39 protein-coding genes and 6 tRNA genes (1 of these 45 only partly in view) are annotated in these 57,252 nt (G+C 40.4%); 5 read left to right on the top strand and 40 right to left on the bottom strand.

Annotated features, from left to right (window positions below; all coding sequences use genetic code 11):
* Window positions 1–347: 347 nt before the first annotated feature.
* The 25 genes from G611_RS0105720 to G611_RS0105605 form a co-directional block, all read right to left on the bottom strand.
* Window positions 348–420: transfer RNA gene (locus G611_RS0105720), tRNA-Lys, on the bottom strand.
* Window positions 421–473: 53 nt separating this feature from the next.
* A tRNA-Gln gene (locus G611_RS0105715) sits at window positions 474–545 on the bottom strand.
* A gap of 46 nt (window positions 546–591) precedes the next feature.
* A tRNA-His gene (locus G611_RS0105710) sits at window positions 592–665 on the bottom strand.
* Between the two features lie 12 nt (window positions 666–677).
* A tRNA-Arg gene (locus G611_RS0105705) sits at window positions 678–751 on the bottom strand.
* 24 nt (window positions 752–775) lie between these two features.
* Window positions 776–846, bottom strand: a tRNA-Gly gene (locus G611_RS0105700).
* Window positions 847–865: 19 nt separating this feature from the next.
* Window positions 866–940 (bottom strand) — tRNA-Pro (locus tag G611_RS0105695).
* 250 nt (window positions 941–1,190) lie between these two features.
* A complete protein-coding gene (locus G611_RS0105690) occupies window positions 1,191–1,622 on the bottom strand; it encodes a flavodoxin (protein ID WP_028242807.1) in 432 nt (143 codons plus the stop codon).
* A 30-nt stretch (window positions 1,623–1,652) separates the two neighbouring features.
* Window positions 1,653–2,267 (bottom strand): DUF3793 family protein, encoded by a 615-nt coding sequence (locus G611_RS0105685; protein ID WP_028242806.1) that lies wholly within the window; start codon window positions 2,265–2,267, stop codon window positions 1,653–1,655.
* 138 nt (window positions 2,268–2,405) lie between these two features.
* Window positions 2,406–2,762 (bottom strand): ArsR/SmtB family transcription factor, encoded by a 357-nt coding sequence (locus G611_RS0105680; RefSeq protein WP_028242805.1) that lies wholly within the window; start codon window positions 2,760–2,762, stop codon window positions 2,406–2,408.
* A gap of 146 nt (window positions 2,763–2,908) precedes the next feature.
* Window positions 2,909–4,780, bottom strand: coding sequence for a heavy metal translocating P-type ATPase (locus tag G611_RS0105675; protein WP_028242804.1), 1,872 nt, complete (start codon window positions 4,778–4,780; stop codon window positions 2,909–2,911).
* Between the two features lie 154 nt (window positions 4,781–4,934).
* Window positions 4,935–5,153: a cation transporter gene (locus G611_RS0105670; protein ID WP_028242803.1), complete on the bottom strand. Its 219-nt coding sequence runs from the start codon at window positions 5,151–5,153 to the stop codon at window positions 4,935–4,937.
* Window positions 5,154–5,289: 136 nt separating this feature from the next.
* On the bottom strand, window positions 5,290–5,991 hold the full coding sequence (locus G611_RS0105665) for a GDSL-type esterase/lipase family protein (RefSeq protein WP_028242802.1): 702 nt from the start codon (window positions 5,989–5,991) through the stop codon (window positions 5,290–5,292).
* A 95-nt stretch (window positions 5,992–6,086) separates the two neighbouring features.
* Window positions 6,087–7,268 carry an ABC transporter permease subunit gene (locus tag G611_RS0105660; protein WP_028242801.1) on the bottom strand — a complete coding sequence of 394 codons (1,182 nt, stop codon included), beginning with the start codon at window positions 7,266–7,268 and terminating at the stop codon, window positions 6,087–6,089.
* 17 nt (window positions 7,269–7,285) lie between these two features.
* On the bottom strand, window positions 7,286–8,455 hold the full coding sequence (mmsB, locus tag G611_RS0105655) for a multiple monosaccharide ABC transporter permease (protein ID WP_028242800.1): 1,170 nt from the start codon (window positions 8,453–8,455) through the stop codon (window positions 7,286–7,288).
* A gap of 14 nt (window positions 8,456–8,469) precedes the next feature.
* A complete protein-coding gene (gene mmsA, locus G611_RS0105650; RefSeq protein WP_155942252.1) occupies window positions 8,470–9,996 on the bottom strand; it encodes a multiple monosaccharide ABC transporter ATP-binding protein in 1,527 nt (508 codons plus the stop codon).
* A 114-nt stretch (window positions 9,997–10,110) separates the two neighbouring features.
* Complete coding sequence (gene chvE / locus G611_RS0105645; protein WP_028242798.1) at window positions 10,111–11,232, bottom strand: multiple monosaccharide ABC transporter substrate-binding protein; 1,122 nt, start codon at window positions 11,230–11,232, stop codon at window positions 10,111–10,113.
* Window positions 11,233–11,462: 230 nt separating this feature from the next.
* Window positions 11,463–12,491 (bottom strand): sugar ABC transporter substrate-binding protein, encoded by a 1,029-nt coding sequence (locus G611_RS0105640; RefSeq protein WP_028242797.1) that lies wholly within the window; start codon window positions 12,489–12,491, stop codon window positions 11,463–11,465.
* Window positions 12,492–12,515: 24 nt separating this feature from the next.
* Window positions 12,516–14,105, bottom strand: coding sequence for a response regulator (locus tag G611_RS0105635; protein ID WP_028242796.1), 1,590 nt, complete (start codon window positions 14,103–14,105; stop codon window positions 12,516–12,518).
* 17 nt (window positions 14,106–14,122) lie between these two features.
* Window positions 14,123–14,452, bottom strand: coding sequence for a sensor histidine kinase (locus G611_RS15965; RefSeq protein ID WP_242824258.1), 330 nt, complete (start codon window positions 14,450–14,452; stop codon window positions 14,123–14,125).
* On the bottom strand, window positions 14,449–15,588 hold the full coding sequence (locus tag G611_RS14050; protein ID WP_242824257.1) for a histidine kinase: 1,140 nt from the start codon (window positions 15,586–15,588) through the stop codon (window positions 14,449–14,451). Before G611_RS14050 ends, G611_RS15965 begins: the two co-directional genes overlap by 4 nt.
* Window positions 15,581–16,627 carry a sugar ABC transporter substrate-binding protein gene (locus tag G611_RS0105625; RefSeq protein ID WP_028242795.1) on the bottom strand — a complete coding sequence of 349 codons (1,047 nt, stop codon included), beginning with the start codon at window positions 16,625–16,627 and terminating at the stop codon, window positions 15,581–15,583. Before G611_RS0105625 ends, G611_RS14050 begins: the two co-directional genes overlap by 8 nt.
* A gap of 20 nt (window positions 16,628–16,647) precedes the next feature.
* Window positions 16,648–17,907, bottom strand: coding sequence for a histidine--tRNA ligase (gene hisS, locus G611_RS0105620; protein ID WP_028242794.1), 1,260 nt, complete (start codon window positions 17,905–17,907; stop codon window positions 16,648–16,650).
* Window positions 17,898–19,337 (bottom strand): coproporphyrinogen dehydrogenase HemZ, encoded by a 1,440-nt coding sequence (gene hemZ, locus G611_RS0105615; RefSeq protein ID WP_028242793.1) that lies wholly within the window; start codon window positions 19,335–19,337, stop codon window positions 17,898–17,900. The genes hisS and hemZ overlap by 10 nt, the downstream gene beginning before the upstream one ends.
* Complete coding sequence (locus G611_RS0105610; RefSeq protein WP_036948273.1) at window positions 19,334–19,957, bottom strand: MBL fold metallo-hydrolase; 624 nt, start codon at window positions 19,955–19,957, stop codon at window positions 19,334–19,336. Before G611_RS0105610 ends, hemZ begins: the two co-directional genes overlap by 4 nt.
* A gap of 76 nt (window positions 19,958–20,033) precedes the next feature.
* Window positions 20,034–22,337: a RelA/SpoT family protein gene (locus G611_RS0105605; RefSeq protein WP_028242791.1), complete on the bottom strand. Its 2,304-nt coding sequence runs from the start codon at window positions 22,335–22,337 to the stop codon at window positions 20,034–20,036.
* 259 nt (window positions 22,338–22,596) lie between these two features.
* Between G611_RS0105605 and G611_RS0105600 the strand changes: the two genes are divergently transcribed.
* Window positions 22,597–24,234: an ABC-F family ATP-binding cassette domain-containing protein gene (locus G611_RS0105600; RefSeq protein WP_028242790.1), complete on the top strand. Its 1,638-nt coding sequence runs from the start codon at window positions 22,597–22,599 to the stop codon at window positions 24,232–24,234.
* Between the two features lie 49 nt (window positions 24,235–24,283).
* Here the strand turns inward: G611_RS0105600 and G611_RS15715 are convergent, their stop codons facing one another.
* Window positions 24,284–24,424: a hypothetical protein gene (locus G611_RS15715; protein ID WP_155942251.1), complete on the bottom strand. Its 141-nt coding sequence runs from the start codon at window positions 24,422–24,424 to the stop codon at window positions 24,284–24,286.
* 277 nt (window positions 24,425–24,701) lie between these two features.
* Between G611_RS15715 and G611_RS0105590 the strand changes: the two genes are divergently transcribed.
* Window positions 24,702–26,033, top strand: a complete 1,332-nt coding sequence (locus tag G611_RS0105590) for a carbohydrate-binding protein (RefSeq protein WP_028242789.1) — start codon at window positions 24,702–24,704, stop codon at window positions 26,031–26,033.
* 34 nt (window positions 26,034–26,067) lie between these two features.
* Here G611_RS0105590 and G611_RS16000 read toward each other — a convergent pair whose 3' ends face one another.
* Together G611_RS16000 and G611_RS0105580 are read right to left on the bottom strand one after the other, a co-directional pair.
* Complete coding sequence (locus G611_RS16000) at window positions 26,068–26,199, bottom strand: hypothetical protein (RefSeq protein WP_278244502.1); 132 nt, start codon at window positions 26,197–26,199, stop codon at window positions 26,068–26,070.
* Between the two features lie 88 nt (window positions 26,200–26,287).
* Window positions 26,288–26,743 (bottom strand): NUDIX hydrolase, encoded by a 456-nt coding sequence (locus G611_RS0105580; RefSeq protein ID WP_028242788.1) that lies wholly within the window; start codon window positions 26,741–26,743, stop codon window positions 26,288–26,290.
* Between the two features lie 940 nt (window positions 26,744–27,683).
* On the opposite strand from G611_RS0105580, the gene G611_RS0105575 reads away from it, so the two are divergent.
* Window positions 27,684–27,938 (top strand): DUF4160 domain-containing protein, encoded by a 255-nt coding sequence (locus G611_RS0105575; RefSeq protein WP_028242787.1) that lies wholly within the window; start codon window positions 27,684–27,686, stop codon window positions 27,936–27,938.
* Window positions 27,939–27,947: 9 nt separating this feature from the next.
* Window positions 27,948–28,385 (top strand): DUF2442 domain-containing protein, encoded by a 438-nt coding sequence (locus tag G611_RS0105570; RefSeq protein ID WP_028242786.1) that lies wholly within the window; start codon window positions 27,948–27,950, stop codon window positions 28,383–28,385.
* 1,019 nt (window positions 28,386–29,404) lie between these two features.
* On the opposite strand, the gene G611_RS15235 is transcribed toward G611_RS0105570, so the two are convergent.
* Window positions 29,405–31,519, bottom strand: coding sequence for a hypothetical protein (locus G611_RS15235; RefSeq protein WP_028242785.1), 2,115 nt, complete (start codon window positions 31,517–31,519; stop codon window positions 29,405–29,407).
* Window positions 31,520–31,772: 253 nt separating this feature from the next.
* Here G611_RS15235 and G611_RS0105560 point away from each other — a divergent pair, with 253 nt between their 5' ends.
* Window positions 31,773–31,979 carry a helix-turn-helix domain-containing protein gene (locus tag G611_RS0105560; protein WP_028242784.1) on the top strand — a complete coding sequence of 69 codons (207 nt, stop codon included), beginning with the start codon at window positions 31,773–31,775 and terminating at the stop codon, window positions 31,977–31,979.
* A gap of 208 nt (window positions 31,980–32,187) precedes the next feature.
* On the opposite strand, the gene pyk is transcribed toward G611_RS0105560, so the two are convergent.
* The 11 genes from pyk to G611_RS15220 form a co-directional block, all read right to left on the bottom strand.
* The gene (pyk, locus tag G611_RS0105555; protein ID WP_028242783.1) at window positions 32,188–33,600 is read right to left on the bottom strand and encodes a pyruvate kinase; all 1,413 of its coding nucleotides are present in this window, start codon (window positions 33,598–33,600) and stop codon (window positions 32,188–32,190) included.
* A gap of 192 nt (window positions 33,601–33,792) precedes the next feature.
* On the bottom strand, window positions 33,793–35,601 hold the full coding sequence (locus G611_RS0105550; RefSeq protein ID WP_028242782.1) for a cellulase family glycosylhydrolase: 1,809 nt from the start codon (window positions 35,599–35,601) through the stop codon (window positions 33,793–33,795).
* A gap of 35 nt (window positions 35,602–35,636) precedes the next feature.
* A complete protein-coding gene (locus tag G611_RS14040) occupies window positions 35,637–38,057 on the bottom strand; it encodes a glycoside hydrolase family 9 protein (RefSeq protein ID WP_051195092.1) in 2,421 nt (806 codons plus the stop codon).
* 275 nt (window positions 38,058–38,332) lie between these two features.
* Complete coding sequence (locus tag G611_RS0105540; RefSeq protein ID WP_028242781.1) at window positions 38,333–40,954, bottom strand: LamG domain-containing protein; 2,622 nt, start codon at window positions 40,952–40,954, stop codon at window positions 38,333–38,335.
* Window positions 40,955–40,971: 17 nt separating this feature from the next.
* Window positions 40,972–47,820 carry a family 43 glycosylhydrolase gene (locus G611_RS15230; RefSeq protein WP_051195090.1) on the bottom strand — a complete coding sequence of 2,283 codons (6,849 nt, stop codon included), beginning with the start codon at window positions 47,818–47,820 and terminating at the stop codon, window positions 40,972–40,974.
* Between the two features lie 195 nt (window positions 47,821–48,015).
* Window positions 48,016–49,053 carry a S66 family peptidase gene (locus G611_RS0105530; protein WP_028242780.1) on the bottom strand — a complete coding sequence of 346 codons (1,038 nt, stop codon included), beginning with the start codon at window positions 49,051–49,053 and terminating at the stop codon, window positions 48,016–48,018.
* A gap of 12 nt (window positions 49,054–49,065) precedes the next feature.
* The gene (locus tag G611_RS0105525; RefSeq protein WP_028242779.1) at window positions 49,066–50,007 is read right to left on the bottom strand and encodes a LysR family transcriptional regulator; all 942 of its coding nucleotides are present in this window, start codon (window positions 50,005–50,007) and stop codon (window positions 49,066–49,068) included.
* 12 nt (window positions 50,008–50,019) lie between these two features.
* Window positions 50,020–50,754, bottom strand: a complete 735-nt coding sequence (locus G611_RS0105520; RefSeq protein ID WP_028242778.1) for a tRNA threonylcarbamoyladenosine dehydratase — start codon at window positions 50,752–50,754, stop codon at window positions 50,020–50,022.
* An 8-nt stretch (window positions 50,755–50,762) separates the two neighbouring features.
* Window positions 50,763–51,584: an ATP-dependent sacrificial sulfur transferase LarE gene (gene larE, locus G611_RS0105515; protein WP_028242777.1), complete on the bottom strand. Its 822-nt coding sequence runs from the start codon at window positions 51,582–51,584 to the stop codon at window positions 50,763–50,765.
* A gap of 87 nt (window positions 51,585–51,671) precedes the next feature.
* Entirely contained in the window at window positions 51,672–56,465 is a 4,794-nt protein-coding gene (locus tag G611_RS15225; protein WP_051195089.1) for a response regulator, read from the bottom strand.
* 1 nt (window position 56,466) lies between these two features.
* A protein-coding gene (locus G611_RS15220) for an HD-GYP domain-containing protein (protein ID WP_051195088.1) crosses the window boundary here: on the bottom strand, window positions 56,467–57,252 show its 3' portion. The gene runs 555 nt beyond the window's last position; the window shows 786 of its 1,341 coding nt (coding positions 556–1,341); its start codon lies beyond the right edge, outside the window; its stop codon occupies window positions 56,467–56,469.

Below are 57,252 nucleotides of genomic sequence, written 5' to 3'. Positions count from 1 at the left end.
AAATCATAAATAAAAGACCAATCAATGGCTTTATCTATGATTCTTAGAAGATGATCCTGGGGAACCAAGTCATCAGTACATACAAATTCAATCTGCTTTCTAGCCTTCTCATTTTGTTCTGTAATCATTATTCTAACCCCTTGTTTTGATACATTTATTATACCAAAAAAGAGGTGAGAAAGCTTGGAAAATCAAGGATTTCTCAGCTTTTAGCTAGCCTAAAAATGAAAGAACTGGAGTCCGCTGACTCCAGTTCCTCCTTATTAAAAAGAAAAGGTCGCGACGAAAGCCGCGACACTTTGTCTACACTCTGAGCCTTCAGACATAAGTCTGAAGGCTTTCATTGCTGAGGCTGAGGAGGCTCGAACTCCCGACAACCTGATTAAAAGTCAGGTGCTCTACCAACTGAGCTACAACCCCATATTAAGTTGGTAAGTTGAGTATTGCCATAATAAAAAGGCATAGACTCGAAACTGGGCTAGCTGGATTCGAACCAGCGAATGCCAGAATCAAAATCTGGTGCCTTACCGCTTGGCGATAGCCCAACAAAGGACTTAAGTGCCCTTATTCAATTTGTTGCTATCGCAACAGGGTGGGTAGAGGGGTTCGAACCCTCGACCTTCGGAACCACAATCCGACGCGCTAACCAGCTGTGCCACACCCACCATATTATTAAATGTGCCAGAAGGGATTCGAACCCCCGACCCACGGCTTAGAAGGCCGTTGCTCTATCCAGCTGAGCTACTGACACATATTACAAATTTTGAAAATAAAGAGCGGGTGATGGGAATCGAACCCACGTATTCAGCTTGGAAGGCTGATGTTCTACCATTGAACCACACCCGCAAATTAATTATTTTCTAAGTCGGGGTGACAGGATTCGAACCTGCGACCCCCTGGTCCCAAACCAGGTGCTCTAGCCAAACTGAGCCACACCCCGTTATTCTTTAATTTGCGCTGTCCGCTTGTCTCGCGAACAAAAAGAAGTATATATTAGAAACCGCCTAATGTCAACATCTTTTTCGAAATTTAATTGTTAGAATTTAATAAAAAGTTTCTGATATTCAGACAGATTCTTAATCTAAAAAATTCCCCCAGGCACTGGCATACCTGGAGGCTGTAAAAGGAGTCTAATAACTTCCCCAAGAAACCCGGTTAGAAACTTAGGGAAAGGAAATAAGCAAATTTAATTAAATAGCTGCGAGAGCCTTTCCTAATGCCTTGCACTCTGCCTCTGCTGCACCATCTGGAGCATCCTGGCAGATAACGCCCTCACCGTTTACTACTGTTGCGCCTGCTGCTGTCATACGATCAACCCAGTCGCGCATCCACTGTCCGTCTCCCCAGCCATAAGAGCCGAATAGACCGATAGTCTTTCCTGCAACAAAGCCCTCTAAATCTGTAACGAAAGGCTCCATTTCACCTTCCTCAAGAACCTCTGCACCCATTGCAGGGCATCCTAAAGCAAATGCCTTAGCAGATTTGAGCTCATCTATTGAAGCATTGCCAACGAATACTACGTTAGCCTCACCGCCAGCCTCTGTTACACCAGCGCCGACAGCGTTTGCCATACTCTCTGTATTACCTGATTGTGACCAAAAAACTACATTGACTTTACTCATGATTTTTTTCTCCTTACAAAAGTTTAATTGTTAGACTGCTACATTAGCCTCGTCTGCCTGATAATTAGAAACAATACTTTTGATAGAATCGCCTCTGGAAATCATGCGGACCATATCATCTTTTACAATATCAAACCTTTCAAATAACTCCTGAGCATGCTTTACATCGGAATATACCTTCCAATATCCAGACAGCTCGAAATCATCTCCCCCATGTTCAATGAAGCCTTTTACATCGTGTAGTGGATATCCTAGGAACACTCCCATCTCGTGAGGGAAATCCTTTCTATTGTGTACGAAAGAATCGTAGCGCTCCTGGAAAAACCTGAGGCAATATCCAAAGGCGTCTGTTCTGTAGCCGTAACCTGCTAGAAATTTTCTAACCTCTTTAGATGAAAGATAGTTCACAAGCATGTTCCTGTTGAAGACCAGGAAAATAACTCGTTTTCTGTCATACACCAGGCGGTACCCCAACAGCCCAGAGTGTCTTAAAACGAATCTAACCTTGTCCTCCAAGTCTCGTGGAACAATAAGAAGATTTGATGTCTTTAGTCCCGCAATAGTAGGTGCACACTGCAAAACCAGCTGTAGTTCTACTTTTCTCCTGTCCATGGAACAAATCATTTCAAATACTTCTTCACACATAATGTTAGCTTCCTCTTTCTGTAGTTAGCTATTGCTAACAGTGGTTATAATATACTACCATGAGTTTGAAGTCAACACTTTTTTCACAATTTTTTCGTTAATGAGAAAATGTTTCGATAGTCAATATTCAGTTGAAATTTATTCTAAAATGTGGCTTAAGCCCTGGGCTATAATGGTCACCACATGTTCATCTGCCAAGCTATAATATACCTGCTTCCCTTCGCGACGGCTTTTAACAAGCTTATTGGTACGCAAAATCTGAAGCTGATGTGATATAGCTGACTGAGTCATATCCAAGGCCTCTGACAGGTCACAGACGCACAATTCTGTCTCAAATAAAGCGAAAAGAATTCTCACTCTTGTGCTATCACCAAAGACCTTAAAAAGCTCTGCAAGGTCGTAAAGGGCGTCCTCGTCTGGAAGCTCCTGCAAAACCTTATCAACCAATTGTGTATGTACACATTGCTCATCGCAACACTGGGCATGTTTTTCCATGTCTACCTCCTGAGTATATCTCGCTTGTTACGCAAACAATAATAAATATTCTTCCGTCGACTAATGTCTCCTTCAGAAAATTTATTATTGTTTACTACAAGCTATCTTTACTCTTCTTAATCATTGCTTGTTTATTACAAGCTATTTTACACGTTATGTACACGCAATGCGCGAATTGCGTTAATTACTGCGATAACCATTACACCAACATCTGCAAAAATAGCAAGCCACATGTTTGCAAGTCCTACTGCTCCAAGAATGAGGCATGCCACCTTGATGCCGATGGCAAAATAAATGTTTTCGTATACGATTCGCATACATTTTTTAGCTATGCCGATAGCCTTTGCTATCTTCATTGGGTCGTCGTCCATAAGGACTACATCAGCGGCCTCTATGGCTGCGTCTGAGCCCAAGGCGCCCATGGCGATACCGATATCCGCTCTTGATAAAACTGGAGCGTCATTTATGCCGTCGCCAACAAATATAAGCTGTTCCTTTTCGTTCTTGGCTGCTAACAGCTCTTCAACCTTTGTAACCTTGTCCTGAGGAAGAAGCTCAGAATAAACCTTATCCAGTCCCAAATCATCTGCCACAATATCTGCCACTGCCCTACTATCGCCTGTAAGCATAACTGTTGTTTTGATGCCAGCACGCTTCATGGCTTTGATAGCCTCCTTAGATGTAGGCTTTAGCTGGTCGGAAATAAGAATGTATCCTGAATATTTTCCATCTATTGCAACATGGATAACAGTTCCTGCTTCCTTTACTGAAGCAGCTGTAACATTGATGCTATCCATTAATTTTTCGTTTCCAACATGAACTGTTGTGCCTGAAACAACGGCCTTAATACCATGGCCAGATAATTCTTCCACATCCGAAACAGCATTTGTGTTGATAGGCTTGCCATAGGCTTCCTTAAGACTCTTTGAGATAGGATGATTAGAATAAACCTCAGCCATGGCTGTTTTCTCTAAAAGCTCATCAGAAGATACATCTGAAGGTACAATCTTTGTAACCTTGAAAACGCCTTCTGTTAATGTGCCTGTTTTGTCCATTACAGCGATTTTGGCCTTTGACAGCATGTCTAAATAGTTAGAGCCCTTAACAAGGACACCTTCCTTGCTGGCGCCGCCGATTCCTGCGAAAAATGTAAGGGGAATACTGATTACCAGCGCACATGGGCAGCTGATTACCAAGAAGGTAAGAGCCCTGTAAATCCACTGAGACCAAATTGGGTCCATGCCAATGATGAGTCTAACTACTGGTGGTAACACTGCAAGCGCCACGGCAGAATAGCACACAACTGGTGTGTACACTCTGGCGAATTTTGAAATAAAGTTCTCTGGTTTAGATTTCTTGGATGATGCATTCTCCACCAAATCAAGAATCTTAGACGCTGTAGATTCACCAAATTCCTTTGTGGTTTTGATAGTAAGAACACCTGTCATGTTAATGCAGCCAGATATAACCTCATCTGATGGCTTGGCGCTGCGAGGAACGCTTTCACCAGTAAGGGCTGCTGTATCAAGTGTAGATGTTCCATCTATGATAATTCCATCGATTGGAATCTTCTCACCTGGCTGAACGATTATTTCGCTACCGATTTCCACTTCATCAGGATCAACCTGTGTAAGAGAACCGTCAATCATCACGTTTGCAAAATCAGGTCTGATGTCCATCAAAGCAGAGATGTTGCGACGGCTTTTCCCAACAGCGTAGGACTGGAACAATTCTCCAATCTGATAGAACAACATAACCGCCACGCCTTCGGTGTATTCACCTAATGCCATAGCACCCACAGTTGCCACCGCCATCAAAAAGTTTTCGTCGAAGACCTGTCTGTTTTTAATGCCCTTAAAGGCTTTTTTCAAGATGTCATAGCCTATAGTAAAATATGGAATTAAAAACAGAACAAATCTTAATATGCTCTTTTCCTCTAATGGAAGTAAAAGCAGCACAATCATCATAACTGCTGCTGCAATTATCCTCATAAATACCTTCTTTTGTTTCTTATTCATAATTAGTCTCCTAGTTGGTTTCTCGCTTGTTACGTTGACAAGAAAAATATTTCTACGCTCAACATAGAAAGTTTCCCTTAAGAAACATTTTCCTTGTCAACTACAAGCTATTTGCGCTGTGTATAGATAGCCTGTAGTAGGCGAGCCTATAAACTTATAAAAATATCTCGCAGTCGTCCTCAACCTTCTTGCAATTAGCAAGAACCTCTGCCATAACAGCCTTAACATCAGCTCCTTCTTCGAACTCAACATTCATCTTAAGAGCCATGAAGTTAACAGTAGCATCTGCTACACCTGCTGTATTCTTAGCGGCCTGCTCCATTTTGTTAGCGCAGTTTGCGCAATCAACATCAATCTTGTAAGTTTTCTTCATAGTGATTTCCTCCGTCCCCAATGGGTATTTAATGTTTTCATTTTTACATATGAGCAATTGTTCATATGTTTGATTAAAATATAAACCCGCCGACATAATATGTCAACAGGTTTATTGATAAAATATCTCTATTAATTTATTTAATTACATTATAGATAGTATCTGCAATGATTTTGTACCCTTCAGCATCGAAATGAATACCATCTCTGTAGCGCTCCTGCTTATCAACTGTCACAGAATACAAATCGATAACATCAACGCCCTCTTCCTTTGCAACCTTCTTTACAATATCGCTGATTTCTCCAGCCACCACCTTAGGCTGAACCTGATATTCGGCAATATCAGACCCATCTAATGCATAGCAATAAGGCGAAAGCATAAGATAAACTGTAGGATTAGTATCAAGTCCCTTATATGTCTGCACCAGGCTTCTGATACCTTCCTCGTAAGAAGCCGCATCCCAGTTATAGGTTTTGGAATCGTTAGTACCAAGCATCAAAAGCACGATATCAGGCTTTGAATCAAGTGACTTTTTATAAGGCGCCGATTCAACATAAGGCACATCCCCATCCGCTGATGCCGTAGCATTTCTCACGCCATAATTGGTAACCAAATGTGATGTACCAAGCTTCTTTTGTAGTTGTGCAGGATATGAATCCATCTCTCTGGTTTTGATAACCCCGCTACCATATGTCAAACTATCACCAACACAGGTAACCCTAATTCTTTCATCATCGCCACCAAAAAATCCAGAATTAAAAAGTACAAAAAATACTAATACAACCGCCGCCAGTAATATAACCATTTTTCTTTGTATAAATCCTTTTATTATTTCCATAGCCTATATCTTATCACTAATCGCTCCAAACTAAAAGCCCGCGGAGGGTGACCCGCGGGCTTTTTAAGAGAATAAAATGAAGAAAACTTAATGAATTATCTAACTGCATTCTTCTTATTATTTAGGATTTCAAAAACTACAGCGCCAAGAAGTACGACTCCCTTTACAACCTTCTGCCAGTTGGCATCGATGCCCATGAGGGACATACCAAGGTTGATTACACCGATAAGTGTTGCACCTACGATCATGCCGAATACTGTACCAGAACCACCGTATGCACTAACACCACCAACTACGCAGGCTGAAATAGCATCCATCTCGTAGTTTGTACCAGCTGTAGAGTTTGCAGCTGAGAAACGTGACATTGTAAGGAATGCTGAAATAACTGTAAGCACTGCCATGTTAAGGTATGCAATGAACATGATTCGCTTTGTGTCGATACCTGAAAGTCTTGTTGCTTCTGCGTTGCCACCTATTGTGTAGAAGTAACGACCTACATCAGTCTTAGATGTGATAAAGCTGTAGATAAGTACGATTACTGCTACCCAGATGAGTGCGTATGGAATACCACCTGCAAGTGAGAACTTGTAAGCGAATAACATGATTACAAAATCAATAAGGACACATTTAACAATTACCTTTACAAGGCTGTCTGCCTCGTAGCCCTTCTTAAGCTTTGCGCTGCGGCTTCTAAAAAGAAGTAATACTACGATTACAGAGGCGATGAGTCCTGCAACGATACTTGTCATGTTGTACTGAACACCGCCTATTCTTGGGCCACCAAAAAGGTCGTTCATCTTGCCTGTAAACATTGCGCAGAACTCCTTTGGAAGTGGGCTGATGTTTGATGCACCGTGCATTAAAGCGATACCCCATCCTCTAAGTGCAAGGAAGCCTGCAAGTGTTGCAATCCATGGTGGAATGTTGATGTAAGCAATTACAAATCCAAGAACGCATCCATAAATTACACCGATGAGGAGCATTACTAATATTCCTACTGGTGTAGATGCCTTCATATCTACCATAACCTTTGCACCTATAACACCTACGAAGCAAACAAATGAACCGCAGGACAAATCGATGTTACCACCAGTAAGCATACACATCAGCATACCTGTTGCAAGAACATAAACGTATGCGTTTTGTGTAATAAGCGCATTGAACTGGCTTGGAAGAAGCATTGTACCATTTGTCATCACATTAAAGAAGAGGACAACAAGGACCAGTACAATGAGCATTGTGTTTTCTTTAAATACTTTTAATACTTTGTCTTTCACTATTCTGTTCCCCCTTCCTACTTCTTTTCTCTCTTTGAAACTACGTCAAAGATTACCGCTACAAGAAGTACAAGTCCCTTTACTACCTTTTGGTAATTGGCGTCAACACCCATGATTGACATACCCTGGTTGATAACACCCATCAGAAGGGCACCGATGATTGCGCCGAATACTGAACCTGTTCCGCCGTATGCACTTGCGCCACCGATAAAGCAAGCACCAATTGCATCCATTTCGTAGAACTGTCCGTATGTAGGCTGAGCACTTGCAGCTCTGGCAACTGTAAGAATACCAGCAATAGCTGTCAAGAATCCCATATTCGTATATGCGAAGAAGTAAACCTTCTTTGTATTGATACCAGAAAGCTGTGTAGCCTTCTCATTTCCACCAACTGCGTATAGGTAACGACCCATAGTAGTTTTTGTTGTGAAGTAATGATATGCAAGTACTACAACAATAATCCATATAAGGGATGTTGGAATTCCCTTGTAGCCTGCAAGCTTGTATGTAAGGAATAAAACAACAGCTGAAATAATTACAAGCTTTACAATAAATCCTGCGAAGCCTGTTGTAGCATAGCCCTTTCTTGAGGCTGCAATTCTGTTTCTAATAGAAACAATTACATAGATTGCAACTGCAATGATTCCTGCCAACATACATGTGGTGTTGAGCTTTGCACCGTGGAAGAAATCTGGAATGTAGCAATCTGCACCACCACCAAATACGTTAAGGTAGGTTGTGTTTGTGATTGAAACTGCATATCCGTTAAGTACTACATTTGAAAGACCTCTAAATGCGTACATACCAGCTAGGGTTGCAATGAATGGTGGAACGTTTACATAAGCTACCCAGAAGGCCTGCCATGCACCAACTGCAATACCAACAAGAAGCATTACTAAAACGGCGAACCATACATTCATGCCCTTACTCATCATTACTGCGCCGATACCACCTACGAAGCAAACAACTGAACCAACGGAAAGATCGATGTTACCACCTGTCAAAATACACATCAGCATACCTGTTGCAAGCACGAATACGTAAGCATTCTGTGAAAGCAGGTTATTGATGTTTTGTGGTAGTAAGATTGTTCCGTTTGTACCAACATAAAAAATTGCGATGATAACCACCAGGGCGATAACCATGGTGTACTTTTTGATGACTTCTGAAAAATTAACTGAAACCATGTTTTCTCTCCCTTCTATGATTTTAAGATGCAAGACATAATGCTTTCCTGAGAAGCCTCCGCACCAGCCATCTCACCAACCATCTTGCCCTCGTTCATAACATAAATTCTATCTGACATGCCAAGAACCTCTGGAAGCTCTGATGAAATCATAATTACTGATTTTCCTTCTGCAACCAGGTCATTGATGATGCAGTAGATTTCATATTTTGCACCAACATCGATACCACGAGTTGGCTCATCTAAGATTAATACGTCAGGATTTGCAAACATCCATTTTGCAAGAAGAACCTTTTGCTGGTTACCACCAGAAAGATTTCCAACATTCTGCTCAACTGTAGGACATTTTGTCTTCAGCTTATCTCTGTATTCTTCTGCAACCTGATATTCCTTATCCTGGTCGATTACATGCTTGCTGCAAAGCTCAGAAAGATTTGCAAGAGTTGTATTAATCTTGATTGGGTTTGTAAGTACAAGACCGTTACCCTTTCTATCCTCAGTAACATAAGCAATCTTATGCTTGATTGCATCCTTGATATTCTTAAGCTTAACTTCCTTGCCATCTAAAAAAAGCTGGCCAGAAATGTTTGTGCCGTATGCCTTACCAAAGATACTCATTGCAAGCTCTGTACGTCCTGCACCCATCAGACCTGCGATACCAACAACCTCGCCCTTACGAACGTTCATTGATACCCCATCAACCACCTTTCTTTCCGCAAACTGTGGATGATAAACAGTCCAATCCTTGACCTCCATTGCGATATCACCGATTTTGACGTTCTCTCTCTTAGGGAATCGGTCTGTCATTGCACGACCAACCATGCCCTTAATGATTCTGTCCTCAGTGATTTCATCAACAGCCTTATCAAGTGTTTCGATTGTAGAACCATCACGGATAACTGTGATTTTATCTGCTACATAAGAAACTTCGTTAAGCTTATGCGAAATGATAATAGATGTCATTCCATCCTGCTTAAATTTAAGAAGTAAATCTAGAAGCGCCTTTGAATCTGTCTCGTTAAGAGATGATGTAGGCTCATCAAGAATAAGAAGCTTTGCATGTTTTGCAAGAGCCTTTGCTATTTCAACCAGCTGCTGCTTACCAACACCGATATCTTTAATAAGAGTACGGCTGCTTTCTGTAAGACCAACCATCTTTAAATATTTGTCTGCCTCTGCGTATGTCTTATCCCAGTCGATTGATGCTTTGCTTCCCTGCTCGTTTCCAAGGAACATATTCTCACCAATTGACATGTAAGGAATAAGTGCAAGCTCCTGATGGATAATAACGATTCCTTTTTCCTCTGAATCTTTGATTTTCTGGAACTGACAGACCTCACCATTATATACAATGTCTCCAGTGTAAGAACCATATGGATAAATTCCGCTTAATACGTTCATAAGAGTAGATTTTCCAGCACCATTCTCCCCAACTAATGCATGAATTTCGCCTTGCTCTACCTTTAAATTTACGTTATCAAGGGCCTTTACTCCTGGGAACTCTTTGGTGATATTTTTCATCTCAAGTAATATATTTCCCACTTAAGTCTCCCTCCTTATAAAAAAATAAGAATTACCCTAAAGAGTAAACTCTCTTCAAACTATTCTCTTAAAAATAGGGCGAGCATTGCTCGCCCCATGTAAAACTCATTTGATTTACTTAAGCTGATCTTCTGTATAGTATCCAGAGTCGATAAGTAATTCTTTGTAGTTATTAGCATCAGCGAATACAGGATCGCAAAGGTATGAAGGAATTACTGCATTACCATTGTTGTATGTCTCTGTATCGTTAACATCTACTTCCTCACCATTAAGGATCTGGCCTACCATCTTAACAACCTGTGAAGCAAGTGTACGTGTATCCTTGAATACTGACATTGACTGCTTTCCAGCGATCATGTTCTTTGTATTTTCAATATCGCAATCCTGACCAGTTACGATTGGATATTCACCGTTGTAGTTTGCTGCAAGAGCGTTCTCAACACCAAGTGCTGTAGAATCGTTTGAGCAGAGGCAGATGTCAAGGTCTGTGCCATCAGCATAGTAAGAAGAAAGGATATTCTCCATACGTGACTGAGCTGTCTCTGTAGCCCACTGTGCTGTAGCAACATCAGAGAACTCTACCTGACCAGACTTAACTGTGATTGTTCCGTTATCGATGTATGGCTGAAGAACATCCATAGCACCCTGATAGAAGAAACCTGCATTGTTGTCGCCTGGGTCACCAGCTGTGATTTCCATTGTGAACTTATCAGATGTGTTCTTAAGATCTAATTCCTTCTCAATGTATTCACCCTGAACTGTACCAACCTTGTAGTTATCAAATGTTGCGTAGTATGAAACAGCGTCTGTGTTCATAATCAAACGGTCATAAGCGATAACTGGGATACCAGCTTCTGCTGCCATATCCATTGCCTCACCAAGTGATGAAGCCTCGATAGCTGCAACTACAAGAACGTTACATCCTGAGTTAATCATGTTCTCAATCTGAGAAATCTGTGTCTGTACATCGTTTGAAGCATACTGAAGATCTACTGAATATCCAGCTGCCTCAAGCTCCTTCTGCATGTTAGCGCCATCCTGATTCCATCTCTGGAGATCCTTTGTAGGCATTGCAACGCCAACCTTTGTGCCACCTGCTGTGGTTGTTGATTCTGTAGCAGTATCCCCACCTGCTGCAGCACCTGTGTCTGTTGTCTCTGTGCTAGTACCGCATCCAACAAACATTGAAGCAGCAAGAGCACCTGTCAAAAGTACACTCAATAACTTTTTCTTCATTTTCGAAAAACCTCCCTTTCGTTTTCGTTGTTTTGTTACTATAGATAATTTAACATCAAAGGGTCTTAAAATGGTTGTTACTTTCTTCACATTTTTGCTCAAAATCCTGTTAACGTGAAAAAAGGACTAGCATTTTTTTGTGCTAGTCCTTTTTTACAATCACAATTTTTTACTAATACCCTCATCCGCCCCTTCGGGGCACCTTCCCCCAGAGGGGGAAGGCTAAGGGGTCATTCCACATTCATATACACATCCTCATGTGAATGAAATCCCCCGGCAATAATCACATCATCGATATTATCCTTTGTTACTGCTACTGGATCTATGGTGACGTATGGCACCTCATGGGAGCCGTCACTTATGGTGTCTTCCACTGATAGTGAATCTCCGGTGGCAAGCTTATATGAAAGCTCTGCTGCCTGCTTGGCAAGCTCACCTACAGGCTTGTACACAGTCATAAGCTGGGTGCCCTCTACTATGTGTTGGCAGGCTGGTAAATCTGCATCCTGTCCTACTACTGGAACTACCCCGGCAAGCTGGCTTACGGCAAGTGCTCTGATAACAGATGTAGCCACATCATCATTTCCACACATGATGGCATCAGCCTGTCTTATAGTGTCCATGTTGTCGTACACATAAGCACCGCCAAGCTCGGCCTTCCAGCCATCGCAATAATAGCTGTCGATAATCTCCACATTGTGCTCTTTTATCACTGAATCAAAGCCATCGCTTACAAGAGACACATTATTGTCTGTGTGTGGGCCGCAAATTTTTACTACCTTTGTTGCTCCTGCATCTACCAAAGCTTCCCCAAGCATCTGACCTACCATATTGTTGTCAAAGGATATGTATAGGTCGGTGTCTGCATTTGGAATCAATCTATCGTAGGATACTACAGGAATATCTTTTTCATGGGCAAGTGCCACGGCATCCCCCAGCACGCTTCCGTCAACTGGGATTATAACCAGGCAATCTACACCTTTATCCACAAGATACTCTATCTGCTCAATCTGCTTATCCACATCTCCATTGGCATTTTGAACATTCACTGTAGCCCCTAGCCCTGATGCTGTGTCCACAAACACATCTCTATCCTTTTCCCAGCGTTCGATTACAAAGGAATCGAAGCATAAGCCAATTTCTATACCATCCTTATCCTTCGTTTGGGGCTTGTCTGCCTTTGCGGAAATATTCCCGCAGCCACTAAGTAGCAGCGTTGATGCAACTACAAGTGATATTATTTTTGTAAAACCTTTCATACATTATTCCCTCTTTATATATGTTCAGCCCTTAGCATAATCAGTAGGCGTCTTTCCTGTATATTTCTTAAAGTTTCTAGAGAAATAATTAGGATCCGGATATCCTACCTCAAGTGCAATTTCCTTCATGGATTTATTTGTTGTCTTTAGCAGATTTTTGGCTGCCTCAATCCTAAGCTTTGTAAGATAATCAATGAAGTTCTCCCCAGTCTCTTCCTTGAATACCTTTGAAAAATAATAAGAGCTTATGTTTACCACCCTGGAAACATCATCAAGTGTAAGCTCCTTCATATAGTTTTCATCAATGTACTGCTTAGCCTTGTTTACAGCACTCATGGATTGCTCCTCGTGCCTATTGGATACCCAAAAGGCTGCAGCCTTTATCTTTTCCACAAACCATCTGCCTACATCCGATAACCCAGGCAGGCCAAGAAGCTCTGACAGATAATTAGATCTGCTTTGGAATTCGTACATTCGTCCTGTCTTTTCGTATGCTAAATGCTCTGCCCATAATACAAACTCCAAGCATTTCAGCCTGATGCTGTCATTGTCATGAGAATAATTTTCCTCCATCCATTCAAAGAAGGTCTGGGCCAAGCCTGTGGATTCGTTAACATTTCCCAAGGTTACCTCGTTAAACAGCCTCTTTTCCAAGTCCATTGGGTAATCCTCTTCATATCTGCAAGCCACTGGCATATCATCCACATGAGCCACATGGCTGGTGGTAGATATCAGCACTGAATTGCCCTCCTCGTAGGATTCTGCCATCCTATCAAGGGGCTTCACAGAACCAAAGCCGATACGAAAATCCATATCAAATCTGTCTGATAGCTTTCTACACAAGGCTCTGGCGTTTTCTACCACCTGGTTTCTTTCATTATAGGAAAGAGTTGGCGAATCAGTAGGAATCAGGATTGGGATTTTGTTAGACATAACAGCACCCATGATTCCCTTTATATAATCCTCTGTTATAGTGTGAATTTCCCTATAAACCTTCTGTGCCTGAATAGAAACGGCGACAGCGCTGGTCATGTAATTGCCCACCAGCTCTCTGCCGAAAACCATGCAGGCCATGTAGCCGTATTCTGAATCTATGCCAAGAAGGGTTTTGTAATTATCTATATCTTCCTTGAAATATTCCTTGAAAAGCAAATCCTGAATAAGACCGTTTTCAATGATAGGAACTACTGTCTCAAGCTTCTCTCTTACCTGCAAATCGTTGCTACGTTTTTTGCGCTCCCCATCGATTTGCCCCATAGCCTTGTTTAGCACATCCAGGATTGCCTCCCTGCTGACAGGCTTATTAAGATAATCAAGGACTCCTAGTGATATTGCTTCTTTGGCATAATCAAATTTATCGTAAGCAGTCATGACGATAAACACCACATGATGATTGGTTCGCCTGATTTCACGCATAGCCTCGATGCCATTTATGCCTGGCATCTGGATGTCCATAAATGCAATATCCGGCTGGAATTCTTCAGCAATCTCTATAACCTGACGGCCAGTTTTGGCTGTTCTAATATCGCAAGTGCTTCCGTATTCCTTTTCTATTATGAATTTCAGTGAATCGATGACGATGCCTTCGTCGTCGGCTAGTAGTATTTTGTACATGAAAAACCCTCATCTTTTTATTTTGGTAGATATAGGATGGTTTCGGTGCCTTTGTTTTTTCCTTCTGATATGATATCAAGCACGTCATCCCTTTCATAGAAAATATTTAACCTTTCTATGCAATTATTTAGTCCAACTCCGTTTGAACCGGACTTATTTGGATTGCTTACGTAGCTTCCATCCAATATTTTTTCAATTGTTTCCTTCTCTATTCCTATTCCGTTGTCCTTTACACTGACGCAGACGTAATCTCCCAGCTCATAAACTGAAAGAACTATCTTTTTAGTCCATTCTATGTTTCTTAAGCCATAGTTGATGCTGTTTTCAACTATAGGCTGAAGAATCATGCTAGGGATTTGCGTTGATAAAAAGGCTCGTCTATTTCCTTTGTAAACTGGATTTCTCCAGCAAATCTAACATTAATAATGTAGATATATATATCAACCAGTTCAATTTCCTCTTTTAAGGTAACAACATCCTTGTTTTTCTTGATATTGTATCTAAAGAAATCTGCCACCCTCTGAATGTAGTTGCTGGTTCTATCTGCTCCCTCCATCATGGCCAGCTGCGCACCTGCATTTAGTGTGTTAAACAAAAAATGTGGGTTAATCTGGGACTGCAGATATTTTAGCTCCGCATCCTTTACGTGGTTTTCCATGATAAGCTCGTTTTCTCTAAGCTTTCTGGTGGCTTCCATGGATTCCGTCAGCTTTGCAATGTAGTCCTTGATGGATATGACCATTTTGTTGAAGGCCATGGTTACAACACCAACCTCATCATTGCTTCTAACTACTGGCAGCTGCACATCGAAATTACCCTGAGACACTGTGTTTGCAGTGGCAGCCAGCTTAACAAGTGGGTCCGCAATGGTTGATGCAATAAGTACTACGAATACCAGATTGGCAATGCCTATAGTTACAAGTGTTATGATGTTAAGTCGCTCAATGGTCTGCAACGCCCCCATCATAGCGCCGTAGGATTTGGAGTTATTTATAAACTGTTTGTTGTTAAGACTGTTTATGCTGCTTTCAATGTAGCTATAGGTTCTTGTGGCTTCCTCATAGATGGCCTTATATTTTTCTACGTTTCCGCCTCGCTTACTTTCAACAGCCTGATTGGTAAGCTCCAGATAATTTAAGGACATTCGCTTGATGTTTCGCTCCATTACGCGGTATTCATTATCGTCCTTGTTATCATCTATAGCCATCAGCAAATCGCTGTAATCCTGCTCTTTTATATAATAATGCTCTAAGGCATCACTGGTTTTTGTATTCAGGTACCCTTCTGTTGCAAGCTGAAGGCTTTCCAAACCATCACTTAATTGATTCAAGGAATTGTTGCTTGAATAGATTTCGTCTAATGAATTAAGCACCTTGGCTGTACCAAAATACAGCATCATATTAACAATAAACAAAAGGATGGTTGGCAAACAAAAGGCCAGTATCATCTTTTTTCTTAAGGAAATGGATTTTTCTTTATTCACTATCCACCTCCTGAAGCTCTTCTTCTACATTGCGCGAATCAATTAGCTTTGCGTCAACACTGATGTAATCAGAAACATAGCCTGTATCTCTATATTCTGCTACAGCAGCTGCTGCCGCCTTGCCAAGGGCTTCTGCATCCACATAAACAGAGCTTACTATAACGTGCTGCTTTATTCCCGTAAGGATTGTCTGGGATTTATCACTTCCAAACAGCAGAATGGAACCAACCTTGTTGTAATCAATCATAGCCTGATAGAAAGCGGCTGTAGTCTCCTCATCTAAACAGATAACAATAGGTGCCAAATCGTTTTCCTTGAACAGATTCTGCACATACTCTTCTATGGCAAAAGGCCCCGTTTCTGCTATAGCCCTGGCCTCAAACTGAAGGTTCACATTATCCTTGTTCTCGCCTATAAGCGATGTTTGAAGATTGTTGATAAAGGTGCTTTCCATATTTTCATTTACAGTATTAGCCCCAATCACCATAACCTTGGCCTTGGTTTTAACGTTATCCACCAACGCCGTACCATACATGCTGGCAACAGAATAGCTGTTGGCTCCTATGTAGCTGATTCGGCTTTCCAAATCTGCATCACTTCCAATGGTAAACACAGCAATACCGTTTCTTTTAGCCTTTGACAGCTTTGCCGCTGTCTCCTCACTGTCGTCACCCTCGATGAAGATAGCATCGCAACCCGCTTCAATAGCCATTTCCAGCAATTCCTGTTTTGAAAAGCTGGCATCCACACTTTGGGAAATCATATCTACATAAACGCCATTTTCTTTTCCATAATCCTTGGCAGATTTATACACCTGCTGCCAGAATGTAGAATCGTCGTTGGAAGTAATCATTACCGCATATGAATCGTACTGATTGTATTTGGCCTCCGCCAATAAATTTACGGCCTCTTCCATTCTTTGTTTGTACAAAACAGTACTGATAATTGTAGCAATAAACATAAAAGCAACAGCGCAGCCTGCTGCAATAGCAAGCGCACTGTTGCTTCTAAGTTTTCTTTTGCCCCCTAATATCTTCATAACATTAACCCTACAAAATATTATCTATTGAAAAATTCTACGAATTCCTCATATCCTTCATTTGAAAGCTGTTCCTTCTGGAACTTCTTGTTCTTATTCATGCGAACAACAAGAACTGTCTGACCTTCTGCACGTGCTGCCTTAGCCTGAGCCATAACCTCTGCAAGCTTATCTGCTGGATACCCCTTTTCAACAAGATAAGCAACCTTCTTGTTAGCGCCAGGAACCTTGAAGCCCTGCTCCATAAGAAGAAGGATGATACGCTCAAAACCGATTGAGAAACCACAAGCTGGTGTATTTTGGCCTGTGAAGTTACCAATCATTTTATCGTAACGTCCGCCGCCACCGCAGCTTCCGCCAAATTCTGGAATAGCAATCTCAAAGATTGTTCCTGTGTAGTAGCTCATACCACGTACAAGTGTAGGATCAAATACAAGCTCAAACTCAGCTTCCTTAGTAGCATTAACAGCTGTTGCGATTTCACGCATCCAATCTGCAACCTCTTCATCAAGGAACTCACCAAGCTTTTCAAGAAGTACATCCATTCCTGCTGCTACATCCTTAACACCCTCAAGTGCAGCGAAAAGTCCTACATATTTATCAATAGATTCCTGTGGATATCCATCCTCAAGAAGCTCCTTAGATACTCCATCAAGGCCAATCTTATCCATCTTATCAAGTGTGATGAAGATTGAATCGTAATCTTCCTCAGCAAATCCAGCGTAAGCAGCCATAGCCTTAAGGATACGACGCTCGTTAATGCGGATTTCGAAGTTCTTGAAACCGATGCGGCCAAGTGTTGTAGTAGTTGCAAGGATAAGCTCTATCTCTGCAAGGTTTGATGGCTCGCCTAAAATATCGATATCACACTGAGTGAACTGACGATAACGACCACGCTGAGGTCTATCAGCTCTCCAAACGGAACCAATCTGAAGTGACTTAAATGGTGAAGTAAGCTCGTTAGCATGGTTTGAATAGAAACGGCAAAGAGGTACTGTAAGGTCGTATCTCATACCAAAATCTACAACATCCTCTTCTGTAGTAGCCTCAGGGATGTTAAGCTTCTCTCCTCTCTTCATTACCTTGAAGATGAGCTTTTCGTTCTCTCCACCCTGCTTATTTGAAAGGTTACCAATTGACTCCATAGCTGGTGTCTCGATTGGTGTAAATCCAAATGAACGATATGTTTCTTTAATAATAGAAGTAACATAATCTCTAACTTCCATTTCGTAAGGAAGTATATCCTTCATTCCGTTAACTGGTTTCTTGTTTAAAGCCATTTTAAATCCTCTCTAAGTCTTTCTCTTTTTCTTTCTATCATTTCATCAATTCTGTCCATGTAAAGCTGGACATCCTTGACATTTTCACATCTTGTAACTGTGGCGCCATGGTCTGCAACAAACTTGCATGAGCAGCCTGCACCAAGTGCCATTATAGTTTGTTTTTCTTCCATTATCAAGATGTTATAAAGTCCCTCTTTACCTGGTGTGGCGTAACCAATGTTCTCAAGGTTAGCCGCCATGTTCTTTTGTCTATACAAATAATAAGGGATCAGATTAAGCTTTTTAGCAGTCTCAAGGCAGGCGTCCATGTGAGCCTGTGAGTTTTCGATGAGATAGTCGTCGTAAGCTTCCTTATCTATATTAAGTCTTGCAGAATGCTTAAGTGCTAATGAATGTACTGTCAGGTTATCAGGCGCAAGTCTTTCCACTTCTGAAAGTGTGTACTTAACATCCTCGATAGTCTCTCCTGGAAGACCTAAAATCAAATCCATGTTGATATCATCAAAACCCAGCTCTCTTGCCCAGCCGTATACCCTGTAAATATCCTCTACCTTGTGGAATCTTCCAATTAAATCAAGTGTCTTTTGATTCATGGTCTGAGGATTGATAGAAATTCTGGTAATAGGATGATTCTTCATTACCTGCAGCTTTTCGTAGGTGATGGAATCTGGACGGCCAGCTTCGATGGTGTATTCCAGTAAATCCTTGGTGTTGAAATATTTATCAACTAAGGTCAATAGTTTTTCTAAATGCTCTTCATCAAGAGATGTAGGTGTTCCACCGCCGATGTAGATGGTGGTAAGCTGCTTGTCCTTACAAGCTTCGGCTGTAAAAGCCATTTCCTTTTCAAGAGCAGCCAGATAATCGTCCAGCTTCTTTTTCCATAATCCTATTGGATATGAAGTGAAGGAACAGTAAAGGCATGTGCTAGGACAGAATGGGATTCCAATGTAAACAGAATAGCCGTTGTCGTAATCTATCTTTGATAAAAGCTCGTGCTCCTTGTGAGAAACCTCAAGGCTTAAGGCTATCTTTTCATCTGATGTAAGGTAGGTATGCCTCATATAATCAGCAACCTCTTCATCTGATGCGCCCGCCTCTATCATGCCAAGACTTATTTTGGTAGGACGAATGCCTGTAAGTGTACCCCAAGGCAAGGTCTTTCCTGTGCGCTTGCTTAAGCTTTCGTAGATAGCAAGCTTTAGACGGTTCTTAGTGTCAGGCCTGTTGGAATAATCTATCTCAACCTCTCTGCCATCTAATGTAAGCTTGTTGTCGGCATATTTAACGTCCATGGTAAAAAGCAGCTCTTCATCTGTAGGTGCATCGGCAGTGCCGATTTTCACTTCCTCCTTAGGATAAAATGCCTTTACCAAGGAATAAATGTCATATTCAAAATTATCTTCATTTAACTTTACGTATATCATAGATATGGATTATATAGCCTTTCTTCGCTAATAGTGGTTGGTTCGTTGTGGCCTGGGTAGCAGATTGTGTCGTCATCAAGTGGCATAAGCTTTGATTTGATGCTTCCCACCAGCTGACTCATTGAGCCACCTGGGAAGTCTGTGCGTCCAACTGACCCGCTGAAAAGAGTATCTCCCGTAAACACAATGCCTTCTTTTTCAAAATAATAGCAGCAACCACCTGGTGTGTGACCTGGTGTGAACAGGCACTTAACCTTAAGGCCTGCAAGCTCTATTTCTTCATCATCCTTTAGGAAAATGTCTGCTCTGTATGTTTCACTGCTTCCGTACATATCAGCAGATAGATTAATAGCTGGGTTCTTGAGCTCGTCAGCACAGGCCTCATGAGCGTAAATCTTTATTCCGTATTCATCTGCTATTGTTGCCGCCTCTCCTGCATGGTCAAAATGTCCATGTGTAAGAAGTACCGCTACAGGCTTTGCTCCAGTCTGGGCAACTGCCGATTTAACTCTTTCTGCAGCTGAGCCTGGATCTATAATAATACATTCCTTTGTATCTTCATTAATAGCCATATAGCAATTTTCCATTGCCGCTGGCAGCATTACCTTTGCTACTTTCATATTCCTCTCCAAAATGTTAGAACAGCTATCCTTTGCGAAATAGCTGTTCTATATAGTCATTACTATTAATTTCAAACTATCCTCTAGGTCGTTCAACATCGATGATGGATTCAACCTGTTTAATCTTCTCAACCAAAGAACGAAGCTGTTCGCGGCTTTGTGTGCCGAACTTGATAGTGATTGTGGCAACGCCCTGTTTGCTGGTCTTTGAATGGATTGAATCGATATCGATTTCTCTTTCTGTAAATATGCGAGTGATATCAACAAGAAGTCCTGTACGGTTGTTACCGTAGATGTTGATTTCTGTAAGATATACACCGCCCTTTTTGCCTTCATCTTCTGAATCCTGAGCCCATTCGGCCTCGATTAATCTTTCCTTTTCGAAATCAGGAAGATTAATCATGTTGATGCAGTCGGTTCGATGGATGGAAACTCCACGACCTCGGGTTACAAAGCCTACGATTTCATCTCCTGGCACTGGGTTACAGCACTTTGAAAAACGAACTGAAACATCATAAATGCCACTAACTGTAATACCGTTTTTAGACTTTGGTTTAATCTTGTCACTGTTGCCGGAATGCTCTGCAAGAACATCCTCGTCAGTGATTTTGATAGGATGGTCTTTCTGCCATTCAGTGTTCATTCTGTTGATGACAGCGCCTTCCTTGATGGCTCCCTGGCCTACAGCGGCAAGACAATCCTCCCAGCTGTGGAAACCATATTTATTCTTAATAAGCTCTTGATACTTAGGCTTGTTGATTTCGCCTAAATCAATACCCTTTTGTTTTGCAGATGCAATGAGAAGTTCCTTACCCTTTGCAACATTCTCGTCCTTGGACTGACTTCTGAACCACTGGTTGATTTTGTTCTTAGCCTGAGAGCTTTTAACAATGCTGAGCCAGTCACGGCTAGGTCCATTGGTATTCTGCGATGTGACTATTTCGATGCGGTCACCGTTTTGGATGACATAATCGATAGGCACAAGCTTACCGTTAACCTTAGCTCCTATCATACGGTTACCAACTGCGGAATGAATTGCATAGGCAAAATCAATTGGTGTGGAACCGTTAGGTAAGTTCTTAACATCTCCTGATGGAGTAAAGCAAAATACTGTATCAGAAAACAGGTTAAGGTCTGACTTAAGCAGGCTTGAGAATTCCTTATTATCGGAAATCTCCTGCTGCCATTCCAAGATTTCACGTAGCCAAGAAAGCTTTTCTTCCTCGCCTACAACTGTAGAGCCTTCGCCGCTTTCCTTGTATTTCCAGTGAGCTGCGATACCGTATTCACTGGTACGATGCATTTCGTAGGTACGAATCTGAATTTCGAATGGTGAACCGTTAGGACCGATAACTGTGGTATGCAAAGACTGGTACATGTTAGGCTTTGGCATAGCAATGTAGTCCTTGAAACGGCCTGGGATTGGAGTGTACATTTCGTGAATAACACCAAGTGCTGCGTAACAATCCTTGATGGAATCTACAATGATGCGCACCGCAAATAAATCATATATCTGATCGATGGTTTTGTGCTGATTGACCATCTTTTTATAAATGCTAAAGAAATGCTTAGCTCTTCCGTATACTTCTGCATCAATATCAGCATCCTTAATGTGTTTTGCAACATCATCAACTAAGGAATGGATATATTCGTTACGCTGATTCTTTCTGAGAGCTACCTTTTCAACCAAATCGTAGTAAGCATCTGGCTCAAGGTATTTCAACGCCAAATCATCCAGCTCTATTTTAACCTTGCTGATACCAAGACGCTGTGCCAAAGGAGCATAGATTTCCATGGTTTCTCTGGCTTTTTCCTTTTGCTTTTCAGGACGCATGTACTTCAATGTACGCATGTTATGAAGTCTATCCGCAAGCTTTATAAGGATTACACGGATATCCTTAGCCATGGCAAGGAACATCTTACGAAGGTTCTCAGCCTGGATTTCTACTTTATCCGCGTCGTAATTTAACTGGCCTAATTTGGTAACGCCATCAACAAGCTCTGCAACTTCTTCGGAGAATTCTGCTGCTATTTCTTCCTTAGTATAGATAGTATCCTCTACTACGTCATGTAAAAGACCAGCAACGATGGTTTCCTTATCAAGCTCAAGATCTGCAAGGATGATTGCAACACAGAGTGGATGGATGATATAAGGCTCCCCAGACTTGCGCACCTGACCCTCGTGAGCCTTGCTGGCAAGCTGATAGCCCTTCTCAATCATAGAAATGTCGTCATTAGGATGGTATTTGCGAACTCTGTCGATAAGTTCCTTATATAATACCTCTGGATCAACGAAATCTTCTGTGGCGATGACACCATGATTATCTATAGAAACTTTGTTTTCTAACTGTTCCAGTTCATTCTGTTTATGAGCTGACATGATATCACCACCTTTCAAAAATTTTTTATTAAATATTATATAATTTAACATTTTAAAAAGCAATAATACTAATAGCGAAATTTCTATGATTCTCTAGGTTTCTTTTGGTGTTTTTTGGTGTTTTGGTCTAGTTTTTCATAGTTCCATCTGTACAAAAACCCTATTTTTTGATATCATTAACCTGTTTTGATTATTAGTTGGACTTCATTGGCTTGCCTTGTTTTCCAACTTGTTTTTTTGTATAGAGAAAGGAAGTTAAATGATTCAAGCAAATAATGTCACTCTTCGATTTGGCAAAAAGGCCTTATTTGAAGAAGTTAATATCAAATTTACAGAAGGAAACTGCTACGGTATCATCGGTGCTAACGGTGCAGGTAAGTCTACTTTCCTTAGAATCTTATCTGGTCAGTTAGAGCCTACTAGTGGTGAAATCACTATGAGCCCTGGCAACCGCCTTTCATTCTTAGAGCAGGACCACTTCAAGTATGATGAGTTCACAGCTCTTGATACAGTTATTATGGGTAACCAGCGTCTTTACGATATCATGAAGGAAAAGGACGCTATTTATATGAAGGAAGATTTTTCTGACGAAGATGGTATCCGCGCTGCAGAGCTTGAGACAGAGTTCGCAGAGATGGATGGTTGGAATGCAGAGTCAGACGCTGCTCAGCTCCTTAACGGACTTGGTGTTGATACAGAATATCACTACACTCAGATGTCTGAGCTTCCAGGTGCATTAAAGGTCAAGATTCTTCTTGCTCGTGCACTTTTCGGTTCACCAGATGTACTTCTTCTCGATGAGCCTACTAACCACTTGGATTTAGATGCTATCGCTTGGCTTGAAGAATTCCTTATTAACTTTGAGAATACAGTTATCGTTGTATCCCATGATAGATACTTCCTTAACAAGGTATGTACACATACAGCAGATATTGATTACGGTAAGATTCAGCTTTACGCTGGTAACTATGATTTCTGGTATCAGTCTTCACAGCTTATCATCCAGCAGCGTAAGGAAGCTAACAAGAAGAAGGAAGAGCAGATTAAGGAATTACAGGAATTCATCCAGCGATTCTCTGCTAACGCTTCTAAGTCTAAGCAGGCTACATCTCGTAAGCGTGCATTAGAGAAGATTCAGTTAGATGACATCCGTCCTTCTAGCCGTAAGTACCCATACATCGATTTCAGACCAGCTCGTGAAATCGGAAACGAAGTTCTTTCAGTTGAGAACCTTACAAAGACAATTGATGGTGAGCTTATCCTTGATCACCTTTCATTCAACGTTGGCCGCGAAGACAAAATCGCTTTCGTTGGTTCTAACGAAAAGGCTAAGACAGTTCTCTTCCAGATTCTTGCTGGGGAGATGGAGCCGGACGAAGGAAGCTACAAGTGGGGCGTTACTACTTCACAGTCTTACTTCCCTAAGGACAACACTAACATCTTTAATACAGACCTTCTCATTGTAGATTGGCTTACACAGTTCTCTGAAATTAAGGATGCTACTTATGTACGTGGATTCCTTGGCAGAATGCTTTTCGCTGGCGATGACGGCGCTAAGAAGATGAAGGTATTATCCGGTGGTGAAAAGGTGCGTGTTCTTCTTTCACGTATGATGATTGAAAACTCTAACGTACTTATGCTTGATGAACCTACTGACCACTTAGACATGGAATCAATCACAGCACTTAATACTGGTTTACAGAAGTTCTCAGGTGTTATCCTCTTCTCTTCTCGTGACCACGAAATCGTACAGACTACAGCTAACCGTATTATCGAAATTCTTCCTAACGGACAGATGATTGATAAGATGACAACTTACGATGAGTATCTTGAATCTGATGAGATGGCTCGTAAGCGTACTGTACTTGAAATGTCTTCTAACGAATTAGATGATTAATACTTAAAAAGCTCCGGTTACCTACCGGAGCTTTTTAATAATTGTTCACTTAGTTTACAGCTACGACGCGTAGCGCATTATTTGCTACAAATTCAGTAATAATCCCCTGGTTCTTAAGCTCGAAAGCCTTTCTAACAACCTCGTCTACTGTACAGCAATTAATAATCTGTCCTACTACCATTTTCTTCATACCTCCTAATATTACTTTAACATTTGTTCTGAAAAAGAGTTTATCATTTCATATGTCACATATATGTCACACGAAACCCTTCATCTTATTAAGTAAATATATATATGTATTATAATACTATTTTGTCTAATATTACTCAATAGCATACTTATGTTTATTTACAGCAATTTTTAATATCTAAATAGCAATTATTGCAAAGCTAAGTTGTTACAAAATTGTTACGATAATCTTGCTCGAGCTCGAAAACGATTAAGAAAATGAATGGAGGGTTCATCCTATGAGAAAATTACACAAAAGCCTTCTAAGTGCATCTTTAGCTCTTGGACTTATGGCATCTTCTGTGACTAGTATCACAGCTTTCGCAGTACCAAAAATTAGCCCTTATTCTACACTTGAAGCCGAAGTAACGGCTACAAAAAACGGTGTAGATGTTGCAACTGAAGGCAACTTAAAATACATTTCAGGATTAGAGAGTGGCGATTCATTCTCTACTGTTCCACTTGAGTTCACTTCAGGTGTTGTTTCACTTACAGCAAACGTTCGTACATACGCACCTACATGGTTCGAAGTACATCTTGACAAAGCTGATGGCGATTTAATCAGCACATTCAGAGTTGGAAATACAAATGGTGCTTTCAAGCAGGTTTCTGCTGCTGCAAAGCAGGTAGAAGGTCATCACACATTATATTTTGTAGGTAAGCTTGGAAAGACTGACATCGATTCTTGGAAAGCTCTCCTCCCTCCTGGTCAGCAGCCAGTTACTCCAGAAGAGCCTACTCCTGTAGACCCAAGTAATCCTACACCTGCAGACCCTTCTATCCTTACAGGAACAGTTAATCCTTATGAAACTGTAGAGGGTGAGAACTCACAGGAAATGAAGGCAGCTGTTGCTATTACTGTTGATAACACAAGATGTGCTATGATCCGTTCTAACGGCTATGCTGCAGTTAAGAATGTAGATTTCTCTGAAGGTCTTGCTGCTTTTATTGTTACAGCTAAGGCTTCAAAGCTTGGCATTCTTGAAGTTCGTTTAGACAGCCCAGAGGGCCAGGTAGTTTCAAATGTTAAATTAAACGCCGGAGATTTCTCAACAAAGACTGTTAAGGTTGCTTCTGGTATCGAAGGAAAACATGACCTTTATTTCGTATCAACACTTAAGGGCGCAACAGTTTACTTAGATTCATGGAAGGTAATGGCTCCTCCAACAAAGCCAGAGCCAACTCCTGAGGATCCTACACCTGTAGACCCTACACCAGTTGATCCTACTCCTGTAGACCCAACACCAGTTGATCCTACTCCTGTTGATCCTACTCCTGCAGAGTCTGACTTAGGTCTTCAGTATGAAATCAATAGCTGGGGAACAGGTTACACTGTAAACTTCAAGGTTGTAAACAATTCTACAACTACAGTAAATAACTGGACTTTAAAGATTAAGAAATCTGATATTACTGTTGACAATTGCTGGTGTGCAAAGGTTGCTGAAGAAGGCGAATACTACGTATTCACTCCTGAGACATGGAATAGCACAATCGGCGCTAACGGCAACGCTACATTCGGACTTAACGGTTCCGGTTCAATTGGTAACACATTAAACTTCATCCTTCTATAAATATAAATGGGGCTGTTTTCGAACAGCCCCAACTTTATCCTATGCAAACAACTCTTAGTCGACAGCAGGATATAAATTCTGTCATTATTCCCTTATCCTTAAGCTCAAATGCCTTTCTGATAACTTCATCTACTGTACTGCAATTGATGATCTGTCCTACAACCATTTTTAATTCCCTCCAAAATATGTATTATTTATTGTTTCTGAAAGAATAATAACATTCAATTTGTCACATAACTGTCACACAAGAAATATTATTCATTAACCACACCGATTAGATTATCGGCAGCATCATAAATTAGCTTAACAGTAAAATAATCTCTTTTTGAATTTAATTTTTCAAGGAATACTTTATCACCTTCCCAAAGGTTAAGTTCTGGCACTTTATCTATATCAACCCACACTAATTCCCCTTCATTGCAGTCAGCTTTCACCTCACCTGTAAAATCATCACAAGTGTAAAGCATTGTATGTTCAGTAACATCTCCCATAACAAAGGTAATGAATCCTCTGGCAGTAACCTTTCCCGCTGTCAGCCCAGTCTCTTCAAATATCTCTCGCTTTATGCAATCCGCTGGAGACTCCCCCTCTTCCACATGACCACCAACACCTATATACTTCCCCGCGTTAATATCATGCTCCTTCTTAGTGCGATGCAGCATTAAATATTTATTATCCTTTATCAGATAGCATAGTGTTGTAAATGTCATGAGATTTTCTCCTTTTCTTTTGCCTTAGCCTAATTATATCATCTTCTTCCATTGTTTTGGCTCCCGCATTTCTTTTGCTTAACCAGGGTGACAGCCAGCGGTGGGGTGCGGTGGTTATGCCTATTATCCCTTGTGGTGACGTTATGCTATTCTTGGGCGCTTGCCGCGATAAGTATAATATTCAACCGCTTTCTAAGATTTTATACTTATTTTTGCCCTATAGCTTTGATTAGCTTTGTCAAAAGTATATACAGAAAGTTTTTTGCTGATTCTATACTTTTTTATAGCTATAAAGGCTCTCAGCAACATGTAAAAAGTATAAGACCAGCGATACCGCTTGATTCTTATACTTTTTTCTTCTTTAAGCACGTTAATTCTTGGATTTCTCGTATAAAATTGGAGTTTCCTTTTCTTCTTATACTTTTGTTGACAGCCAGCGGTGGATGCACGGTGGTTATGCCTATTTTTTTAGTGACTTGCTTGGCTGCAGGGTTGGCGGGGTGCGGTGCACATTTGCGGCAGGTTGCGTTTTGAAGTATGACTATATGCCGGTTTTTAATGTTGTCATACTTGAAGACAGTCGGGTTAAGGTGTTTTGTATAGTTTTGAGTATGACTTTTTGCTTATTTCTATGGTGTCATACTCTGAATGAAGATGAAGCGTACCTCCATCAGTCATTTTGCGTATATTTTCTTAGATTTCGGCAAAAGTCATACTTTAAAATGCGATATCACCCTTGAACACCTTGATATGAAGTATGACTGAAGGATATAGCCACATTTGTCATACTTTATTTTTTCAGCATGCAAATGTGAACAGCCAGCGGCATGTTGCACGGTGGTTATGCCTATTATCTTTTATGACAGAGATAGCAAAATATCTATGTATATCAGTTGTAAATTCACGATACCGTGATATAATATTGACAAGGAGTAATGTTATGCCAGTTATATCAAGATTTAATGGTATTGTGATTAGAATGTATTTTCTTTCCAGTGAACACAATCCACCACATATTCACGCTATTTACGGTGATCAGATTGCAGCTATTGATTTTCAAAAAAACGAAGTTATAGAAGGTGATTTACCTTTACGCGTACTTCAATTAGTACTTAAATGGACTTCTTTACACCGAAATGAATTACTGAAAATATGGGAGACACAAGAATTTGTAAAAATCCCCCCATTAGAATAGGAGGCGTTTATGTTTCATAAAATTAAAGATATTCAAGTCACTGATGATTATAAATTAAATGTCTTGTTCGTCGAAGGTCAACGAAAACTATACGATATTAAAGCACTCGCTGAAAAATATCCGATGTTCAATGAGCTGATTGCTAATGCCACTTTATTCAAAAGTGCAAAAATTGATATTGGCGGATACGGCATAGTATGGAATGATGAGCTAGATATTTCATGTGATGAACTATGGGAAAATGGTGTGAAAATTAATTCTCCTTTTGATGGACTTATGGCACTACGAGATGCCACTGAAATGTGGGGATTAAACGAAAGTACCCTCAGACATGCCATTATGTACGGAAAGTTCATTCTAGGAATTGATGTATGTAAATTTGGAAAACAATGGGTCATTTCATATGAATCTATGAAAAGAGTATACGGTGAGCCAAAGGCTAGCTAATTTAAAAAATGCAGAATTACCTTCAAGTATGGCAATTCTGCATTTTTTATTTTTTCTAGCCAGCGGCACGATGCACGGTGGTTATGCCTATTTATATGTGTAGCTAAGGAATTGCGAAGTGATTAACTTATTAAGAGACCTGGCATAAACACGCAGATGGATAGGCTTCGTTCTCGTGCGTGTATGGATTAGTTACTTATGGCACGCACATGGGTGATTCTTGCTCTCCTGCGTGTCGGGATGGGACGCTTGTGACACGCACACAGAAGACTATTGTTCTCCTGCGTGTCTGAGGTAGCTACTTAAGACACGCATTGAGATGACTTTCGCTTTTCTGCGTGTATGAAACTACGGCCTACGGCACGCACCAGGCTCTTTCTTGCTCTCCTGCGTGTATGAGGGAGCTGATTAGGACACGCATTGGGAATACTTTGGCTCTGGTGCGTGCTTTTGCTTTTATTTTACACTGGTGACAGAGGAATGGATGCGCGGGTGGTATGCCTATTTATCTAAGTATCTAGGCTTTGGGTATGACTATAGGGATGAATGATATAGCAGGTGATGGAATATGAGATTTCTACAGTAGATAGTGTCACAAAGACAACGAGTTAATTACATTTGTAGTAGACTGTGTGACAGGATTTGTGCAATGAATTGGTTTTCTGTCACAGCGTCGACGTGCTTTGGGGATTTTCTGGGGTTTCTGTGACAGAATCCATACATAAAGCAGGGAGACAGCCAGAAGAGGTTGCGCGGAGGTATGCCTATTTATATGCACACATAAAGCAAGAGCGCCCCGAAGGGCGCTCCGCTATAAAGGAATTAGTATTGATATGAAAGTTTACTTCAGCTTTCGCCAAATCCCCCATTCCTGCGTCACCACTACCGTGTGACAATTATATAAGACACGAAACAATTATACCCCTATAATGATTTCGTTATGGGGTCACAACAAAACATACTCACCCCTATGGTGTTCTGTTTACAAATGAATCAGTATCAATATGAAAACCGTCATATTAATTTGCAGTATCTGTAACTTTAATCTCAGTAGCTGCATTATATGCGTTCTTTGCGTTTGTCTGATTCAATTCAGCTTCGCTTGCAGCCTTATTTGCAACACTCTCATCGTATGCTTCCTTTGCTGCTATCGCCTGTGCTGTATCACGTGTTGCAAGCTCGGCATTACCTGATACTTCTGCCTTAGCATATGCTTCATCTCTAGCTTCTTCTGCAGCAGTTATAGCTGTCGATGCATCGCTAACATCCTTTTCAGCCTTTTTAACGCCTTCATCAGCAGCAGCTTTAGCTTTAACTGCTCCATTATTACCATTCAATGCAGTATCTGCTGCTTCATAAGTCTGAATTGAGCTATAAAGGTCTTCTCTACTGAGAGCTGCAGTATATTGATCAATTAGAGTATCAATTGCTTTTGTATCAGTTTCTACTTTGGCTTCCTGTGATTCTGCAAGAGTCTTATCTTTATAATCTCCACTTGAAGGTTTGTAATTTCCTATAACTGTAGATGTCACAGCCTTCTTATTATCAGCTACCAAAGTGCTCAAATTACTTGTATTGTTAGTAATGCTAGCCAGCTGAGAATCAGTAAGACCTAAACCTGCAAGCTTTTCTTTTCCTGCATCAGTCAATTTATTATTTTCAAAATCAGAGGCTTCCAATGCTGTAATTTTACTATTAATGTATGCTAACTGATAAGCTTCTAATACTGTTGCTTCTGCATCAGCAGTTGCTTTTTCAATAGCTGCCTCATAATTAGCCTTAGAAACAGTACCATCTTTACCAATTATTGGTTTAACAGTTTCTGTTCCAGCGCCTACACTCTTATTATTTGTTGCAGTTTTCTTATCGGCAGAGGTAACAGTTGTATTGGTATTACCTCCAGCTAATTCATTTAATGCTGTCATAATCTGATTATCATCTTTTTCAGCAATATATGAAGCCGGATTGCCACTTACTGCTACGTAAGTATCCTTGGCATTCTTTACAGCTGTTTCATAATTAGCCTTGGCAGTTTTAGCAGTAGCCTGAGCTTCAGTTAATGCTTTAGCTGCTTCAGCTTGAACTTCTTTTGCATCATCCAATTTACCAAGGTTATCATAATAAGTTTTCTGGGCATCAGCGACTGCCTTAACTTGGGTTTGTGTACCAACAAAAGTCTTAACACCCTCCGTCTTACTATTTTCTACGGCCTCTTCAGCTGTAGCCAATGCTTTGTCTGCAGCTTTTTTTTCTGCTACTGCTGTTGCAAGATTAGCCTGAGCTGCTGTATTAACAGCCTTAGCCGCCTGATAGGTTGACTGAGCACTTGCAACTAATGCATCCTTATCCTCTTTAGATATAGTTGCATTTTGTTTCGCTGTATATGTTACTTCACCTGTATTTTCATCAACTGATGCAGTGTAATAATCACCTAATGCAGATTTAACAGCTGCATTAGCACTTGCAACAGCTGCTGGTGTTGCTGCTACATTTGTAGGCAAGCCTGCGCCTGGTGTTACGGCACCACTTGAAGAACCACCAGAGCTTGCGCTACCGCCGCCTGAGCCGCCTGAAGAGCCGCCTGATGAAGCGGAAGCTGTAGCCTTCTTTACTCCGCCTGGGAGGATGTTCTCAGCAGGGAAGCCGCCGAGTGTACGGTGCTCCTTGATGCCGAATGTAACAAAATGGTGATAGTACATTGCAGTATTATCGCCGAATGCCTTTGCAAGATCAGGGTAAGCTGCCTTGTAAGCATTTACGTCGAAGTACTGGTTAATCTTACGTCCTTCATTGATACCAAATGTCATGAAGTGCTGGAATAATGCATTAGCATCTGTTCCGAATACTGCTACTACGTCTGGATAAAGCTGAGCATAAAGCTTAGCGTCGAAAATCTGGCGAAGTGGTGAATTAGCAAGGTCTTCAGCACTAGCTGCTCTACCTTCCTTTTTGCCAAATGTGTTGTAGTGATTCTCCAAAGCCTTTGGAGTTGTTCCTACAGCAGCTACTACGTCTGGATTCTGCTTTGCGTAGTAATTTGCATCAAATGCTGCTAACGCTGGCATTGATGTAGCGACAGTTGTTGCAGCGATTGTTGCTGCCATGAGTCTTACTAGTTTCTTGTTTCTAGTCATAGTGTAAAGTCCCTCCTGTTATTATTATTCCTCCCTCACGTAACCACAAATACCACCGTTTGGTAGCATGAAAGAGTAAAATTTTTTCGCCACCTTTTGGTAGCATCTTTAAATGTACTATACCACTGTTTGGTAGCATTGTCTAAAGAAAAACAATTATTTAACATAATTTTCACACTTTTAAGATGTTTATCACCTTGTTTACAGACTTCTCGTCTATAAATAGGAATAAACCCTTAAGGAAGGACGATGAATGCTACTAAGAAGACTTGAAGATTTACGTATAGACCACGACCTTACACAACAACAGGTTGCAGATATTCTGTTTTGCAAACGTGAGGTATATAGAAGATATGAAAAGGGAATACGTGAACTTCCACTATCCTACGCCATTATGTTGGCTGACTATTATAATGTAAGCTTAGATTACTTAGTAGGTAGAAGTGACAAAAAGAAATAAAAAATTTTTTATATAACATACGAAAGAGACGCCAGCGGAGCGTCTCTTTCAAAAGGGAGAATAATGTTATGAAAAAATTGTATCTCTCTCGAGATGAGTATATATTAACTGAAAACTTTGTCAAAACAATGTAAGTTGTGTGAATAGTCTGTGAAATGAATGCTACAAAAAAGGCTTCCCTCGGGAAGCCTTTAATTAATCTATTATACTAAATTGTCTCAACCTTGATTGTGTTAGTGTTACCTACAGAACCGTTGATTGGGCCACCTGTAAGAACTACCATATCACCTTCGTTAAGGCCTAACATTTCCTTTGTACGCTCAACTGCACGCTCGAACATAACATCAAGAGACTTGTACTTGTCAACAAGAACTGGTGTAACACCCCAGCTAAGAGCAAGTCTTAACCAAACCTTCTTGTCTGTTGTCATAGCGATAACATCTACTGGGCAACGGAAACGGCTAACACGCTTAGCTGTGTAACCTGACATTGTGCAAGCAACGATTGCCTTAGCGTTAACATCGATAGCCATTGAACATGTAGAGTGGCAAACAGCATCTGGAGTAGAAACGATTTCCATATCTTCCTTGTGGAAACGTCTCTCGTAGTTGATATCCTTCTCTGTTGTCTCAGCGATTTCTGCCATTGTAGCAACAGCTTCAACTGGGTACTTACCCTGTGCAGACTCACCTGAAAGCATGATAGCTGATGTTCCATCATATACAGCGTTAGCAACGTCAGAGATTTCAGCACGTGTAGGACGTGGATTAGAAATCATAGACTCAAGCATTTCTGTAGCTGTAACAACGCTCTTTCCAAGTGAACGAGCTGTTGAAATAAGTTCCTTCTGAACTGCTGGAAGGTTAACAAATGGGATTTCAACACCAAGGTCACCACGAGCAACCATGATACCGTTAGCAACTTCAAGGATTTCCTTAACGTTGTCAACACCTGGCTGGTTCTCGATCTTAGCGATAACAACGATATCCTTACCACCGTTCTCATCAAGGAAAGTTCTAAGCTCAATCATATCCTGCTTTGTAGATACGAATGAAGCAGCAACGAAATCAATGCCGTTCTCGATACCGAATAAGATATCCTTCTTATCCTGCTCTGAAAGGTATGGGCCTGACATAACCTTGTTAGGGAAGCTCATAGACTTCTTGTTTGACATAGTACCGCCTGCAGTACACTTTGTAATAACATCATGTCCCTTAATATCTGTAACTTCAAAGAATACGATACCGTTACATACTGAAAGTGTATCACCAATGTTAAGATCCTTGTGAAGGTTCTTATGTGTTACAGAAACACGTGTCTGATCACCTTCTACATCATCAGTTGTAAAGATGAATGTGTCACCCTCTTTAACAGTAACAGAACCGTCCTTAAATGTCTTAATACGGTACTCTGGTCCCTTTGTATCAAGAAGAATAGCGATAGGAAGGTTAAGCTTCTTACGAACCTTCTTAACTAAATCCATCTTCATTCCCTGTTCCTCATGATCACCATGAGAGAAGTTCATACGAGCTACGTTCATACCAGCCTTAGCCATGGCTGTAAGAGTCTCCTCGTTCATTGATGCAGGGCCGATTGTACAAATAATCTTTGTCTTTCTCATTTCAACACTCCTTCTATATTAACTACTACTATAGCTAAAATTTAACCCAATTTATATTAACACTTATTCATGGGATAGTAAACAAAATAAACATTTTTTTAACAAAATATTAACAGAAGATTAACAATCAAATTTAGAGCAAAAATGGTTAAAAAAAGCCCTGCTAGATAATATCTAGCAAGGCTTTTTTGCTTAGTTATAATATGTAGTTACTGTCTCACCATTGCTTCCCAAAGGAACTTCATGATCAAGACCTACAAACTTACCTGTCTTTGAATCAGACCAAAGAGTCTTCTTCATCATATTATATTTTGCATTATCCCATGTCATCCAGTCGTCCTTGAGAAGTCCGCCTGTATCACCTGAGTTAGGATTAATGCACCAGAATGTATGGTTGATGTGGTTTTTAGCAATAAAGTTTGCCATGAGATTGAGGTACTTTTCGTTATCGCCTCCATCCATGAAACCACCCCATTCTCCAATAAGAAGAGGAGCTATTTCCTGATCCTGAAGATAGAACCAGCTATCATACCAAACGTCGTCAAGCAATGTCTGCTCTGTAAAATCCTTATCGAACCAAACCTGTTTGTAAACAAGTGGGCCATAGTCATGTGGAGAATAAACTAACTGACTTTGATGGCTTCCCAAATCAACTGGATACTTTCCAGCGTTTCTGAGATTTCCGCCCCACCATCCACCATAATACTTAAGTTCATCCTCGGTAGCATTAGGATTCTGTGTACCAGAGTTGAAATTGTAACCTGGTCTTGGTGTTTCTTCTGTACCTTCTACCATAATAAGAAGATTTGGATTAACATCAAGAATTGCCTTGCCACAACGGCTGGCAGCGTAGCGCCAGTTGTTTTCATCTGTTGAATCATCCCACTTAGCTGCTACTGCTTCTGCCTGGGAGAATTTGCCATGTGGTTCGTTCTTAAGGTCACAAGCAACAATTGTATCATCATCCTTATACTCATTTACTAACCATGTCCAACCTTCAATCCAATCCTCGGTAGTGAAGCCCTTAGGACCATACCAAACATTGTAATTATGGCCAGAATTGTTGGCATCTGCGCTGTGGCAATCAACCATAATCTTGATACCATTTTCTTTGCAGAGCTTTACGAATGTATCAAATATTTCTCTTGAGCTCATATCTGAGCCATCAGCTCTCTTGAGCTCAGGATTTGCATAGGTATTTACGTTTACCTTTACATTCTTACCTGACTTCCATTCCAATAAAAGCTCTGTTGAAACAGGTACTCTTACAAGGTTGATGCCATGATCTGCCATACCCTCAACAACGTTTTTCATATTTGCACTCCATAAGCCATGGAATACGCGCTCTGAGCAGTTAAAACCAAACCAGTTAGCACCAGTTAAATAAACCTCATGACCATTTTTGTCATAGATTCTTGCTCCATCTGTATGAAGCCAGTCATCTCCTACAACAGCCTCAGATGGCTCTGTTGGCTCTGGCTTGTCTGGAACATCTGGTATTTCAGGCTCTGTTGGCTCTGGCTTATCAGGGACCTCTGGTTCAGAAGGCTGTGGCTCTACTGGTTCTGGAGTACTTGGCTCTGGTGTAACTGCCTGTCCCTGTCCATCTATTGAAATATCAATAGCTGTGCCAACGTGGCTAGAACCCTGAATACCAAATTCTACTGACTGTCCTGGTTCAATTACTGAATTCCATTCCATAGGAGTGATTTCATAATAACCGTCAGCTTCTTTTATGTTTACATTCCAGCTTGAATCAATACCTACATCACTCTTATCAATCTTAAGAGCCCAGCCGTTTTCACGCTTGTTTGTATCGTTCTTAACTTTTATAAGGACCTGATAGCCTGAACCCCAATTGTTGATTGTGTAGTCTGAAACAAGTCCTTTTTCTGCTGCAAGTGCAGCATACTTTGGAATGCTCACTCCACTAAGTACTAGTGAAGCTGATAAAACCCCTAAGAATGCCTTTTTACAAAAAGCATTTCCTCTTCTATGCATTTAATGCGCTCCTCCTCAAAAAAACCAAATTTAAATTATTTACCCTGTGCAATGATTTCAACCTTGTCGCCAATGTGTGTTGATCCCTGAACACCAAAGTCAACTGCCTGACCTGGCTCGATAATTGAGTTCCAGCTCATTGGTGTGATGATGTAGTAATCACCATCTTCGACGATGTTTACGTTCCAGCTTGTGTCGATACCAACATCATTTTTGTTAACCTTTAATGTCCAAGAATTTGTTCTTGTAGCTGTATCGTTCTTTACCTTGATAAGTACCTGGTAACCTGAACCCCAGTTGTTGATTGTGTAATCAGCTGTTAAATCTGTAGCTGCTGGCTGTGGATCTACTGGTGTTGGGTCAACTGGCTCTGGGTCAACTGGTTCTGGGTCAACTGGTTCTGGGTCAACTGGTTCTGGCTCAACTGGCTCTGGCTCTTCTGGCTCTGGCTCTTCTGGCTCTGGAGCAACGATATTCTCATCACCGAGCACAAGCTTACTACCTTCGAACAGCTGCATTCCGCTTGGTGTAGACATCTGTGAATTGCTTGTTCCGCCAAGACCTGTGATGCAAGGGCTCTTAGAGAAATCCCATTTGCCAGGAGCTGTGATTCTTGTCTGGAGCTCGCACTTGCACTCGCTCTGTCCACCTGGGTAAATCTGAGCGCCTGCTAAGTTAAGGTCGATATAGTAAATACCCTTCTGGTCAGATTCCTTGAACTCAGAAATCTTTACTGGATGCTGATTGTAAGTCATAGAAACCTTCATATCTGAAGCTGAATGACCCTGTGCAATAACATCGCTTAAATCAAAGAACATACGAAGATTTAAGTTATCTGTAACTCTTGCTGGCCAAGCTGTATGATTCTCAACAACTGTCTTAAGCTCAACAAAGTTAACTGCATTGTTCTTGTCCTGGCAGTTGATTCCACCCTTAAGAGTAAACTCTGCACCATCTGTCTTTTCGATTGCAGATGGAGTTACAACTGTACCAAAACCGTTCTTCTCATAGAGGTAAGCGCAAGCACCTGTGAAACCTGCGTTGTAATCACAAGCTACTTCGTTTGCCTGATAATCACTTCTAACATCTTTGTATGAATCGTTAGCAGAACCAGGTCCACCTACGATAGCACCAACAAGTGTATGTCTTGAATTCTCTGGTGCAGCGTTAAGGTTGTTAGACCAGCAACCATGAGCAGCTCTGTGGTGAGGATTCTTTGGTGACTGAGCGTTATAGCCAACCATAAAGTTCTGACCATTGCTGCCAAGTACGTAGTTGATTGTTCTTTCAATATATGCATTTGCACCAGCGATATGCTCGCTATCAGCCTTCTCTAATCCTAAGTAGATTGTGTCGATGAATGCCTGGTTGCATGCATATCTTACTGAACCCCATTCGCTTAAGAATGAAAGTCCGCCAGGTGTGATTGTTACAGGGTTTGAGCCTGGCTTCTTACCATTGTAGCAATCAATACTGTTTTCGATTGGTGTGTAATATTTATCCTTTCCTGTAAGCTCTGCTAAAAGTAAGCAAGCTCCCATGTGTGTGTCATCCCATGACATTGTCCAAGAATATGCCATCTCGTCTCCACCCTGGAACTCTGTTCCAAAGTTGTTTGCATATTCTTCAGCCTTTGCAAGATATGTCTTATCTCCTGTTGCCTTATATAACCAGCAACCTGCAAGTGCTAACTCATCATAGAATCCACTGTAAGATGTATAGAATCCGCTTGCAGCTGTGTAACCCTTATCACTCTTAGCTCTATCTGCCATGCCATAAAGTGTCTTAGCATGTGCAAGATAAGTTGCGCTTCTTGCTGGATCTGTGTCCTTAAGTACTAAAGATGCTACTGCAAGAGATGCAGCTGCCTCACCTGTAACACAAGAACCACCATTAGCTGCGGTATCGCCTACCTTAAATGCTGGTCTATCCATCTTTGCTTCTACTAATTCAGGTGCGCCCCAGAAACCATGATCTTTTCCGCCGTCACCTACCTGATAGAAGTATGTGCTTGAATCAGGATTACATTTTACAAAATAGTCATTTGCCCACTTGATATCGTGAAGCATCCATTTTGCCTGACCAGATTTCTGATAAGCCTCAGGATTGTTCAAGTATGACCATCCTAAAACCATTGATGAGTATGCCATTGGAAGATTAAACTTTACGTTATCTCCGGCATCATACCAACCACCTGTCAAATCCAAATTAAAATCTGAACCATCTTTTAAGCCTGAATCTGCTCTCCAGTTTGTTCTAGAAAGTGTTTCCTCTGACAACTTTCCAGATTCCTGTAACTGATAGAACAATAATGATTTTGCTAAAGCATCACCATAATTGTAATTTCCGGCTGCATCAGCCTTCACTGATGGAAAGCTTACCCCCGTAGCAACCATGAATACTGACAAAGAGCAGGCCAAAGCCTTTTTGCAAAAAGTTTTACTAAACTTATGCATAGTAACATATCCCTCCTTAATAATTATATATAATGACATCCGCGCGCTTGATGTCTTTATATCCCCTCTCCATTTGTATAACTTAATAAAGAATATGTGTGAGTATAAAAACTCATTTTGATTTATTTGGCTTTTATCTGTCTACTTTATTTAATTGTGAGTATTTTCTGTCATTTCAATTATTATAATAACTTAAACGTTTTAGTTTGTAAATATTCTGATTAAAAAAACCAGGGAAATATTTCCCTGGTTTAAAAAGCTATAATTCTTTTTATTTATAGTTTCACAATTCCTAACTTAATAAGAAGAGCAAGAACTGCTGCACCAATAACAGCTATGAATGCGATTATGAGTGCTACTGGGCTTGTTCCAGAAGCTTCGCCAGCTTCAGGAGTCTGTTCTTCGTCAATAGTTGTCTCTTCTGTTTCATCAACAGCTTCATCATCTGTTGTATCAGAAGCTGCATCATCTACAGTCTCATCATCATTCTCAACTACCTGCTCGTCTACCTTTTCCTCAGCCTTTTCATCAACCTTGTTGTTATTAGGCTTAGCAGACTGGCTGCCACCTGCTGCAGGAACCTGAGCATCTGGAATCTGTGTTTGAGCATTTGTAGTGCCTGCAACTGTTGGTGTTGTAGCTGGTGTAGATGCTGCTGCACCTGAACCAGTGCTGCTTGAAGAACCTGAGCCGCTGCTTGAGCTTGAACCACCGCCTGAGCTTGAGCCACTACCTGAGCTTGAGCCACCGCTTGGTGCTGGTGTGACAGGCTCATCCTCAGCAACCTTTACTGCTGTAGAATAGTCCATAGCAAATCCATCACTAACAGCTGTAACCTTTGCTGTCACAATAGCCTTTCCAACTGCAACTGCCTTAGCCTTGCCATCTTCAAAGCTTACTGCTTCATCATTAGATGTGTACTCTACCTTAACCATCTTTTCGATAGCATCTGGAAGAACGAATAATACCTGCTCCTCACCTGGCTTCATGGTTAATTCAACCTTTGATTCTGGAATCATGTCAAATGGATCTTCATACTCATCTGCTGGTGTAAGCGCCTTGATTGAGCTTTCGATGTGAAGAGTTGCATTGTCAATCTCATCGAAGGATGTTGCAGCCTTTGCTTCTGCAATAGCACTTCGAAGTCTGTCTGCAGATTCCTCTGTCATGAATGTAAGGTCATACCCCTCAGCAGTTTCAATAAGAGCATTTAATGTGGTCTTATCAAGAGCGTCAACTACAAGCTTAAGCTCTACATGTCCCTTTACACCATCAACCTTTACATCAGCTGTTAATGAAACCTCATGCTTCTTGTTATCAATAGCAACTACACCCTTATTTGAAATCACTGATTCATCAGATGACTTCCAGGTGATGCTGCTGCCAAGCACAGATGTTGGAAGAGAAAGGTCATATCTAATCTGACCTGCATCTGTGTTATTACCCTTGATTGCATCAAAACTACATGCCAGCTCTAAGCTGCGCTGAACTCTGTTTACTTTAAAATCTTCTGCAATGTCCTCAACAGTACCTTCGCTCATTGCCTTGTTGTAAATCTTGATGTCATCAACCTTTCCATCAAAGCAAGCATCCCAATTGTTAGCACCAAAAAGAATAGAATCCTTTTCACTGCCTAATGGGTTGTTAGATATGCCACTTACAACCTTCTTGCCATCTACGTACATGGTAATTTTGCCATCTGTACCAACAAGTGCTACCTGTGACCAAACACCATTTGGAACCGTAGGATTACCTACTGTTGTCCAGCTCATTGGCTTGGCATTTCCAATAGTCTTTACTCCATCTGTTCTACCCCAGAGCCTGTACTCCTGGTCTGCGCCATCGCCAGATAACGCCAGCCAGTGCTCTTTATTATGATATCCCAGTAACATCAATACCTGATTGTCAGCCTGAGATTTGTCTGGGCAAACAGAAAATGTAATTGTAAAGTCTGTTCCATTAATCTTGTTTCCAAGGTCCAAACCAAAATCGTTGAAATCCACTGCCTTGCCGTTGATTCCATCAACGTATGTTATTTCACCGTTATAAGCACCCATGCCCTTTACGATAGCTTTGGCATCACCAATACCATTTTCAAAATCGTAGGATGAAACAAGATTTTTCTCAATATCCTTGTCAGCAGACTCAACTGGCTTAATGTCATCAGTAAACAACCTGTTTACCTCATCAGCTGATATAGTACGGTCATAAACCATTACATCATCAATAAGACCGTTGTAGCAGTTATCCCAATTGTTAGCTCCAAGGATAATATCCTGGTTTTCACCATTCATAACTTCAAGGAACTGATCTGTGGATAAAAGCTTTCCATCAAAATATGCTTTGTTTTCTTTTCCATCAGCTGTTAATACTATGTGGTGCCACTGGGCAGCATCATAATCGGCATAGGTTTTTGTAACCCACTTAAATTCAGCACCATTGTTGTACCAGAATTTCAATCTGTTATTATCATCATTTCCAGAAACTGAATACCAAAGCTCTGGGTCATGATATCCAACAAAAACAACTGGTGTATTCACAGGAACCTTTTTCTCTGGCTTTACCCAAAGTGATACTGAATAGTTTGCCCCAAGGTTCTTTGTGTTTAATTTAACGCCATATTTGCCATCAAGTCTTAATGAATGTCCTGCGATATTTTCATCTCTATTGGCATCGTATTTTACTTCCCCGTTGTAGCCTCCAAGGCCCTTTACAATTGGTGTTGCAAGGCTCTCACCCTTACTGTTTGTAAGGGTGCCGTCATTAAAATCGTACCAGGCAACCAAATGTCTATGTAAAGTATCAGCCTTTGCAATACTTGCTCCTATAAAAGGTGTTGCCAAAGCAAGTAAAGTGACGCCAGCTATAAGCCCATAAAATTTCTTTTTATTTTTCATCATCATTCTCCTTGCTTCTAATCCTTATATTCCTTGTCTACTACATTGATAACAACTGTTGTCTCATATTCATTACCCATGTAAGAATATGTTGCCTTAAGCTCTTTCTTACCAGTAGCCGCTGTTACATCTGCTGGAATCTCAAGCTTAATACCGTCCTTAATTGTTACCTTGCTTCCGTTATCAAGAGTAGCTCTGATTCTGATATCACCATCTGAAACAGTCTCGCCCACAGCGTACATTCTTACAGTCTTGCGAACCTTTGCTGACTTGATAGTCTCTGCTGCAATCTGGCCGCCTTCTGCAATCTTTTCAGTATTGAAGCTTGCTGCATTCTTATCAGGTGTTTCTGTAAGAATAAGCTTGCCGCCTACTGATGCGATATAGAAGCCATGGTAAAGAGCACTTTCAAATGTTACGCCTCTACCATTTAATCCCTTGATTGTTCTGAAGGTCATAGACTTTGCTTCATCTGTGGTTCCATTTACATCCTGTGAAAGAACAAGATTGTAACTTCCATCAGCTAAAGCCTTGCCAACTGTAAGATACATACCTGGCTTGTAATTTGATTCAAGTGAAACAAGAGCTTCATTGTTCTTATTAAGCTTACCAGGATTGATTTCCCACTCAGCTGTTTCGCCATCATATTTGCTGTCACAGCCAACCTTCTTTCCAGTCATTGGATAGTCGCTGTCGCTTAATGTGTTTTCAAACTCCTGAACGTAGATAGGATTCTTGTAGTAATCGTAAATCTTACTTACTGTTCCTGTTAAACCTACTGCAGTCTTTTTGATGTATGGGATTGAGCCATCCTCATTTACCTTGAACTCCTCGCAGCAGGCAACTCTTCTGAAGCCACTACCGTGTGGAAGACTTCCGTCATGGTAAACGAAATATGTATGTCCCTTGAAATCGAATACTGCCATGTGGTTTGTGTTAGATGTAGCTGAAGGCTCCATTACAACGCCGCCGAAGGTCCATTCATTGTTAAGGAAATCTTCTAAGCTGTCACAATATGCATAAGCCATCTGCTCACGCCAATCGTAAGCGAAGAACATGTAGTAACGATCCTTGCCGTTTACGTTATGCTTATAGTAATAAGGAGCTTCTGTAAACTGATGTCCTGAAGGCATTCCCTTGATTACACCAACCTTGATATCAGCATTCTTTTTGTCAGATGCCTTCTCAACTGTAAGCTTATCCTCATCACCATCCTGATCCTTGATAGAAATCATGTCCTCGTTTAATTCGCAATTGAAGAAACGAACATTACCCCATCCAAGGATTCTATGCTCTACTCCCTTTTCATCCTTCTCAATCCAGAAGGTTGGGTCGATGTCTTCCCAAGTAGATACACCATTGTAGGTATCAATGTTCTTAACAAGTGGATGTCCAATATCCTTAAATCCACCTGTTGGTGAATCAGATACTGCAACACCGATGCACTTGCCACCGCCGTAGCTGCTCTTTGCCTCTGAGCAATAGTAGAAGTAATACTTGTCGCCGTACTTAACCACCTGACCAGCCCATGCACTGTTCTTATCCTGTACCCAGCTGATGTCAGAATCGTTAAGATATTCGCCCTCATACTTCCAATTCTTCATATCCTTTGAAGAATAGCATCTCCAATCAGGCATCTTATAGCTTTCATTTGTAGATGTGTCGTGGCCAACATATGCATATACTGTATCACCATCAACTAAGATAGATGGGTCACCACCGTAAAGCACATCACCATTTTCATCAAAGCCAAGCATTGGGTTGCCTGATTTACTCTTTTCTAATGTAACTTCCTCGGCATCCTCAAAATCATTCCAGTCACTGCCTGTAAGAGCTGAATACTCATCAGCTGTAATTGGCATTACGTAACCATGACGATATTTAATCTTGTTGTATGAACCGAGCTTATCATCAGATACGAATTCAAAATCACCTGATGCCAAATCAGTAGTTACTACTGGATAGTAGCCCTGTCCTCTAGCAAATCTATCGATGAGCAGGCACCACTGATCCTTACCTTCTTCATTCTTCTCATTTAACTTGAAGATGATAGGTCCTTCTACTGCACCAACCTTACCAGGCAAGGTCTTATCTAAGAACTTAGAATTAATATCTGTAAACTGACCAAGTACGTTGTCAGCAACGTCAATCTTGATTGAGCCGTTTGACTCATTCTTTGTGTAACGATAGTACTTGCCATCGTTGCCCTTAATCATTGTTGAATCGATTACCTTGATAATCTTTTCACTGGCATCTCTTCCGCCCTCGTGATAAAGCTGTGGTTCTGTGAAATGAACAAAGTCACGAGTCTTTGCATAGTAGATTGCGTGGTTCTCATAATCCTGAGTAATCTTCTCGTTCTCGTCTACCTCTAATCTTGTTGCAGACCAATAAACAACATATTCACCTGTCACATCATCATAAACAAATTCTGGTGCCCATGTGCAGCCAGCGTTTTCTGGAGCAATTTCTGCAAGCCATGGCTTAGACCAGTGAACTAAATCGTTTGATTCCCAAACAACGATGCTATGGCTACCGTTGCTACCTGCCTGACCCCAGTCTCTGTTATGGTAGATGCTAAGGTCAGTAGAAATCATGTAGAACTTGTCTCCCTCTGGAGTACGAGCGATGTACATGTCTCTAAGTCCACTTTCACCGATTGTGCTTTCGATGATTGGATTGTTGTTGTTCAAATCCTCCCAGTTAAATCCATCCTTTGAAACTGAGAAGTAAACCTGCTCATCTGTAGCTGCCCCTTCTGTTCCTGTGAAATGAACGAATAGATATCCTACATATTCATCAACAGCCTTTGGTGCAGCAACAACTGTACAATCGTAAGCCTTTGTTACTGATACATCATTCTTCTTAAAGGTTGCTGTAAGAGTTACCTTTGTGTCCTCAGACTGTCTTGTTACAACGCCTGCTGGTGTGCTGTCATAACCCTTATTTGCCTTTACCTTTGTGCTGATTACTTTTTCATCAGATGATGACCATGAAACAGATACTCCATTAATCTCATCTGGAAGGGAAATGTTACCCTTGATTTTGTTCATATCAGGAATCACGTAATTGTTTGCTACATATTCAACATCACCGATTTCCTGTAAGCGTGCAACCTTACCTGCTGTGTAAAGGCGTGCAACATCATCTGCCTTGTAGGCTCTTTCGTATACCTTTACGTTGTCAAAATATCCTCTGAAATAAGCATCTCCTGAGTAGAATGACTTGCCAAGGTAACCTAACAAATCCTCTCCTAAATCAGAAATTTTAACACCTGTGTTTTTGTTAACACCGATAAGCTTGCCATCTCTGTAAAGTGACATCTTGTTTCCATCCATTACGATGGTGATGTTGATCCAGGTTCTTGATGTGTTTGGATATTTAGCTGATGCCTCAACCTTCTTTTCGCCGCCACTGCTTTCTTTTGTAATAGCAAGCTTTTCAGCTGTTGGCATTGCTTTGTAGAATAGATACTTGCTGTTATCCTGTCCTGTTGTAAATGTAAAGTAATTTCCTGTACGTGTAACCTCGTTAACATCGAAGGAAATAGTCATCTTGTCTCTGCCATCAAAGAATCCCTTAGGGAATTCAAGATAAGCATTGTGACCACCAACTGATGTGTCACCGTCTAAGTAAAGAACCTTGCCGTAATCCTTGTCTTCTACTACCTGTCCCTTTACAACCTTACCATCGTTGCCATTTCCAGATGCATCCTTGATGGCGTTCTTTGTAAGACCATCGTTAAAGTCATACTGAAGAACTGGCTCAGCCTTTATTTCTTCACCTTCAACTACAACATTTACCTTGAACTTATCTCCATCCTTGATGAAATCTGTATCACTAAGATTAAAGATTGGAAGTCCATCCTCATCAAATAGAACTGTCTTTACATAAGCATTTCTGCATGGATCGTAAAGTGGGTCACCTGAATGAGTGGCATGTGTCTTTGATTCTCTTGCATGATATACAATTACAAGATTTCCATTCTCATCATAGGTAAATGAGTTGTGACCAGGACCTGAAACCTCATCATCAAAGTCAGAGCTTGTAAGGATTGGATATGGAAGCTTTGTCCAATTGCTTATATCTAGCAAATCTGCATTTTCATCTGCATACATAAGACCTACGCAGTATTCAGAACCTGTACCTGATGCAGAGAAGGTCATGTAAACCTTTCCATCCTTTTTGAATACTCCAGGTCCTTCGTTTACTTTATATCTAACAAGCTCCCAAGCAAATTCTGGCTTTGTAAGAAGCTTTGCCTTGCTTGTAAGCTGTGTAGGATTTTCAGGGTCTATGCTTGCGATGAATAAGTAGCTAAGTCCATCTGGGTTCTGAGAATTCTTTGTCTCGTCAGCCCAAATGAGATAGTGCTTTCCATCTGCCTCAAAATATGTCATATCAAGTGACATTGCATTTAATACATTGTCACCGCTAACCGGCTTAACCAGCTCTGGCTGACCCCATTTGTCAGCATCTAACATGCTGTCCTTCTTAGGATTTCCTTCAAACTTAATCATGAATGGTCTGATGTTAAATGTGGTGCCATTGCCTGTGTTAAGACCTGCTGTTGCAACTAAATACCAACTGTCGCCAATCTTATGCATCTCCGGTGCCCAGATAAATCTGCCAAGAGATTTTGATGTGTTCTCATCCCAAACTGCAACCTCCTCAGCGTTTGCAAGGCCTGCAATTGTCTTTGCTCTTCTAAGAATGATTCTGTCGTAACCATCCTTGTCTCCGCTTCCTACCATTGGGTAAGATGCTGTGAAATAGTAGTATCCATCGTCCTTGTTATAAACAACGTATGGATCTGCTCTTTCAGGAACAAGTGGGTCAGCTGCGTCTGTAAAGTTTCCAGAACCGCCAATCACACCTTCAAGTGTGTAGGTGCCAGGAAGCTCAAGGTCAACATTTTCAATGCTATCCTCTGTGAATCTAAGAGAGTATTCCTTCTTTGTTCCATCAGAATATTCAGCCTTAACTGTATTCTTTGAAATATACTTATCAAGGAGCTCTCTGAATTCTTCCTCTGAGGTCATGGCATCAACCTTAATATCCTCATTCTTTATTGTTGAAAGAGATGTGTTGTATGGGTTTGTAAACTTTTCTACAACAACATCATATTCATCCTTTGTAAGGCCTAGCTTATTAGCTGTTACCGCATCTGATGTGGCATTCTTAACCTCTGAAAAATCGTAGCCTTCAATTAAGATTGCCTTGTCAAAGTTAACCATATCCTTTGATGTAACAAGGTAAGCTCCGTCATTTGTCTTAAGATAAATTTCGTAGCGCTCATCTGTCATATCATAAACGGCATCGATATCCTTTATATTAGATGCTGATGAACCAGTCTCAATTAATCTTTCGTTGCTGTAATTAATTAAATTCTTGGTTTCATATACAATCAGATTTCCTGAAGGTCCATCTGCTGCAACCATGTAAAAGCTCTTTCCATCTGCTGCTCTAAGTACAACTGGGCTTTGATATGCCTTACTACCCAGCCCAGTGTACATAATAGGCTGATTCTTGTGAAGAGCTGTAAAGCTACCAGACTTTCCAGCAGCAATCTTCATACCGCCATCCTGTCCAACAGCTGGATTGTTGCTGACATAGGTAACAACATCCTCGCCTTCACTTAAAACTACAACCTTGAAATCCTTATCCTCTCCATCGATTGTAGCTGTAAGAGTTACCTCTTTATTCTTACTTCCTCTTGTGACCTTACCATCATTTGTCAAGGCCGCCTCATCGCTAGAGGTCCAAGTAATTTTCTTGCCATCATATTCTGAAGGAAGCTTGATATCCTCTGTTACATATCCCATATTAAGTGAAAAATCAACAGCTGTTGCCTGACCAACCTTTTTATCTAAGAAAGCCTGATAAAGGTCTGCCACATCTGAGTCTGTCAGCTTGCCCTGATAAATCTTGTAGTTATCAAGATATGCTCTGCAGTATTCTCCAGAACCCCAATTAGCTTTACCAATATAAGTAATTGGAGTTTCTCCTAAGATATCTTCAAGCTTGTTATCAGATGAGAATGAAGATTTCTTTTCTCCATCCACATAAACGATAGTTTCATCCTGTGAATAAACAACATCTACATGCACCCATGTGTTTATTGCCAGTGGTGTATTTGTAGTTGCACCGTTTCTACCATTTTTGAAATGCTCAATGGTAAGCTTTGAGGCGATGTTGGCTACACCTAAATAATATTCAGGCGAAGACTGTGGATTTGTGTTTGGGGCTGCATAGAATAACCAATCTGTACCAGTTCTTCCAACATTGGCATCAAATGACAATGAAACTGATTTACATCCTTTAAGCAGGCTGTCACCATTTTCTTTGGTAACATTTAAAAACTGCTTTTTGCTGTCAGAAAGCGAAATAGCCTTTCCACTTTCTCCGTAGCTGTCAACTACACTATATGTACCTGTAGCCTTTGCGCCACCGCCTGTAATATCGTCATTGTCAGATAGATTTTCGAAATCGAAGTTAGCAATAAGCTTTAATTCTTCTGACTCTTCCTCTTCTTTCTTTTCTTCTAAAAGCTTCTTCTCCTTTAGAAGATCCTCTTCTTCCTCTACATCTTCTTCCTCTTCTTCTGATTCAACATCAGTTTCAGCATCTTTTGCAGCTTCACCCTCTTCTTCAGCTGCATCCTCAGAGGTTTCAGTAGACTCAGGAACTTCTTCGTCGTCTGTTGTGACGTCTTGCTTTTCTTCTGTAGATTCCTCTACATCCATCTCGTCGACTTCAGTTGCTTGCACTAAAGAAAGACCTGAGCCAGGTAATCCACCCGACCAGGTCATTGAAAGTGCAAGAGCTGCTGCCAAGAGACGTTTAAAGTTCTCTTTTTGCATCATCACTATTCCCCCATAAAAAATTTGGACTAATGTCCATTGCTAGATTATGCTGTAGTGCTACAAGCCCCAATCCGTAGCAATACAACGGTTCTAGTTTAGATATTAGTCCAGTGATATTTTTGAGTAAATAGGATTTCTTATTAAGTTTTTCGTTCGAGTTTTCGTAAAAAAATCTACTTTCTTTTAAAATAAAATCTACATTTTGTACAAAAGTGTTACATTACTACCATCGCAGCTAACATCTGCCTTGGCTCCCGAAATAATAGGCATTGCAGGTGGAAGATGTCCCACATCAGCATCCATTACTATTGGCACATTATATTTGCCAAGGATACCTGTTGCTGCATTGTACTGGTCAAGACCCATCATCTCCTGCTTCCATCCTGCAAGAGGTCTTCCGATAATAAAGCCCTTAGTGTATTTGAACCAGCCTGCTCTATCTAGATTCCAGATAGCTCGTCTTATAGACATAACATTAAGGTCACAGGCCTCCAGGAACCAGACGATGCCCTCATCCTTGTATTTTTCATTGAAGGCTTTTACATTGTCATATTTTGTTCCTACTAAATTAGCCAGACAATCAAGACATCCACCAGTTATTCTTCCGCTGAATTCAGGAAGACGATTCATCTCATTGTCACCCATAAAAAGCCTTAGCTCTTTTTTCTCAGTAAGATTATAAGAAGCAAATGGATGCTCCTCATCCTTTAAAGATTCAAGCTCAAACTTATCATAGCCTGACACCTTATCCAGCTTTCCTGTAAAAGCCTTTATGGCATCTTCCAAAGCTGGATGAAGCTCTCTCATTCCAAAAGCACCAATAGATGGACCATAGATTGAAGCTGTGTCACAGATTGTATTAAGTAGGAATGTAAAATTAGTGTTGTCAGAATAACCCATGTACCACTTTGGATTAGCTTTTTTGACCGCATCAAAATCCACATAATCAAGTGTTTCACACATGAGTTCTCCACCACCGCAGGAAATCAAAACATCGTTATCCCCACTGCAGTAATAATCTGTAAGCTCATGGCCACAGTTTTCTGGAGTGGAGCTGATGCCGACACCATCATCTCTTCTACAGTTTGGGCCTTCCACTATTTTATAGCCCATTTTTTCAAAACGTTTTATGGCTGCGTCCATGCAACTTTTATATGGTTCAAAGGTACAACCAAAGGATGGTGCAACCAATCCAATTGTACCATCCTCTTTTAAATAATCTGGATATCTCATGACATCTCCCTATTAATCTTCGTAAATTACTGATTTATCTATCTGTGCCAAAGCCTTATCTATTTCTTCCAGATATCTGACTCCGATTTTACTCATTACAGCATTCTTCTTTGTAATGTAGCCGATTTCCATAATACTATTTGGATTTTCCTCGTCCTCTCTGTAAGGCACAACGATATAACCGTCACCGTTGTAATCGCCCCACACGATTCCTGAGCAAAGTGTATAACCGTTCATGGCTTTTACCAGATTAAGCATTGTAGAACGATCTGTAACACGGATGGTCTGAGGATAGATGTTTTCACTAAGAATCTCCTCTGCTAAATATTCACTGTTATCTCCCTGCTCGAAATACATACAAGGGTAATTCTTCAAATCCTCAAAGCCGATGGATTCCTGTTTTGCAAGTGGATGCTCGTGCCACAAATATACGAAGGCTCTACACTTAATCAGCGAATGAAACTCCACCGCATGCTCGTTAAAAAGCTTAGTCAGAGCCTTGCGATTATAATCGCTTATATACAAAATTCCGATTTCACTTTTAAGATTACTTACATCCTTGATAATGCTATGAGTTGTAGTTTCTCGCAAAGCAAAATCAAACTGATTCATATCATATTCTTTTGCAGTATCGACAAATGCGCGAACAGCAAAGGTATAGTGCTGTGTGGAAACACCAAACTTTCTTTTGTAGGTTCCCTCATCTTTATACTTTTGCATTACAATATCGTACTGTCGATAAAACCCTCTAATATCATCTAAAAATTCTGCCCCCTCAGGTGTAACAATAACACCCTTATTGGTACGCATAAATATTGTAATTCCAATTTCGTTTTCCAATTCCTGGATAGCGCTTGTAAGTGTAGGCTGAACTATATAAAGCTTTTCAGCTGCCTTGTTCATCGAACCATACTCTTCAATAGTAAGAGCATATAGCACTTGTTGAATTGTCATATTAGTCTCCCTCTAGTCTCGTGAAAATGTGCCTGTTAAATCCTTTATCACTTCGCTGGCAAGAATAAGCCCTGCCACGGGTGGACAAAAAGCTGTAGAACCAGGAATAGAACGTCTGCCAGCTGAAGGCTCTTCTACCTCTGTTACATCCGAAGCCTGTTCCACTGGCTTTTCCTTGGAATAAACCACCTTAAGCGAATCAATATCTCTTTTTTTCAGTTCCTTTCGCATAACCTTTGCCAAAGGACACATGGTTGTATCATAAATATCTGCAATTTCAAAGGCTGCTGGATTTAATTTGTTACCAGTTCCCATGCTGCTTATAACAGGAACTCCCAGTTCCTTACATCTGCAGATAATAGAAAGCTTTGCTGTTACAGTATCCACTGCATCTACAACATAATCATAGCTGGTAAAATCAAACTCATCTGCATTATCTGGAAGATAAAAGCACTGGCGTGCTACCACATCCACCTCAGGGTTAATATCAAGCATACGCTCCTTCATAACATCAACCTTTAGCCTGCCTACTGTGGAATGTGTAGCTATGATTTGACGATTGATATTTGTAAGACTAACATCATCATTATCGATGATTTCAAAATGACCCACGCCACTTCTAACCAGGGCCTCACACACGTAGCCCCCTACACCGCCAATTCCAAATATGGCTACTTTTTTATTTTTTAACTCTTCCATGGCGCTATGACCTAGAAGAAGCTCTGTTCTAGAAAACTGATTTAACATCTTTACCTCTATTTATTTTTTAATACTTCATTCATACTGCCCATGCGATATCCCTTTAAATCAAGCGATACATAGGTAAAGCCAAAGGCTTTAAAATTATCGTATATACGATTTCGAATCTCCTCATCAAGCATTCTATTTATATCCTCTGGTAAAAGCTCAATCCTGGCCAGATTATCTCCATGGATTCTTACTCTAAACTGTCTAAAGCCTTCATCCAAAAGAAGTTGCTCTCCCTTATCCACCATGACAAGCTTGTCTGCAGATATAGTTTCACCATAAGGAAATCTGCTGGCAAGACATGCAAAGGATGGCTTGTCTGCTGTAGCAAGACCAAACTCTTTTGAAAGAGCACGAATTTCAGCCTTAGTGAAGCCTATCTCTCTAAGAGGACTTTTCACCTGAAGCTCTGCTATAGCCTTTAGTCCTGGACGATAATCTCCTTCGTCATCCAGATTGGAGCCTTCTACCACATAGTCTACTCCATTGTCCTTAGATACCGCAATAATCTTTGAAAACAAATCCTTCTTGCAAATATAGCATCTATCTTTAGGGTTAGCTGCAAAGCCTTCAACGCTCAGTTCATCCACTTGAAGCTGTATCTGCTTCACCCCAAGCTTTTTACAAAAATCCTCTGATTCATTTTTTTCTCTAACTGGAAACAAATAAGATACAGCTGTCACAGCCAAGGCCGCCTCACCTAAAGCATCTACTGCCGCATACAAAAGAAAGGTAGAATCTACCCCACTAGAAAAGGCCACGGCAACACTGCCTAGCCCCCTAAGGTAATCCTTTAATTTATCGTATTTTTCTAATATATTTTTATCCATTAGCCCCTTTTACCTACCCTTTTAGTAGGATAATAGCAAAAAAATACAAGTAGGTCAATGCGAACCTACTTGTATTTATAATTATCTTTACCCTAATACAGCCTCCACTGCATCCCAGTCATAGTTCTTTAAGGCTTTGTTTAATTCATCCACCTTTGACACCGATTCGTCTGGTAGCTTATATTCAGATAGCATGTCTAATACAGATTTAGCACCATCGTAATCCATTTGCTGTGAAAGCTCCTTTAGAGCAGAAAATGCATCCTCTAAATCGCTTTCAGATATTGGCTCACGATTGTCTTCAGCTACAGTCTCTTCTTTAGCCTTCTCTTCAACCGCACTGTAGAAGCTGTTCATTCTATCATATAGATATTTGTAGATGAACAGAATCTCCTCTGTATTGGCACTGATGTAATCCATATCATTTTCTTTGCCTGCCATTTCAAGCTTATAGGCCTTTTCAGATAAATCCGTTGCACCGATAAGTCTTGCAGATGACTTTAGGGCATGAACCTGAATGGTATAGTTTTTCACGTCCTTTGTTTCAAAGTATTCCTTGATAAGCTTTATCTTCTCTAAAGCTGTATCATAGAAGCTTCGGCAAACGATAAGATATGTGTCCTCGTCTCCGCTGGCTTCAATACCCTTATCCACTTCCATGAATAGCTCTTTTCTGAAGACATCTTCAATAGTACCCTTCTTCTGCTCTTCGTCCACAGTAAAGGCTGTACCCTCAGTAACAGGTTCAATCTTGCCCTCAGGTAGATATTTTTCAATAATGTCTTCAAACTGGATACCATCAATTGGTTTAGAAAGATAATCATCAAAGCCTGCTTCAATGTATTCTTCTCTGGCACCCTTTATAGCATTTGCAGTAAGTACGATGATTGGTGTTTCCCAATTTATCTTGCACTCCTGTCTGATGCGCTGCATAGATTCCTCACCGCTAAGACCTGGCATCATTGCATCCATAAAGATAATATCGTATTTACGATTCTTGGCCATTTCGATTGCTTCTGTACCAGATGATGCTGTATCTATCTGTACCTGAATTCTCTTAAGCAGGTTCTTTGCAACGATAAGGTTCATTTCCACATCATCAACAACAAGGATGATAGCTTCCTTAGCATGGAACTTTTCAATTTCGCTTTCTCTGTCGCCAAAATCATTGTTTTCTTTGAAGTTGCCAATAACGCCTTCTCCGCAAACAGACTGAAGTATTGTGAAAGCGAATGTTGAGCCCTTACCATAAACGCTGGTTACGTTAAGGACACTATTCATCTTTTCAAGAAGGCTCTTGGTAATACTCATACCAAGTCCAGTACCCTCTACCTTCTTGTTACGCTGTTCATCAAAACGCTGATATGGAGAGAATAGCTTTTCAATATCCGCTTCCTTAATACCGATACCTGTATCTGTGATACTAACCTTAAGCTCTATCTGGTCTTCTGAAACCTGTTCATAGCCCATATTGAAGGTGACAGAACCCTGATTAGTGTATTTAACAGCATTGTTAAGGATGTTAATGATGATTTGTTCTATTCTAACATCATCACCATATAGCATCTTAGGAATGTTTTCATCAACATTAACAATGAAATCTAACTTCTTGTCATCGGCCTTTGGCTGTATCATGTTAACCAAATCGTTAACAAGAACGCCCAAGTCGTATTCGCCCATAACAAGCTCTAAGTTACCTGACTCAATCTTTGAGAAGTCCAAAATATCATTGATAAGAGCAAGCAAGGTCTTACTAGCATTTCTAATATCTCTTGCATACCTCTTAGTAGATTGCTCTTTGGATTCTCTTGTAATCATGGTGCCCATACCAATGATTGCATTGATAGGGGTTCTGATTTCATGAGACATATTTGCTAAAAATTCAGACTTCATCTTGTTTGCCTCTTCCTCCATATGAAGGGCTTTCTCAAGAGCCTGAGTCTTTTCATCCTGAAGCTTTCTAACTATAAGTTCATGCTCGGCACTTTGACGTTTTGTAAGCATGTAAACTGCACCATTAATAGCAGAAGCAGCTATGACAAGAATAATAGCCACCAATACTGAATAGAAATATACTCTAAAAGCTGTGGTCTCGTATATTTCCTTTTCTTTTATGATGGAATAAACCTTCTCGTTCATTATTCTATTATTTTCATCTAATACTTCTATATGGAAGTCATACTGTCCATGTGGCAGATTGAAATATGAAATAGTACCAAGTCCACTGGATAGCACTTTAGTTTTGGCCTGGTCTACACCATACAGATAATATCTAACATAAGGGTCAGTAGGAGTGAAATTGTTAAGCTCTACATTAATTCCTACTTTCTTAACTCCCTTTGGAATAACTATTTCATTGTTGCTGGTTATAGTCACATATTTATTATCTAAGGTGATACCAGTAATCTTAGACTTATAATTGCTAACATTCATAGAATAGTTGTTAATATTAAGTCTATATACACCTGTACTACCGCATAGATAAATGATGCCATCATCATCAACTGCATTCCATGCATTGCTGGTAAGATTTCCTGGCAAGCCTGATTTAATATCTAATAAATCCCATGCTTCCGCAGTGGCACCTGACATCATTGCATCATATCTGATTACATATATTCCGGCTCCACCCATAATAAATATGGTGCCATCTTGAGCCTGATACATATCGTAATTATTATAAAAAGGAATATTATTTATCTCAGTGATTTCAAAATCCTTGGATACATAGCAAAAGCCACTGCCTGTCATAACAAATATGCCATCAGATTGCTTGTCGTCTACTACTCTAAGGATTACATTGGAGCAAAGTCCATCCTTTTTAGTAATAGTTCCTGTTACAGTGTGGTTCTTAATTATCTCTAAACCATCCCCATCACTTCCTGCAAGAAGAGAGCCATCATCCATCTCATAAACATTCAGAATCTGGTCTGGACTAAGTTCCTTGGAAAGCTCCATGGTGCATTCTAGCCTTCTATTTTTTATAAAATGCAAACCGCTCTCTGCCGAAATGACAACCTCACCACTGGCCATGGTATATACGAATCTTGGACGCCTATCCACAAATTCCCCCTCTGATAGATAAGGGAATAATTCTCCTGTTTTTGAAACAGCCATCAAATCCTTGCCGTAACCTAAAATAATAAGATTTCCATCGGCGTCCTCAGTCATACTTCGGACTCTTGAATTCTTATAAAATTCAGTAACATCATTTTCGATGCTTACCATTTTATTTTTATCTATTATAACTAGCCCATCATCTGTTCCTACGTATAATTTGTTGCCAATTTGATGTATAGCATTAACTACCGATGGGGCAACACCAGACAAGCTAAACAAATCTATAAAACTGGATTTGCTAAGACACAGCAATCCTCTTCTGTAGGATGTAAACCAAATATTTCCCTGGTAATCCTCGTATACAACTTCTACCGCACTATCAAAACCACCTGGATTAAAGAATGTTACGTTCATCTTTACATCCATGGTTCCAATTCCAGAATCAGATGTTATATATGCATAGCCACTATCTGTAAAATGTATGCTATGCATGTAAATCAAACCTTCTGCTGCAACTTCCTTTTCAAGTACATAATTTCCATCACTTAAACGATACTTGCAGATAGTTTCATAATCTGTTCCAACATATAATGCACCATCATTTCCCATGGTTGCACAGGTCGCCCCTTCTTTTATAAAAGAAACAGGCTCGGCATCTGAAGGGCTATATACTGCTATCTGTCCCTTCATATTAACCGCTACAACTTTACCGGCATTACTAGAAATACTTTCTACATTACCTATTTCAGGATATTCTTTATCAACTACAACTTTACCGTCTTCATAATGAACAACAGCTACTCCATTTGTTGTGGCAACGTAAACTCGATGTTCAGTATCCTCTACCATTTTGTGAACGGTATTAGACATAAGTCCGTTGCTTTCATCAAAGATGTAAGCATTTAGCATATCGTCCAAAACAGTTATACCTGAACCATTTGTACCTACCCACAATCTATCAGATTCATCTACGTGAAGACATTGAACTGATCTCACAGAATTAAAGATATTAAGCAGCTGGAAATCTTTGCCGTTAAATCTATATAGTCCACCATAGGTACCTACCCACATGCTACCGTCAGAAGTTTGGACTATGTCGTTTGCACAGCCTCCTACCAAACCATTTTCATTGTTATATACCTTGGCAACATAGTTCTCGTGTCCTATATCCTCGGCCTTTACATTGATTGAAGGCAGAGCAAGAGTACAAGCAAGCAGCAAACCTAAGGTTGCTTTCTTACCTAAAGCCTTCTTCAATCTCATGGCATTTTTTCTTTTTGTATACTGCTTGACTGACAATCTAACAAAGAATATTAGTAATAGACCTATTAATGTGTCTGTAAAACAATAATAGAATGTTCCCATGAATGATCTAAAAAGAAATGGCGTTCCCAAAACATTAAGAAAATCTATAGTGGCATCTGGCAAAAACAGTCCCGTTTTGCCTTCAAAGAAGTTTACATTAACAACTGTCATCGGAATTGCTCTGGCAATACCTAATGTCATAGCTAGACTAAGAACAGAAAAGAATCTAGATATGTATTTATTTTTTCGAGCTGAAAATGCTACTAATAAAGCAAATATAAACTCAACAAAAATTCCATATAAATCCCTATGAACAAATATAGAAGAAATAGCACTACTAATAATAGCCACAAACGCACCTACAGCCGGTCCACCAAAATAAGCTGCATACATAGTTCCAGTAACGTTAAGTAAACCTGGAAATCCAGTAAGGCCAGCAAATGTTCTACCTATTAAATTAAAAATCGTTCCGCATATTAATAAATTAATATCATGCTCAGAAAGTTTTAAAGACATGCTATTCCTCTATTCCATCAATAATTCTAAGAAACACATCAACTATATTGGGGTCAAACTGTGTTCCTGAATTCTTTTTAAATTCCTCGATTATCTCTTCTTTTGTATATTTCTTTCTATACATTTTTTCTCTGTTCATATTGTCGTAAGCATCAGCTACGGCAATTATTCTGGCAATAAGAGGAATATCCTCTCCCTTTTTTCCAACTGGGTAGCCCTTGCCATCATATCTCTCATGATGAAACATAGCAGCCTCCGCAGCGTGTGGAATAGTTTTAACCTCTTCAAGTAAATACGCTCCCTTTACTGTATGCATATGAACTATCTTTCTTTCCTCATCATTCAGCTTGGTAGCTTTGCTAAGGATTTTTTCTGGAACTGCATAATTTCCGATATTATGCAAGAGCGCAGAATAATATATAGCTTCACAATCGTTTTTATCCATTCCCATTTGCTCTGCTATTTGTTTTGAGATTTTTGCAACATTTTTAGAGTGGTCTCTGTGATAGTAATCCTTAGCATCTGCAACTATAGCGCACAGATTGAAGGTGTCATCTAACATATGCTTTTGAACAATCAGCTGACCTTCAAAGCCAAGAATAATCCAGGCAATAATGCCACCTACTGCCATTAGACCAATCCATGAAGGCAATAAGAATAAATATATCTTGCCAGAAAGACCTGCAAAATAAGATTTATGAATATGATATATCATCTCGAAATCAGATAAATCTACATCGCCAGATAAGCTGTACATGATTATACCAATATTGGCCTGACCAGAATA

It is taken from the genome of Pseudobutyrivibrio ruminis AD2017 (assembly GCF_000424305.1).
Taxonomy (GTDB): Bacteria; Bacillota; Clostridia; order Lachnospirales; family Lachnospiraceae; genus Pseudobutyrivibrio; species Pseudobutyrivibrio ruminis_B.
The sequence above is the reverse complement of the archived record's forward strand: the minus strand, read 5'-3'. Positions and strand labels throughout refer to the sequence as shown.

Bases quoted from the DNA above. Each gene is read 5' to 3' on its own strand.
- G611_RS0105690 (WP_028242807.1), bottom strand. From the start codon at position 1,622: ATGAGTAAAGTCAATGTAGTTTTTTGGTCACAATCAGGTAATACAGAG.
- G611_RS0105685 (WP_028242806.1), bottom strand. From the start codon at position 2,267: ATGTGTGAAGAAGTATTTGAAATGATTTGTTCCATGGACAGGAGAAAA.
- G611_RS0105680 (WP_028242805.1), bottom strand. From the start codon at position 2,762: ATGGAAAAACATGCCCAGTGTTGCGATGAGCAATGTGTACATACACAA.
- G611_RS0105675 (WP_028242804.1), bottom strand. From the start codon at position 4,780: ATGAATAAGAAACAAAAGAAGGTATTTATGAGGATAATTGCAGCAGCA.
- G611_RS0105670 (WP_028242803.1), bottom strand. From the start codon at position 5,153: ATGAAGAAAACTTACAAGATTGATGTTGATTGCGCAAACTGCGCTAAC.
- G611_RS0105665 (WP_028242802.1), bottom strand. From the start codon at position 5,991: ATGGAAATAATAAAAGGATTTATACAAAGAAAAATGGTTATATTACTG.
- mmsB (WP_028242800.1), bottom strand. From the start codon at position 8,455: ATGGTTTCAGTTAATTTTTCAGAAGTCATCAAAAAGTACACCATGGTT.
- chvE (WP_028242798.1), bottom strand. From the start codon at position 11,232: ATGAAGAAAAAGTTATTGAGTGTACTTTTGACAGGTGCTCTTGCTGCT.
- G611_RS0105640 (WP_028242797.1), bottom strand. From the start codon at position 12,491: ATGAAAGGTTTTACAAAAATAATATCACTTGTAGTTGCATCAACGCTG.
- G611_RS0105635 (WP_028242796.1), bottom strand. From the start codon at position 14,105: ATGTACAAAATACTACTAGCCGACGACGAAGGCATCGTCATCGATTCA.
- G611_RS15965 (WP_242824258.1), bottom strand. From the start codon at position 14,452: ATGATTCTTCAGCCTATAGTTGAAAACAGCATCAACTATGGCTTAAGA.
- G611_RS0105625 (WP_028242795.1), bottom strand. From the start codon at position 16,627: ATGAAGATATTAGGGGGCAAAAGAAAACTTAGAAGCAACAGTGCGCTT.
- hisS (WP_028242794.1), bottom strand. From the start codon at position 17,907: ATGGCTTTAAACAAGAAACCAGTTAACGGAATGAAGGATATACTTCCT.
- hemZ (WP_028242793.1), bottom strand. From the start codon at position 19,337: ATGATATACGTAAAGTTAAATGAAGATAATTTTGAATATGACATTTAT.
- G611_RS0105610 (WP_036948273.1), bottom strand. From the start codon at position 19,957: ATGAAAGTAGCAAAGGTAATGCTGCCAGCGGCAATGGAAAATTGCTAT.
- G611_RS0105605 (WP_028242791.1), bottom strand. From the start codon at position 22,337: ATGTCAGCTCATAAACAGAATGAACTGGAACAGTTAGAAAACAAAGTT.
- G611_RS0105600 (WP_028242790.1), top strand. From the start codon at position 22,597: ATGATTCAAGCAAATAATGTCACTCTTCGATTTGGCAAAAAGGCCTTA.
- G611_RS15715 (WP_155942251.1), bottom strand. From the start codon at position 24,424: ATGAAGAAAATGGTAGTAGGACAGATTATTAATTGCTGTACAGTAGAC.
- G611_RS0105590 (WP_028242789.1), top strand. From the start codon at position 24,702: ATGAGAAAATTACACAAAAGCCTTCTAAGTGCATCTTTAGCTCTTGGA.
- G611_RS16000 (WP_278244502.1), bottom strand. From the start codon at position 26,199: ATGGTTGTAGGACAGATCATCAATTGCAGTACAGTAGATGAAGTTATC.
- G611_RS0105580 (WP_028242788.1), bottom strand. From the start codon at position 26,743: ATGACATTTACAACACTATGCTATCTGATAAAGGATAATAAATATTTA.
- G611_RS0105575 (WP_028242787.1), top strand. From the start codon at position 27,684: ATGCCAGTTATATCAAGATTTAATGGTATTGTGATTAGAATGTATTTT.
- G611_RS0105570 (WP_028242786.1), top strand. From the start codon at position 27,948: ATGTTTCATAAAATTAAAGATATTCAAGTCACTGATGATTATAAATTA.
- G611_RS15235 (WP_028242785.1), bottom strand. From the start codon at position 31,519: ATGACTAGAAACAAGAAACTAGTAAGACTCATGGCAGCAACAATCGCT.
- G611_RS0105560 (WP_028242784.1), top strand. From the start codon at position 31,773: ATGCTACTAAGAAGACTTGAAGATTTACGTATAGACCACGACCTTACA.
- pyk (WP_028242783.1), bottom strand. From the start codon at position 33,600: ATGAGAAAGACAAAGATTATTTGTACAATCGGCCCTGCATCAATGAAC.
- G611_RS0105550 (WP_028242782.1), bottom strand. From the start codon at position 35,601: ATGCATAGAAGAGGAAATGCTTTTTGTAAAAAGGCATTCTTAGGGGTT.
- G611_RS14040 (WP_051195092.1), bottom strand. From the start codon at position 38,057: ATGCATAAGTTTAGTAAAACTTTTTGCAAAAAGGCTTTGGCCTGCTCT.
- G611_RS0105540 (WP_028242781.1), bottom strand. From the start codon at position 40,954: ATGAAAAATAAAAAGAAATTTTATGGGCTTATAGCTGGCGTCACTTTA.
- G611_RS15230 (WP_051195090.1), bottom strand. From the start codon at position 47,820: ATGATGCAAAAAGAGAACTTTAAACGTCTCTTGGCAGCAGCTCTTGCA.
- G611_RS0105530 (WP_028242780.1), bottom strand. From the start codon at position 49,053: ATGAGATATCCAGATTATTTAAAAGAGGATGGTACAATTGGATTGGTT.
- G611_RS0105525 (WP_028242779.1), bottom strand. From the start codon at position 50,007: ATGACAATTCAACAAGTGCTATATGCTCTTACTATTGAAGAGTATGGT.
- G611_RS0105520 (WP_028242778.1), bottom strand. From the start codon at position 50,754: ATGTTAAATCAGTTTTCTAGAACAGAGCTTCTTCTAGGTCATAGCGCC.
- larE (WP_028242777.1), bottom strand. From the start codon at position 51,584: ATGGATAAAAATATATTAGAAAAATACGATAAATTAAAGGATTACCTT.
- G611_RS15225 (WP_051195089.1), bottom strand. From the start codon at position 56,465: ATGTCTTTAAAACTTTCTGAGCATGATATTAATTTATTAATATGCGGA.